This window comes from Salinisphaera hydrothermalis C41B8 (genome assembly GCF_000732535.1).
GTDB lineage: Bacteria > Pseudomonadota > Gammaproteobacteria > Nevskiales > Salinisphaeraceae > Salinisphaera > Salinisphaera hydrothermalis.
Genome location: NZ_APNK01000011.1, coordinates 1 through 56,982 on the forward strand (window position 1 = coordinate 1; position 56,982 = coordinate 56,982).

The window sequence follows — 56,982 nt, forward strand, 5'->3', positions numbered from 1 at the left end:
ATCGAGGGTGTGCAGGACCGTACCGTGGCATGTTTCTGAGCTGCCTACGCGGCAGCGAACAAAGCACGCGCGCCCGCTCTTGTTCTCGAACATTTCTGAGCTGCCTACGCGGCAGCGAACGATCGATACATTGCTGATGTGATACCGAAGAATTTCTGAGCTGCCTACGCGGCAGCGAACTTCATCCAGTGCGAATGCGGCGCGTCGTATGCCTTTCTGAGCTGCCTACGCGGCAGCGAACGGGCTCGGCGAGCGATTTTGTCGTCTATGTCTTTTCTGAGCTGCCTACGCGGCAGCGAACGCTGAATTTGACAAAGGTTTTCAGCGCATCGATTTCTGAGCTGCCTACGCGGCAGCGAACTCCTCGGTCATCATCGGATAGTCGCGCGGATCTTTCTGAGCTGCCTACGCGGCAGCGAACCGAAGACGGTGGCCCGCCACTTGTACTGGCAGTTTCTGAGCTGCCTACGCGGCAGCGAACGTTGTAGTGCCCGGACGCGAATGAATTGTAAATTTCTGAGCTGCCTACGCGGCAGCGAACGGCTTGAATTGGCAACGACGTTGACCTGTACGCTTTCTGAGCTGCCTACGCGGCAGCGAACATCAAAGCCAGGGTCGCCGGCCGGCTGCTGCGTTTCTGAGCTGCCTACGCGGCAGCGAACGCTTTCCGACGCACCTCTATTTCGACATACTTTTTCTGAGCTGCCTACGCGGCAGCGAACAATATATCCCAACTCGGCTTCTTCTTCTTCGGTTTCTGAGCTGCCTACGCGGCAGCGAACTCGATACGGTCAACGGCAAGGTCATCACCCAATTTCTGAGCTGCCTACGCGGCAGCGAACGTCGCCTGCACCTCGCTGAGCTGCGAGACGGTTTTCTGAGCTGCCTACGCGGCAGCGAACAGTTCGGCGACTCGGGCGCGGAGTTGCATTATTTTCTGAGCTGCCTACGCGGCAGCGAACTATCGGGATCGGTACAGGCCGAAGTCGACAGCTTTCTGAGCTGCCTACGCGGCAGCGAACGTTGGCTGGTGAAGCGCGGCCAGCCGATGGCATTTCTGAGCTGCCTACGCGGCAGCGAACATTCCCCGATGGCCATCGACCATTTCGGGGACTTTCTGAGCTGCCTACGCGGCAGCGAACACCACGCGCATCAGCCAGCGCGTTGCCAACCTTTTCTGAGCTGCCTACGCGGCAGCGAACCTGTATCCGGCTCATCGATGAAGAACCCGACCTTTCTGAGCTGCCTACGCGGCAGCGAACTCTCCGACCCGAACCGCGCCAACGCGCGCATGTTTCTGAGCTGCCTACGCGGCAGCGAACGAGTACGAAGGCCGCCACGGCTGCTATCGGCTTTTCTGAGCTGCCTACGCGGCAGCGAACGTGGCGTGGCGTCGCACCAGATGCGCTTGATTTTTCTGAGCTGCCTACGCGGCAGCGAACCTCGATGAAGTGCTCGACTGGATGCACGAACATTTCTGAGCTGCCTACGCGGCAGCGAACAGGAATGGCCATCAAGAAACAGCACGGCGGCTTTTCTGAGCTGCCTACGCGGCAGCGAACGCGTTCGAGAACGGCGCCACGATCCTCCGGGATTTCTGAGCTGCCTACGCGGCAGCGAACGAAGTGCGAGAGGGGCGCGTGTTCGTCGTCTCTTTCTGAGCTGCCTACGCGGCAGCGAACTCATCGAGGGCGGGGAAGGCTCGCCCGATTTTTTTCTGAGCTGCCTACGCGGCAGCGAACGTCCGGTTCGGCTGGTCGGGCATGCCGTCCAGTTTCTGAGCTGCCTACGCGGCAGCGAACTAGAGTTTTTGCTAGTTAAATATCTGACTGTTAAAGAACATTAGGAAATATAGGCGGTAAACCCTTTTCCTGGGATGCCTTATAACTCGTTGATTGTACGACTTGTAAGCTCGGTCGCGAAAAAAGGGTCAGAACCACGGAACAGTCGCGCTCGAGCTGAGGCCGTAGCTATTGAAACGACCTTGCTCTGGCGTGTCCTGCTTTGGTCCGTGCTCGATGAAAAGGCTGAAACGTTGTCCGGTACTGGAGCTGCGAACCTGGATGAACGGCAGCGTGACCCGTTTTTCGATGCTTTCGGGAATCGCTTCTATGACTTCGGTTTCCGACTCATTGTGGCGCCGCATGCGGCGCCGGCGGAGACGATCGGCATTGGTTTTGAATTGTCGTCGGCGCACGGTGCGATGCACAGCGTTATCGGGCACCGGAAACACTTCACCGACCTCGGCATGATCGCGCATGCCTTTGAGCCAGCCGGTGGCGAGGAGTGTTTCAATACGATCCGCCGCCCCATGCACACGTAGTGTCTCGCCCGGGTGGCGTGCCTGAACGCCGGTGTTGTGTGCCGGCAGGCTGATACCAATATCGTCTGCAGCCAGCTCCACGAGTGCGCGATGCAGTTTGCTGTACAGGGCGCCCATGAGGATGGGCGCAGGGAAGTCCGGGTCGGGGCGCAGTCGGATGTCGATGTAGTGGTCCATTGTTCACCCCGCGTCGCCGAATACGCCACCACGGATCAGCGTAGCCATCACGAAATGCTGATTCTCGGTGCTTGGTACTTTGTCCTTGAGTAGCCAGTTGTCCAGCAGATTGTAGAAATCGGCTTTCTGCTTGGGCTGGCGATAGGCCGCGCCCTGGGTGGTCACGGATCCGTAGGGTTCGACCGCGATCGGTCCGAGATCGATGCCGTCATCCGGGACGGGGTACCAGGTATCGATCGTGCGTAGGGCGTTGCCCAGCTTCTGCGAATGGATTGCGGCGTTGTCTTTTTCGCCGATGTAATAGAGCGTCTTACTCTTGTCGCCGCGGGTACGCTCCAGAATGAGCTCTTGCGACGGAAAGACTTCCTGGCCGCCGCCGATACGCGCAAAGGCAACGACATCGAGCAAGAGGTAATCGTCGCCTGCCAGGGCGGCAGCGATCACTTGGCCGAGTTCACGCGTTTCTTCATTGCCCTGAAAATCGCGCAGCGAATGCGCCAGGGCATTGAAGGTCCATTGTTTTTCGACTTGTCCCGCTTTGGTTTGCGAGACAACGATTTCGATCTCGTCGGCTTTGAGACGGTTGCGCCAGAGAAACCGCCCATTGGCGAGGTTGCAGGCATACCGGTGCGCCAGCTCGTCGAAACCGTGTTCGCTGACATAGCCGGCAACGGTTTGTTTGAGCTTAGCTTGATAGTCGGCGTTGTTGCAGGCCGAAGGGATGCCGGCACCGGCGAGTACGCGCAGGGTGAAGTGCACGGCCAGCGTGTCGGCGTCGTGGGGAAGGGCGGCGACGTCGACGGTTTGCAGGTTCGGGTTTTCGATGGCGGCGTCGAGTTTGGCCGGGTCCTGATCCTTGGCTTTGAGGCGATTGGAAATGGTGCCGCGTACGGATTTCTCGCGTACCGGTACACCTGGCCATTGCGCATATTGATTGCGGTCGGCCCAATTGCCGGCACTGAAAAGCGCGTCGGAAGGGTCGAGCTTGCGTTCGAAGGCGAGTACGGAAGCGGTCTTGAGGGCGTCGTTTTTGGCCATTGTTATATCTCCTTGAATACAGGCGGACGTCAGTCGAAGTCGTAGAGCGATTCGAACGGGTCGGCGACAGGTCGGTAGTCGTTGCAGCAGCGGTAAAGGCCGTCCTCGGGCCGCGTTCGGGGGTACCAGATCAGCTGTTCGGCCTGTTCCAGACGGTGGGGGCTAATCCATTCGCCCATCGAATACAGGCTTTCGACGAAACGGAACGGGGTGTCGGGATCGCGCGCGTTGGTTATGTCCCCGCCGGGGTGGATGTCACCGAGTGCTCCGTAGCCCACAGGGATGGGCACGGCCCACCCGAGGCCGTGACGATCGTGTTGCCATTCAGCGTTGTCGGCGTGGTAGCGCCAGTTGATCCGCGACAGCGAAAGCCAGGCATCCAGGCGCGTGGCCTGTTTATCTTCAGCGGTCAGCGCTTCGTGGCGTTGTGCGATCAAATCGTCGCGGGATACCAAGGTGAAACCGGGCACCAGACGCAGCCGAAGTTTGCGAAATGCATCGAGTCGATCCGTTTCGTTGCCGGTCAAGTCGACGACTTGTGGCTGATAGCGCGGTAATCGCGGATGGTCTGGGGGCACCACCGAGCCGCCCGCGATGCGCATGGCATCGACCATAGGCTTGATTGTGTGGATATCGTCTTGCTGTGCCTGTGGATCGCGCTGCCAACGGTCGCTTTCCAGCGCAAGAATCAGGCTGACTTCGATATGAATACGGCCTTCCTCGACGATCGCGGCGGTGCTTCCGTCCTTAGCGGCCGGGTTCCGCGTGAGGTGAAAGGCTTTGATGAAGCCGCCTTCGGTTGCCTGTTCTTGATGTTGGTGGCAGACCACGCCGATACCTTTGAAGGCGATATCGAGGTCTGCCGTTAGAGTTTTGCGTTCCAGTGCCCACATAAAGCCGGTAAACGCCGTCATCGACGGAAAACCATGGGTCAGCGGGCTGGAAATCGCATTGGCGTTTTGGATATGCAGCCGGGGCAGCACGAGCAGATGTGTGAAATTCGGTCCGTGGCTCATGAGCGGTCCTCCGCGGCGCGCCGTTGCATGGGAACCGGCCAGGCGGCTTCGACAATGGCCTGTCGTGCCCAATGGCGATATTCAATATCGCCGACCGACGTTATGCCGGCATGGCGCAGTCGGTCGTTGAGCCAATTGGCAAAAATACCCGCGACTTGATCCGGCCAATCGCCCCAGTGGTAGGCCTGTTCGAAGGCGCGATCATCCTCGCCGCCTTCGCCCAGCAGCCGCGCGTCCAAGGTGAGACGGTCGGGATCAAGCCAGAGCTGTTCGCACAGCGGCAATTCGCAGGCGGGATCGCGCGTCCAGCCGGGTGACAGTTGATCGCGAATCGTGGCGGCAAACAGGGGCAGTTGCGCGCCCAACGCCTTTTCAAGCTCTTCGCGCTTCTGTCGGGTTTCCAGTGTCTTTTTCGGATCCGAGCGGAGTAGTCGGCCGAGGCTGCGAACCAGGCCTCGAACGCCTTCGAAGTAGAAGAATCGGCCGGTCGAAGATTCTCGTCCCAGCAGGGTTGTGGCGCGCATTAGCGACCATGTCGGGGGAAGGGAGGCGAGTAGATAATTGGTGCCACCGCGTTCGCTGGTCAGCTGCGAAATGTTCTGAGGCTTGGTGCCACCCATCTTGCGAACAGCCAGTTGGCGATAGTCTTGATAGATCCCGTCATGCGGTTTTTTAGACCGTTTGGCCTGTCGGCCCGCCTTATTTTCTTCCCCAAACCGGGCGGCCTGAATATCCGCATGCACCCGATGGGCGAGGGCGCTGGAAAACAACGGCTGTAGCAGGTGGAAGTTGTGGTTATCGTCGGGACGGCCGTCGACGAGCCAATAGACCTGTTTGGCCAGGGCATGCGAGCTGGGCGTGCCGCTGCGCACGAGATTGCCGAAGGCCTGCATTCGTCGATGCGCGATGTCTTCGTCTGTATGCAGCGCCTGCTTGAGATCCGTGTCGTCCTGTTTGACCCAGTCCAGCAGCGACCGGCCATCGACTTCGACTTTGAGGAACTTGAATACATCCAGGGCGGCCGCGTTGCCGACGACATCTTCGGTAAATTCGTTGCCCAGCGAATGGCTGCCGATTTCGTCACGCAGCGGCAAGTCGGTGGGCGGAATATAAAGACTGGAACCGCGTGCATCGGGGTGGCTGGCCTTGAGCACGTGGGTGACGGCCTGAATCTGGCTCACGCGGTGAGCCGCGCTGGCCAGCCAGGTTTCGTATTCGTATTTCGCGGCAGCCGCCGCATCATCCTCTCGACCCTTGAGCTTAGCCACACGGCGCGCGTTTATGAAGTCTGCAATCGCTTCGCGAAAGCGCTCGCTTCGAGCGGCCGTCCCGGTTTGATTATCGGTTGTATCGGGCATAGGCATTCCAAACCAATGGACCCTGACGGGCCCGGGTTATAGAATCCCCACGGCAACTCGCTGCCGTGAGGCGTGATTGATGTCGAGTAGTTAAGTTCGGTATTAGCCGGATCTTCTGCGACGGTCTTTCACGTCTTTGTCCTCCTGCGATTTATCGTGCGGAGCCGGTGCTAATCGGCGGTTGTCAGGCCTCAGCCGCGCTGCAACGTGGCTGGGGCCGATTTGAGTATTTCCTAAAAACTTGTTCGAAGCAAGCCATTGCGCGAGCGTTTTGAGCTACCATTGATCGAGCTTGTTGAACGCTGCCGCGCAGGCAGCTCAGAAAATTGCCCGAGCCTATTGGGCTGCTCTTTTTTCTGCCGTATAGGCAGCTTCGAATGCACGGGCCTCGCATAGAGGCTCGGTGCACAAAAATGACTGGCCTGATGGGCCGATCTGTTTGGCGTAGACTGATGCACAGCAACAGGAGCGTCGCCATGCCGAAATTTCTGGATCCCCGCGTTAGCGAGTTCGAGACCGAAGCCGAGGCGGAAAGCCACGACCGCTGGCTGCGCGAACAGGTTCGGCGCGGGCTAGCGGACGACAGGCCGCCGGTCCCGCACGACGAGGTGATGGCCCAGATCGAGGCCGTGATCGACCAAGCCGAGCAGCGACGTACCCAAAAAGACTGATGCTGCCGGTCGTCTGGCGTGAAACCGCCCGCAGGCAGCTCGCCGAGATTGTTGCCTTTATCGCTGAAGACAATCCCCCGGCTGCGCGCCGGCTCAAGGAACGCATCGAGGCGGTGGTCGTGCCGTTGGCACAGTACCCCTATCTTTACCCGCGCGGTCGCGTCGCCGGCACGCGCGAATTGGTCGCGCATCCCAATTATCTGATCGTCTACAAGGTGGCGGCAGAACGCGTGGAAATCGTCGCGGTGTTGCACGCCCGCCGGCAATACCCCTGACGAGATTGCACTGGTGGGCCAGGCCAGACCGGCCGTGGTGTTCACCCGCGCCATGCCGAAAATCCGAGCCAGGGATGATAACGCCAGCCCTGCGCGTTTTCCGGCGCTTCCAACTGGCCGAAACGGCATGCCGCTTCGTGTAGCGTCAAGTCTTGCTCCTCGGCCTGTGCCGCGAGCAGGGCATCGAGATCGAACTGGCCCCAGGGCGCAACGCGCGGGCCCAGTTCTAGCGCGACGTGATGGCGTTGGCTGTCTTCGACACGAACGTAAAGACTTTTTCCACGCCGGGACGGGTCGGCCTCGACACGGTGCAGACAGAGCGTGTCCGATTCGTCATCGTCGGGCAGTAGTACGAGTTGTGCCGTTCGCATCGTGTTCTCGCGAAATGGTTGTTGTTGTGCGAGCACTCCGGTCAGCAGAGATTGGGGGTATTGCCAGCCGCTGGCGGCATTCAATCGGCATGTGTGCTCAGCTAACACGGGCTGCATGGTATCGGCCATGCGCGCATGTTCGAGATCGACCAGGCGTGTCTTGGCTTGGCGTTCGGCGGCCGGTGGCGCTGCAATCCGCGGCAAGGCATCGATGGCTTGGTATTCGTCGGCGCGCATGAGCTTGCCGAGTCGGTGTGCCACCAATCGGAACGGATGGCTCGCTGCAACGCGGGGTTGCTCGAAGCCCGGCCGGATAAAGATGGCCGCCGGTTTGCCGTCCGGGCCGCTGTGGCCATCGAAATGCCGAAGATTAGTATCGAAGATCAATATGTTCGGGCGGCCGTTCGGCTGTCGCCGATGCCGTTGAACGCGGCCCGCGAGCTGAATCAATGCGCGCATCGAGGACGGCTCCGCGATCGCCCAATCGGCATCCCAATCACGCCCAACCTCGCAGACTGGCGAGGCGAGCACGATGAATAGATGATGTGTGGCCGGGCTCTGCTCGAGCGCGTTGCAAATATCCGGGGATTGGAAAACCGCGTTTTCATCGCGGCGGTTCAAGGCCGTGTCGAGCTTCTGTTCGATGGCCGCGCGCTGCACGAGCGGGAAACGGGCGTGGTAGACACACAGATGCAACTGCGTGTCCTCGGGTGCACCGAGTTCGAACAGTGTTTTGGCTACATCGAAGAGTGGATCGATATTCGCCATACGCAACAGCCCGAAGCTGACGCGTTTGTGGCTGCCCGGCACTAGCTTTGCGTGATCGTGATGCAGCTGGAGCGCAGCTTGACGCACCTGCTGCGCAAATGCCGCTCGTGTCTGTTCGCGTTTTTGTGCGCGTGCAATGTCGAGCGGCCATAGCTTGCCGAGGCGTAAAGCTGGGCTTTGCTCGAGTTTGGCAACGCGGCGTTGAACGAAATCGGCATGCGCGGCGGCGAACTTGGCCGGCTGGCCGCAGTCCCGATGTTGCACGCCGAACTCATCGACCCACAGACACGGTATGTCGGCGAGCGCGGCATGGGGGCCATCCGCGCCGCGGTTGCGCTGGTATTCGCGCCGCCCGGCTTGATAGGCGAGAAACATGCCTTCGACCAGATCGGGCGGCAATGTCGCCGACGACAGCACCACGCGCGTGCCGAGCATGCCGGCCCACTGCACCAGCCGGGTGAGGGCGGGCAGGTCGTCGAGGTCATAATCGTCGAGTTCATCGAGCACGAGATCGCTGCTCATCAAGCGCAGCATGGGGGCGATCTGGCGCCCGCCACGCAGGGATTCCGTGGCCGGCACTAGATGATCCACGGTACAGACCAGCATCGGCGCGGCGAGCAGGCTTTTCGTTTTCGGATCGTGCCGAGTCCAGGCCAGCAGCGAGCGCTGGTCGTCGGTGCCTTCGAACAATACGTGATCGTCTTCAGCGATCAGATGTTGAACCGAAGCCGAGCCCGTTTCTTCGGCCAGTCGCTCGTAATAGGCAAATAGCGCACGGCTGGCGCTGCCGCCCACCCGTATCGCCAGTTCGTTGTCGCTTAGATGTAGATCTTTGCGATAGCTACGCCCGGTTTGTTGGGTCAGTGCACGCAACCCGAGCGCGAACGTGGCCCGCAAGCCCTGTTGCGGATCAGCCAAGGCATAAAGCAGCCGGGCGTTGGCCAATGTCTTGCCACAACCGGTCGAGGCCATGTTGACGATAAAAGCGCCGTGGCGCGCGGCGCGCTCTCGCAGCCCGACCGCCGTATCGAATGCCGTGTCCTGCCACTGAAACTTGCCTTTGCCGCTACGTTTACGCAGGCCGCGATGCCGACCGATGCGTGCGAGATCGCGCTCGAGTGTCGGCAGGACATGAGCGATTTGCCCGGCGTGATGCGTTACCCCGAGCAGGTGCTCATCGAGGCTTTGGTTGGCCACAATGCGCCCGGCGCGATTGCGTGTCGTATTTGCGGTCAACTTGCACGCGCGCTGCACGAAGGCGCGCCGCGCCGGTACCGGTCGGTCGCTATCGTCCAGGCCGAGGCTCGAATAATAGTGATCGGCCAGCATCAGGCTCAGCCGGGCCAGATGCAGCACGAACGGATTATCATGCCATTCGTCACGTCGCTTGCGCTTGAGTTCGAGCAGGCGACGGGCGAGCCGGGCAGCTTTCTTGCGCCACGCCTGGCTGGCTACCGGTAAACGGCCCGCCAGCTGCCAGTACGGTGCGATCTCCTTTTCCTCGCCGGGAGACAGGCGCTCATTCCACGTGTGAGCTAGGGCGTCGAGCGGCGCATCAAGCCAGTCGGGATTGAATGATTTCGCTCGTGCGCCCAAACGCACTTGTTGCCCATGGTCGTCCGTGACCGGCGCGACCGGCAGTCGGTGGTGGGATACGATCAGCCAGGCCAATGCCTTCGCCAGTGGCGGCAAGCCACGGAACGGGCAAGGATCGCTCGCATCCCAACCATCACGCTGAAACGCCGGCGTGCGTGTCCAGGCCGCCAGGTCGTGTGTTTCGGCGTCGAGCAGTCGCGTGAGCCAGGCCTCGTCGTCATCATCGCCGACGAATGCTAGAAACAGCCGTAGTGACACCCATTCATGACGAAAGCGATTTCGCTCGGTAAGGCGGCCGTCCAGACGTTGCTTGAACGCAATAGTGGCCTTGCCCAGGTCATGCAGCAGGCCGGCCATCATCGCGAGCAGGGTGATGTCTTCGCCGCTGTGCCAGTTGTTTTCGTCCTCGGCGCGTAGCACATCGCGCTGCGTGGTATGCGTTGGCGTGGCCCCGCGATCGTTAAACCGTGCCGCGTTCCCGACCACCCAGAGCAATTCGCTGTGATTGGCGCCGCGTATCCAGTGACACGCGACGGCCGTATTCTTGCGCGCGCTCTTGCGCAGCATCTTGCGCAGGGTGTCGAGCCCGGCCTTGGTGATCGGCGTTTGCCAGGTCCGGTCGCCACGGCGTTCGGCGAACTGATCCAGGATGCGACGCGTCTCCTTGAGTGCATTCTTGTTGCACTGTGAGACGAACAGGACATTCATGCGGAAGCGGCGCGTCGTGCCAGATTGTCCGCCACGCGTTTGACGGTATCGATCATGCCGTCCAGCGCTTCGACCTGCGCGAGGCGTTCGATGCAGGCCTGACGAAACTCCTGTTCTTCGTCCCCACGTACCGCCGAAATGAACGCCTGCGGCAGAATGACGCCGTCCTTGATCAAATCCGCGACATCGAACACCAGACCGCCGCGGCGTGTTTTGCCGTGCAAAACAGCCAGACCATGCGGCAGGCCCAGTACCCAGCAACAGGTGGCGCCCAGCCCGTAAGCGAGATAGTTGCCATGGTCGAGGAACCGATTCGCGGGATCGGTGCCGCTGCCGCGTTTGGCGCGGGTGAACTCGCCGTAGTCAGTGGCGTCGACCGCGAGCTTGAACAGTGTTTTCGTCAGCCGCGCTTCGAGCGTGAGCAGTTCGTTGGTGTTCTGCGCCGCATCAATGGCGACATCATTACGGGCGACGGCATCCTGCAGCCGCTTTAAATCGCAGCGAAACCCCGCGTCGCGTAGGCTGCGTTCATCGGCCCAGAGGGTCGAGATCGTCTGCAGGCGTTGTTTTTGGAAGGCTTGCGCCGCGGCAAGACGCAAATCGTCTTCGAACCAGAATCGAACCCACTGTTGCAGGTATTCGGTGGGCCGATATTCGCTTTGCGGGGCGAGCCAGGCCACTTCGACATCGACCTCGGTTGCAGCAAACAGCGGTGTACCGCCCCCGCCGCAGAACCCGACAAGCACGCCGGCCTTGGCCAGCTCACGCATTGCGGCCTGCGTGATGGATGTGCCGGTGCCGAGCAGAATCGAGGTGGTATTGGCGATCGGGATATTCCAATACTTGGACTCGCGCCCTTCGTCCGTGACATAGGACACGCGGCCGCCTTTAACCAACACGCGACAGTACTGAAGGTAATACAGGTTCGCGCGCTTGGAATGCAGGATCGTCTTGAGATCGCTCGGCGCGAGATCTTCCATTACTTCTGCTGGCTTGTCCCCCTAACGAAATTTATCGAACGATGCTGCGAATTGGCAAATAGATAGGGAGGTTGATCGCGGCAAGCGGTTTAAAGCTTCGTGATTGACTAGATTTTATGATTTACATTGGAAAATATATTTTCCACGCATAGCCCGCCGATGACTTACAACAGCGTCGTACATCCGAAGTCGCGCAGACGGAGGCCGAAGTGAGCCGAAGACTTCGGGGATAACGGGCCTCTGTGAGCTGTCTAGGTGGCAGCGAACAATCAATTTGCTCGTGAACGCTTTCAGGATGATTTCTGAGCTGCCTATGCGGCAGCGAACGCAGCGGCGAAGCCGCGAGCACTTGGAGCACTTTTCTGAGCTGCCTATGCGGCAGCGAACCCCAACGCCCCGCCGCAGCCGAGCCGGGATTGTTTCTGAGCTGCCTATGCGGCAGCGAACTCGCGATCCCTCCATGAACGAAACGCCGTCCATTTCTGAGCTGCCTACGCGGCAGCGAACGTTGCGGAGCGCCGAGAACAAGAACAAAACAATTTCTGAGCTGCCTACGCGGCAGCGAACGCGTCGAGTACTTCCGGGGCATATGGCTCGGCTTTCTGAGCTGCCTACGCGGCAGCGAACGCCGATAGGAAAATTTTGTTTTTACCCGTCTCTTTCTGAGCTGCCTACGCGGCAGCGAACTGGCTAGCGGCCTGTGCCTCGGGGCTATGCGGTTTCTGAGCTGCCTACGCGGCAGCGAACGCGTAATTCCGGGGTTGTTTCGCGGCATGCGTTTTCTGAGCTGCCTACGCGGCAGCGAACTCGGGTATTCCGCGAACGCAGCCGCCTTGTTCGTTTCTGAGCTGCCTACGCGGCAGCGAACCCCCCGGCCCAAACCGCGCGATTTTTCCATCGTTTCTGAGCTGCCTACGCGGCAGCGAACTTGAACTGTTTCACGCAGGTTTTCGGATCGAATTTTTGAGCTGCCTACGCGGCAGCGAACCCGGCAATGAACGCGACTTCATAGAGTCGTTCTTTCTGAGCTGCCTACGCGGCAGCGAACGTGCTGGTATTGCTGGCTGTGTTTTTTGCGGTTTTCTGAGCTGCCTACGCGGCAGCGAACGGGTACCAGTGGCCCTGGCTGCAGCGGCACAGTTTCTGAGCTGCCTACGCGGCAGCGAACCGAGTTCAGGCGTGCGAGATTTCAGTTTCATGTTTCTGAGCTGCCTACGCGGCAGCGAACAATGAGTTCCGGCAGGGTGAGATCGACGCGCTTTTCTGAGCTGCCTACGCGGCAGCGAACAGGATTGGAGATAAACGGACAACTCGGAGTCATTTCTGAGCTGCCTACGCGGCAGCGAACTCGCTGGCCATGGCTACGCCACCCCGCCAGCTTTCTGAGCTGCCTACGCGGCAGCGAACGTCGTCGGTTCCCGCTTTCGCGCGGATATCGTTTTCTGAGCTGCCTACGCGGCAGCGAACAAACGAAATACGCCGGACGGCTTGCCCAGCCGTTTCTGAGCTGCCTACGCGGCAGCGAACTGGGGTTTGAACTGTTGCCGTGCCCGTTCTGTTTTCTGAGCTGCCTACGCGGCAGCGAACACAAACGCACCGTCTCAGGCTCGGTCCCGCCCTTTCTGAGCTGCCTACGCGGCAGCGAACCGCATCGATCGCTTCGGAACGTAACCCGCATATTTCTGAGCTGCCTACGCGGCAGCGAACGCACCAGAGCGCCCAGCGGGCCAGGCATTTACTTTCTGAGCTGCCTACGCGGCAGCGAACGTTGCGTTGTATTTGGCGCCGCCGCTGAATTTTTTCTGAGCTGCCTACGCGGCAGCGAACATGTTGAACCCAGTCGCGTGCGCCGCATTCGGTTTCTGAGCTGCCTACGCGGCAGCGAACGCCAGCGCTACGCGGCCAATGAGGCGCACGTTTTTCTGAGCTGCCTACGCGGCAGCGAACATCGGGATTTCAAGCGTCGTGCCGGCCGTGATTTTCTGAGCTGCCTACGCGGCAGCGAACATGCGTGACGTTGAAGCGCCGCGTCTTTTCACTTTCTGAGCTGCCTACGCGGCAGCGAACCCAGCGCCGCGCCCATGATGGCCGCGTTCATCTTTCTGAGCTGCCTACGCGGCAGCGAACAAGAGACATTTTATCCTAAGCGACTGATTGTTAAAGATCTAACATGCTTTCTAAAGCACAACCCAATTTTTAGGTCGGCTTCTAAGTCGCTGATTTTACGAGGGCGAATTTGGCCGTCGCAAAAAGGGTTCGAGCCGCGCCCGATAGTCGCTCCAGTTTAGCTTGAGCATTTCCGGGGTTGGCAATGTCGGCTCGCCGGGTCACTTCGACAGCTCGATGTGTCGTGCTAAGCGCCGATGAATCCTCCCGATTGCATGGCCCAAAGCCGGGCGTAGAGTCCGTCGGCTGCTATCAGTGCCTCGTGTGTCCCCGTTTCCACGATCCGGCCCTGGTCGATCACGACCAGTCGGTCCAGCTCGGCGATGGTGGACAGGCGATGGGCGACGGCGATGACGGTTTTGCCTTCCATGACGGCGTGGAGGTTTTCGGTGATGGCGGCTTCGATTTCCGAGTCGAGCGCGGCGGTGGCTTCGTCGAGCAGGAGGATGGGGGCGTTCTTGAGCATGACGCGGGCGAGGGCCACGCGCTGGCGCTGGCCGCCGGAGAGTTTGACGCCGCGTTCACCGACATGCGCTTCCAGCCCGCGCCGGCCGCGGTTGTCGACGAGGTCGCGGATGAAGCCGGCGTGGGCGGCGTCGATGGCGGCCCAGAGCTGGTCGTCGGTGGCGTTGGGATGGCCGTAGCGGATGTTGTCGGCGATCGAGCGATGGAGCAGGGCGGTGTCCTGCGTGACCATGCCGATGGCTTCGCGCAGCGAGGCCTGGGTGACGTTGGTGATGTCCTGGCCGTCGATGGTGATGCGCCCGCCTTCGAGTTCGTGGAAGCGCAGCAATAGCGACAGCAGGGTGGATTTGCCGGCACCGGAACGCCCGACCAGCCCGATTTTTTCGCCGGGCGCGATCGACAGCGAGAAATGCGAGATGACGCCGGCGTCGTCGCGCCCGTAATGGAAGGAGATGTCGTCGAACTCGATGGCGCCGGCCGTGACCTGCAGCGGTCGGGCGTTCGGCGCGTCGACGATGGCGCGGTTGCTCGTGAAGCTGCCCATGCCGTCGCGGATGGTGCCGATATGCTCGAACAGGTTGGACACTTCCCACATGATCCACTGGCTCATGCCGTTGATCTGCAGCACCAGGCCGACGGCGGTGGCGACCGCACCGGCGGTGATCGCGCGTTCGGTCCAGAACAGGATGCCGAGCCCGGTGACGGAGAACAGCAGCGCCGCGTTGAGCAGATACAGGCTGGCGTACAGGCCGTTGATGCGCCGCATCTGGGTGTACACGGTCGAGAGGAACGACGACATGCTGGCGCGGGCGTAGTCGGACTCGCGCTCGGTATGGGCGAACAGCTTGACGGTGCCGATGTTGGTATAGGCATCGACCACGCGCCCGGTCATTTCCGCGCGGGCGTTGGCCTGGGCTTCGGCGATGGATTGCAGGCGCGGCAGGAAGTATTTCAGCAGCGCGATGTAGATTGCCATCCAGGCCGCGAACGGCAGGGCGAGGCGCCAGTCCGCGCCGGCGACCATGACCACCACGCCGCCGAAATAGACGACGACATACAGCAGCACGTCCACGAACTTCATCATCACTTCGCGGATGGCCAGGGCGGTCTGCATCATCTTGGAGGCGATGCGGCCGGCGAAGTCGTCCTGGAAGTACGACAGCGACTGGTCGAGCAGCCAGCGGTGGACCTGCCAGCGAAAGCGCATGGGCACGTTGGGCGCCATGGCCTGGAAGGTGGTCAGGCCCTGGGCAAAGATCAGGGAGGGCAGCAGTACCAGCACGACCAGCGCCATGCCGATGAGCTGCCAGGCGTTGTTGGCGATGAAGTGCTCGCGATCGCCGGTGGCGAACCAGTCGACGATATGGCCGAGAAAGCCGTACAGCGAGACTTCAATGATCGAGAACGCGGCGGTGAGTACCGCGGTGGCGATCAACAGCTTCCAGACCGGGCGGGCATAGAAAGCGATGAAGCGGACGATGCCGGTATCCGGCGGGGTGCGGTCGTCCTCCGGGAACGGATCGACCAGCCGTTCGAAGAATTGGAACATGACGAGATGGCCACGGCGGGCCGCGGCGTCGGCAAAGACGGGCAGTCTACTCCCGGCGGGGGCGGGGGGGGGGGGGGGGGGGGGGGGGGGGGAGCCGTATCAGGCAGCCGTCGCCGGCGGGCTCAGATGCCGGCCCACCAGTCGTAGCCGCGATCTTCCCAGTAGCCGCCATGCCCGCCCTGGATATGGGCGAAGTTCTCGACCAGCTCGATGTGCATGACGTATTTGGCCATTTTGTAACCGAGCTGGCGTTCGGCGCGCAGGCGCAGCGGCGCGCCGTTGGCCACCGGCAGATCGCCGCCGTTCAGGCCATAGGCGAGGATCGTCTGCGGGTGCCGGGCCTCGATCATGTCGAGACTTTCATAGTACGGCTGCGGCGAGCCGTAGAGATGATCGGCACAGTGGAAGACCACGTAGCGGGCGTTGGCCTTTGGCTGGACGCGATCCAGCAGATGCCCCAGCACGACGCCGGTCCATTGGCCGATGCACGACCAGCCCTCGACGCAGTCGTGCCGGGTAATTTGCGTGCGCGACGGCATGGCCTTGAGTTCGGCCAGCGAGAACGACATCGGGTTATCGACCAAGCCATGGAAATCGAGTCGATAATCGGCGAAGTTCGAATCGACGAGCTGCTGGTAGGCCGGGGTCTGCGGATTGATGCTGCCGTTGGGGCGGAACGTCGGCGCGATCTGGCTCTTGTCGTATTCCGGCGCCAGGGCTTCGCGCGAAGCCACCAGGCGCTGGGCGGCCTGGGTGAGCTTTTCGGTGTGGCCGAGAAAATTCTGTACCGCCTGGCTCTGGGTCCAGTCGCAGCCGGACAGCAGCGATGTGGCGCCGAGCGCGCCCAGGCCGCCAAGCACGCGACGGCGACGCGCGTCCGGCCGGTCGCCGGGTCGACGCTTGCGGTCGTTGTCATTCGCCATGGCGGTTCTCCTGCGGCGCTGCGGCCGCCTCAGCCTCGGCATCCCGCGGCGGCGCGACGGGCTCGTCCACGCGATAGCCGCCGGTGATCATGGCGCGCATGTTGTTGAACACCCCGGAGACGAGCACCAGCACGAGGTGCACGATGAAAAAACCGACCAGCGTGAACGCACAGAGAAAGTGAATCGTGCGGGCACTCTGGTGGCCGCCGAACACCACTGGGAGCCAGGGCCAGCCGGCGTCCATGGTGGGCGACATGGTCAGCCCGGTCAGCACCATCAGCGGCAGGAGCCCGAACAGCACCAGCAGATAGGTGAGCTTCTGGATGATGTTGTAGTCGCGCACCCGTGGGAAACGGAACTTCGCGTGCTCCACCACGGCATGGCCGAAGGTACCCATCTCGCCATGATGCACGCCGATCAACCGTCGGCGACGCCGGCTGATGATCGAATAAATCAGATAAACAGCGAGCATTACGCCGAATACCCAGGCCGCCGTGAAATGCCATTGTCGGCCGAGCGACAACCATTGCGGGCCGGGCAATGTGGCCCATACGGGAAACGCGCGCGGCTGCATCTGGTTGCCGACCCTGGACCAGCCGAGCACGCCGGTGGTGGGGATTTCCATCCCTTCGATGTTCACATAGCCCATCGGGTCGCCGGCGGCATCGCGGCGGGCGCCGATCGACAGGAACGGCGCATTGAAGGTGGACGCATGGCCCCAGTACAGCGCCGGATGGGCGTTGAATATCTGCAGCCCGCTCATCAGCAACACAAGCAGGCAAAGCGCGTTGATCCAATGCCATAGCCGGGTGAACCAGCTATGACGCCGGATGACGGTCGACGACCGCGGCGTCGAATCGGCGTCCTTCGCCATGGCGCATACGGTGGGTGCCAAGGCTTCAGTATACGGCGCGCCGCGCGCCTGCGATGCAGGCGTCGACGAAAGATTGCGCGCGGCGGCGCCGGGCGTAACGGGCTACGGGTGGTCGTTGTCGTCGCTGCTGCCGTCGTCCGAGGTCGCGCTGTCCGACGTGGTTGACGTTGCGGCGGCGTCATTCGATGGCGTGCCACTGGTCGGGGCGTTCGCCTGCCCCGAAGCCGATGGGCCGGCGTCGTTTGCGCTGTTCATTGCATTGCCGTTGTTGCTGTCGGCGTTCGGCCCATTGGCGTCGTCGGCGCCGTTGTTGTTCTGCGCGGGCGGCTGATGCGTCGCGGCGAATTCGGCCAATTCGGTGTCGCTGGGGGCGTGGAAGTTGGACGCGCCGTAATCGCTGGGCTTGGGCTCCGGCAGCTGCTGCGGCGCCGGCGTGTTGTCGTTCGAAGCATTGGCGCTGCTGTCGCCGTGGTCGTTTTGTGCGGACGGCGTCGCGCTTTGCATGGGTTGCGATGATTGCCCGGCCGGTAACGAGCCGGTATTGCCGGTGCTCGAATCGGCGTTCTGCGGCTGCGCGAACGCAGGAACGGCCAGGGCAAGCGCGGCGGTCGAGGCCAAAGTCGCGAGCAGGGTCCGGCCGCCAGTATGAAAGCGCGTGAGCATGAACAACTCTCTAGTTTTGTGATCTAGCGTATCCGACACGCTTCGGCGCGCGAAGTTTCCCGCGATGTTGCAGCGCCGCGGGTGTCCGACGTCGCGAGCCGGCTCGATAAGCGTTATGTAGTATGCTTTATTCCGAATCGTTTCAGACGACCGCCCCCGGTTCATTTCAGCGTGCCACGCCTTTCTGGCGAGGCGATCGCTGTGTGTTGCTACCGGGGTCGGCGCAATTGTTATCCGGAGACCGGGATGAATCGCGAGAATCCCCGCCCAAAGCTGCATTGCGCCACGTTACGCGCTGCATTGGCGGCCTGCCTGGGCGTGCTCGCCGTAACCGCGGCGAGCGCGAGTGCCGCCACCGACGGCGGGCATACGGTCAAGGTGCTGTACGCCGGCTCGCTGGCGCATGTCATGGAAGACAAGGTGCGCCCGGCCTTCGAGAAAGCCACCGGCGATCATTTTCAGGGCTATGCCGCTGGCTCGACCAAGCTCGCCAACGAGATCAAGGGCAAGGTTCGCCAGGGCGATGTTTATGTCAGCGCCCATGCCGGGATCAACAAACGCCTAATGGGGTCGTCCAATGGCGACTGGGTGAGCTGGTACGCCACTTTCATGCGTTCGCCGCTGGTGATTGGCTATAACCCGAAAAGCCGTTTCGCCGATGCGTTGCGGCACAAGCCCTGGTATCAGGTCGTCACACAACCCGGCTTCACCTTCGGGCGGACCGATCCCAAGCTGGACCCGAAGGGCAAGCTGATCGTGAAGGCCGTCCACCGGATCGCCGACGACGAAAACGAGCCCAAACTGCGCGGCCGGATCATGGCGCACGGTCAGGTTTTTCCGGAGGAAGGGCTGGTGGGCCGGCTGCAGGCCGGACAGCTCGATGCCGGTTTCTTCTACAAGGGCGAGGCCGCGGCGGCCGATATTCCGACTGTGTCGATCGATCCGGTCAAGCTCGGGGCGGTGTATACCGTGACGCAGCTGAACCGGGCGCCCGACAGCGCCGGCGCGCGTGATTTCATTCGCTTTATCCTCGGTCCCAAGGGGCGAAAGATTCTCAAGGATAACGGCTTTAACGTGATGTCGCCGGTCAAGGTCTCGGGTGCTCGCAGCGCTGTTCCCGAGGCGTTGCAACACGCCATTGAACACGATTGATCGGCCGCGTGGTCGTCTGATGGGGGCGTCTTGACGCGGCTCGGCAGTCCGCTGGCCTGGCTCGGCGGGCTGCTGGCACTCTATCTGCTGGCCCCGATTGCGGCGTTTTTTCTGCGCCTGCCGGGCGCCGGCGCGAATTTCGGCGATCCGCGCCTGTGGTCGGCGCTGGAGGTTTCGGCCGCAGCGGCCACGGTATCGGCGACGATCATCGCCGTGCTCGGCGTACCGCTGGCATATGGGCTGGCCCGGGCGCGCGGCCGGCTGGCCGGTTTTATCGGCGTGGCGATCCAGCTGCCGCTGGCGCTGCCGCCGCTGGTCAGCGGCATTCTGCTGGTGTCGCTGGTCGGGCCCTACACGCTCGTCGGGCGCTGGTTCGGCGGCGCGCTGACCGATTCCTTCGCCGGCATTGTGCTGGCCCAGACGTTCGTTGCTGCGCCGTTTCTGGTCATCGCGGCACGCTCGGCCTTCGCGGCCATCGATCCGGCGTTGCCGGCCGTGGCCGCCACGCTGGGGCACGGGCCGTTGTCGCGCTTCTTTCGCGTAAGCCTGCCGATCGCGTTGCCCGGCATTGCCGCCGGTCTGCTGCTGGCGTGGCTACGGGCGTTCGGCGAGTTCGGGGCCACGGTGATTCTGTCCTATCACCCGTACTCGTTGCCGGTGTTCACCTACGTGCAGTTCAGCAGCACCGGCCTGCCAGCCACCCAGGCGCCGGTGGTGGCCTCGTTGTTCGCGGCGTTCGTTGTGTTGATGCTGGCCAATCTGCGCGTGTTGCGTCGTCGACATCGACGGGTGGCGCGCCCGCCGGCAACGCCGCCGGTGGTCCAGGCCGCGCCCCGGCTGGATTTCGATCTCGCAGCGCGGCTCGATGCGTTTGGTTTGCAAATCGCCCATGCCGCGGCCACGCGTCATCTGGCGTTACTCGGCCCGTCCGGTGCGGGCAAGTCGTTCACGCTGCGTCTGCTGGCCGGGCTGGAAGCGACCGATGCCGGGCATGTGCGAGCGGGCGACGAGGAGCTGGCCGGGCTTCGCCCCGAGCATCGGCGCATCGGCTATCTGCCCCAGCATTCGAGTCTGTTGCCCGGGCGCAACGTCTGGCAGCAGATCAATTTCGGCGTGGGTGCCGATCCCGGCGTGGCCTCGTACTGGCTGGAGCGGCTGCATCTCGACGGGCTGGAAGCGCGTTATCCGGACGAGCTCTCGGGTGGCCAGCAACGCCGGGTCGCGCTGGCCCGCGCGCTCACCCACGCGCCACGGATTCTATTGCTGGACGAGCCGTTCTCGGCACTGGATGCGCCGGTGCGCGACAGCCTGCGCCGCGAGCTGCGGCGGCTGCAGCAGGAAGTAGGGCTCACGACCGTGCTCGTCACCCACGACCCGGAAGAGGCGGCGCTTTTGGCCGACGAGGTGCTGGTGCTCGATCGCGGTACGGTGCTCCAGGCCGGGCGGCGCGCCGACGTGTTCGCGCGCCCGAGTTCGCCGCAGGTCGCGCGCCTGCTCGGCATCCGCAACATGGGTCATGGCCGCATGGCGGCCGCCGATACGCTCGAAACCGCCGGCGTGCGGCTTGTCGTTCACGACGACGACCTTGCGCCGGGAACGCGCGTGGCGTGGTGTTTGCGCTCCGAGCGCGTTCGGCTGGATGCGAACGGGCCCTACGACGCTGCAGTGGTGGATGTGGTGGATCTCGGCGCGAGCCGTGAAATCGTGGTGCGGATCGACGACGCACTGGAGCTGACCCTGCGCACCGTCGATGCCGACGGGCTGGTGGCCGGCGGGCGGTGTCGTATCGACCTGCCGCCCGAGGCGATCCGGCTCTGGCCGGAGAACGGCGCCGGTTGAGCCGGCCGGCGCGGCGGCGTTCTACGCGCCGCGCGCGAACCGCTGGTGGATCTCGACGATATGCACCAGGCTCGGTAGCAGCGCGGCCATGGTTTCCTCGGCACCGCCACGACTGCCGGGGAAGGTGACCGCCAGACTCGAGCCGATGAAGCCAGATACGCCGCGCGACATCACGGCATACGGCGTGCGCTTCGTGCCGAAGGCCCGCGCCGCCTCCATCAGCCCGGGCATCGGCGTGGTGATCCGCGGTTCAACGGTTTCCACCACCTTGTCCTTGGGCCCGATGCCGGTGCCGCCGACCGTGACGATCAGCGGGGCGCCGGTCGAGACGGCTTCATCAACGGCATCGCCGACCTGCTCGATATCGTCGGGCAGCACGCGATAATCGATCGGCTCGAAGCCGGCCTTGCCAAGCGCGTCGACCACACTCTGTCCGGCGGCGTCCGGCTTGTGGCCGTTGGCCACTGGGGTCGACACCATGAGGACGGTGGCTGCCAACGGGCTTTTTAAATGCCGCGGGTAGTGGCTCTTGCCGCCCTGTTTTTCCAGCAGATGGGTATCGCCGATGCGCAGTTCCTCGGGCTCGGCATAAGGCTTGAGCATGTCATAGAGCGTGAGCGCGGCCATGCTGGCGGCGGTGAGCGCTTCCATTTCCACGCCGGTGGGGCCGATGGTGTGGACTTCGGCTTCGATCGCGACATGATCGGCCTCGATCGCAAAGTGCACTTCGGCGGCATGGATCGGCAGCGGATGACACAGCGGCAACAGTTCGTCCGTGCGCTTGGCCGCCAGGATGCCAGCGATGCGCGCCGAGGCCTGCGGGTCGCCTTTTTCGGTATCGCGCGAGGCGATGCGTTGCAGACAATGCGGCGGGGCATAGAAGCGTGCGGCGGCCACGGCCGAGCGCAGGCTGTCCGGTTTCATACCGACGTTCTTCACGATTGATCTCCCGGGGAGTGACGCGGGCGCTCCGGGGTGGGGACCTCGGTGCCTTCCAGATAAGCGCGGGTGCCGTCGCTGTAATATTCGTTCTTCCAGACGGCGACGCGGGCCTTGAGCTCTTCCAGCGCGTGCTCGGCGGCTTCGAACGCGGGCCTGCGATGCACTGCGCGCACCACGACGTAGACGCTCATCTCACCCAGCCCGAGACGACCGGTGCGGTGCTGTAGGCGACAGGCATGGATATCGAAGGCCTCGAGCGTCTCGCGCTCGATATCGGCCATGGTGCGGGCGGCCAGCGGGCCGTAGGCGGAATAATCCATGGACTCGACCGTGCGGCCGGCGTTGGTGAGGCGGACCGTGCCGCCAAATATCACCAGTGCGCCGCAGCGCTCGTCCTCGGTTTCGGCCATCAGCGCGTCCAGATCGAGCGGCGCGGCGGTGAGATGCTTGTCGTCGTCCGCCACCCCGGGCACGCCGCCGGAGACCGGTGGGATCAGGGCGATCCGGTCGTCGTCGCCGAGCGGGCTGCCGGGCGGCAGCAGCGCGTCGCCGCGGGCACAGGCGGTGCGCGCCAGCAGGCCGGCGGCTTCGGGCCAGCGTTCGCTCAGACTGTCGATCAGATGATCGACGGTGTGCGGTGCATCGAGCGCGAGCTGGACGGTATCACCACCGAGTAGGTCGGTGAGGGCGCCGTGGCATTCGAGCGTGATGTCAAAAACGTCGGGCATGATCGGGGTGCGGCAGAGCGATGGATCGACAGGCTAGGGCTTGATTCGATGGCGCGCAATCGGTGTTACGAATGCCCTGGAAAGTTATGGACTAGCGTTCGGTCGCCCAGAACGCGAGCGCCGCGGCTTCCAGCAGCCCGGCCACGGCCATGGTGCCGGGCCAGCCGGCCAGTTCGAAGCTTACGCCCGCCAGCGCCGAGCCGATGGCGCCCGCGATGAAGAAGCAACCGATATAGGCGGTGGTGATCCGGCTGCGCGCTTCCGGGCGCAGTGCGTAGATCGTGCTCTGGTTGAGGATCTGGACGCCCTGAACGCCGAGATCCATGAAGAACAGCCCCAGTACGATTGCAACGACGTGCGTGCTGAACAGCCCCATGCCCGCGAACGAGGCAATCGCTGCGAGCATGAAACCCGCTACCGCGCGCCGCCCGTAGCCGGCGTCGTGTAGCCGGCCGGCAGCATTGGCGCCCAGCGCGCCAGCCGCGCCCAGCAGGCTGAACAGACCGATGGCGGTTTCGCCGTAATGATACGGGGCGCGTGCGAGCAGAAACGGGAGGGCGGTCCAGACGATGGTGAAACCGGCGAAGCCGCAGCCGCCGTAAACGATGCGTCGACGCAGCGTAGGCTCGTCGCGTAGCAGGGCAGCCACCGAGCGCAGAGTCTGCGGGTACGACATTCTCGCGGCGGCGCTGGCCTCTTCGGGCAGCGCGCGATAGAGCACGGCGGCGAGCACGAACATCGTAAGCGCGCCGATGCCGAACACCGCGCGCCAGCCGGCGATATCGGCCACGATGCCGGAGAAGGCGCGCGCCAGCAGGATGCCAATCAGCAGGCCGCTCATCACGCGCCCGACCACCGCGCCGCGCTGGCCGTCCTCGGCCAGGTGGGCGGCCATCGGCACCATGATCTGGGCACAGGTGGCGGTGACGCCGATGAAGAAACTCGCGGCGACGAACCAGCCAAAGCCGGGACTGATCATGGCCGCGGCCAGCGCGGCCCCGGTCCCGGCGGCGGTCCAGGTGATCAGGCGGCGTCGATTGACCTGATCGCCCAGCGGTACCAGAAAGACCAGCCCGGCGGCATAGCCGATCTGGGTCACGGTGACGATCAGGGAAGCGGTACCGCTGCCGATGCCGAATTGACGCGTGAGCAGATCGAGCAGTGGTTGCGCGTAGTAGATGTTGGCCACCGCCAGCCCGCAGGCCACCGCCATCACGGTGACGAGCGGCATGCTGGGGGTCAGGGCCGGAGCCTGTTGCTGGGGTTGGGTCACGGGCGATAAGCGTTGGGGGCGAAGCGCGGGCGCGCTGGCCGGATGGGTGAACGACAGGACGAAACCCTTATTCCGCCTACCGAATTTAAAAACAATGTCTTGGGGTGGGCCGGGTTAGCGCGCCGCGCGTAATTCGACGCTCAATCGGCGAGTTCCGAGGCCTGGCTGTCGGATTACGCTGCAAGCACCTGAGCCGACCGACGCAACTATCGGATCTTGCATTTATCCCGATCAGTCCGTGTGTTTACACCCTCAAGGCGACCGATCGAAACCGGCCGCCCTGTGCTCTACGGTTTGCGCGTGAGCGTTTGCACGCCGTGGTCGCTGCCTACGATCAGAACATCGGCGGGGCGGCGCGCGAACAGGCCGACCGTCACCACGCCTGGAATCGCGTTGATCTTGTCTTCCATCGCGATGGCGTTGGACAGATCGAGGTTATAGACATCGAGAATCGGGTTGCCGTTGTCGCTGCGCACATTGGGACGCAGTTCCGGCGAGCCGCCGAGTTTGACGAGCTGGCGGGCCACCGCGCTGCGGCCCATTTCGATGACTTCCACCGGCAAGGGGAAGTTGCCCAGAATATCCACGCGCTTGGATTCGTCGACCATGCAGACGAAGCGCCGCGACACACTGGCGATGATCTTCTCGCGGGTGAGTGCACCGCCGCCGCCCTTGATCATCTCGAAGTGCGTGTTGATTTCATCGGCGCCGTCGAAATACACGGGCAGGTTGCCGGTGTAATTGAGTTCCTCGATCTCGAAGCCGGCCTTCTTGAGCTTCGCGCTGGTGGCTTCGGAGCTGGATACACAGGCCCGGATCGAGGGTTTGCGCTCGGCCATCACGTCGATGAAATGATTGACCGTGGAGCCGGTGCCGATGCCGATGTAGTCGTCCTCGATGAGAAACTCGTAGGCGGCCTCGGCCGCGGCGCGCTTGGCTTGATCGTTGGAACTCATGTCGATGCCCGGCTTGCGTGTCGCCGCGCAGTGTAGCCCGCAACGGCGTTGGTATAAATCGTCCGTACGATGGAGCGTATCAGCGGTCGCGCGGACCGAAGATGGCGGTGCCGATACGGACGTGCGTCGCGCCTTCGGCGATGGCGGCTTCCATGTCGGCGCTCATGCCCATCGACAACACATCCAGCGTGTGGCCGTTCGCGTTCAGATCGTCGCGCAGGGCGCGCAGCGCGGCGAACGGGCGGCGCTGGGCCTCAAAATCGTCGCGGACGGCCGGAATCGCCATCAGACCGCGCAGGCGAATGCCGGGCAACTCGGCCATCTGGTCGGCCAGCTCGGCGACATCCCCCGGCGCGAGGCCGGACTTGCTGGCTTCGGCGTCGATATTCACCTGGATGCAGACATTGAGCGGGGCCATGCCCTCGGGCCGCTGGTCGGACAGACGACGCGCGATCTTGAAGCGATCGACCGCATGCGCCCAGTCAAAGTGGGCGGCGATATCGCGCGTCTTGTTCGACTGGATATCGCCGACGAAATGCCACGCGATATCGCGCTCGGCCAGAGCCTGGATCTTGTCGAGCGCGTCCTGCAGATAGTTTTCGCCGAAGTCGTGTTGCCCCGCATCCAGCGCGGCCGCGACCATGGCGGCTGGTTTGGTCTTGCTGATCGCAACCAGATGCACGTCGTCCGGATCACGGTCGTATTGCGCGGCGGCCGCGTCGATGCGGCGCCGGATATCGGCGAGCCGGGCGGCAACGTCCACGGTGTCTGCGCGGCCGGAATCAGCGGGGCGAGGCATTTGATTCTCCATTACAGCAGGTGTCTGCCGATAGGGTTAGGATAACGTGTTCGTATCGTGTGGGCGGGGGTGACGCGCGCACGATTCCCGGGGAGTAATGCATGGATATTTCGCAGCTGCTGGCGTTCTCGGTAAAACAGGGCGCCTCCGATCTGCATCTGTCGGCGGGGCTGCCGCCGATGATTCGCGTCGACGGGGATATTCGCCGTATCAACCTGCCGGCGATGGAAGACAAGGAAGTCTTCGACCTGATCTACGACATCATGACCGATCGCCAGCGGCGCGATTTCGACGAGCATCTGGAAACAGATTTCTCGTTCGAGATCGGCGGTCTGGCGCGTTTTCGCGTCAATGCCTACAACCAGAACCGGGGCGCGGCGGCGGTGTTCCGCACCATTCCCTCGGAAGTGCTCTCGCTGGAGGATCTGGAAGCGCCGCCGATCTTTCGCGAGATCGCCTCGCTGCCGCGCGGGCTGGTGCTGGTGACCGGGCCGACCGGCTCCGGCAAGTCGACCACGCTGGCGGCGATGGTCAACCACAAGAACGAAACCGAGCTCGGCCATATCCTCACCATCGAGGACCCGATCGAATTCGTCCACAGCTCACGCAAGTGTCTGGTCAATCAGCGCGAAGTTTCGCGCGATACGCATTCCTTCAGCGCCGCCCTGCGCAGCGCGCTGCGCGAGGACCCGGACACGATTCTGGTCGGCGAGCTGCGCGATCTGGAAACCATCCGGCTGGCGTTGACCGCGGCCGAAACCGGGCATCTGGTGTTTGGCACGCTGCATACCTCGTCGGCCGCCAAGACCATCGACCGCATCATCGATGTGTTTCCCGGTGAGGAAAAAGAAATGGTTCGCGCCATGCTGTCGGAATCGCTGCGCGCGGTGATCTCGCAGACCTTGCTGAAGAAGAAGCCGGGCGGCCGGCTGGCGGCGCACGAGATCATGATGGGTACCCCGGCGATCCGGAATCTGATCCGCGAAGGCAAGATCGCCCAAATGTACTCGGCGATCCAGACCGGTCAGCAGAGCGGCATGCAGACGCTCGACCAGTGCCTGCAGCGACTGGTGCAGCGCGGTATGGTCGATCGCGAGGAAGCCGCGCGCAAAGCGGCCAATAAGGATTCCGTCTGATTTTCGTCCATTACTCGCCGTAATCGCCTATGGATCGTGCCCAGGCCACCAAACTCGTGACCGTACTGCTGGAACGGCTGATCGCCGACGGCGGCTCGGATCTGTTCATCACGGCTGGCTTCGCGCCCGCCATCAAGAAAGATGGCCAGCTCACGCCGCTTATGGAGCGGCCTCTCACCGACGAACAGTCGGCCCTGATGGTGCGCTCGATCATGAACGATCGTCAGGCGCGCGAGTTCGACGAGTTCAAGGAAGCGCAGTTCGCCATTTCGCCGTCGTCGGGGCGTTTTCGTGTCTCGGCGTTCGTGCAGCAGGGGCGCGTTGGCGCGGTGCTGCGCGTTATCAATACCGAGATTCCGGAATTCGACGATCTCGGGCTGCCGCCGATCCTCAAGGATGTGGTGATGGCCGAGCGCGGGCTGGTGATTTTTGTCGGCGCGACCGGGTCGGGCAAGTCGACCTCGCTGGCGGCCATGCTCGGCCATCGCAACGCGAATCAGGCCGGCCATATCATCACGATCGAGGACCCGATCGAGTTCGTGCATCCGCATCGCAAGTCGATCGTCACCCAGCGCGAGGTCGGCGTCGATACGCAGTCCTGGGACAACGCGCTCAAGAATACGCTGCGCCAGGCACCGAACGTGATTCTGGTGGGCGAAGTGCGCTCGCGCGAAACCATGGAATACGCGCTCAATTTTGCCGAGACCGGTCATCTGGTGTTGTGTACGCTGCATGCGAACAACGCCAACCAGGCGCTGGATCGGGTGATCAATTTCTTCGATGAAGCCAAGCGCGAACAGGTGCTGATGGATCTGTCGCTGAACATGCGGGCGATCATCTCGCAGCGGCTGGTACGCCGGGTCGGCGGCGGGCGTGCGGCCGCGGTGGAGATCCTGCTGAATACGCCGCTGGTGACCGACCTGGTGTTCAAGGGCAAGGTGGCCGAGCTGCGCGATGTCATGGCGCGCGGCACGGAACAGGGCATGCAGACCTTCGATCAGCATCTGTTCCAGCTGTTCGAGGACGGGGTGATCGATTTCGCCGAAGCGCTGCGCAACGCCGACTCGCAGAACGAGCTGCGGCTGAACATCAAGCTCAACAGCGAGCGCGCGCGTCAGAATCTTTCGATGGATCCGGAGGTGCGCTCGCTGACCATGGCCGACCACGAGGATGACCGGGACGATCAGGACGATGGCCATGGATGACGGTCCGCGTATCGAGGCCTATTTGCAGCTGGCCATGGACAAGGGCGCGTCGGATATCTATTTCACCACGCACGCGCCGGTGACGCTGCGCATTGAAGGCCGTATTTATCCGATCCGTGCCACGTCGGACCAGGCACTGACGCCGGCCGTGATCGAACAGCTTGCCAACAGTTTGATGAGCGACGAGCAGCAGGCCGAGTTCGCCGTCGAGCGCGAACTGGATTTCGCGTTTCGCTTCGGCAATACCGGCCGGTTTCGCGTCAACGTGTTCCGTCAGCGCGGCTCGGTGGCGATGGTGCTGCGCAATATCGGCAACGTGCCGAGCATGGCCGATTTCGATATGCCGGACGTGCTCAAGCGCCTGGCCATGTATAAGCGCGGCTTGGTGTTGGTGGTCGGTGCGACCGGTTCCGGCAAGTCGACCACGCTCGGGGCGATGGTCAACCACCGCAACGAGAACGCCCCGGGGCATATCCTGACCATCGAGGACCCGATCGAGTTCATGCACCGCCACAAGCGTTCGATCGTCAACCAGCGTGAACTCGGCGCGGATACGCGCAGTTTCGCCCGGGCGCTGCGTTCGGCCATGCGCGAGGCGCCGGACGTGGTCCAGGTCGGCGAGATCCGCGACATGGCAACGGCCGATGCCTGTGTACAGCTGGCCGGTACCGGGCATCTGGCCATGGCGACCCTGCATGCCTCCAACGCCTATCAATGTCTGCAGCGGCTGGTGGCGCTGTTTCCCGAATCCCAGCGCGAGTCGTTGTATATGGATCTGTCGATGAACCTGCGGGCGATCGTATCGCAGCGGCTGGTGGCCGGGCGTGAGGGCGGCCGGGTCGCGGTGTACGAGATCCTGCTCAACACGGCCTATATCGCCGACCTGATTCTCAAGGGGCGCCTCGACAAAGTGGGCGAGGCACTGGCCGAGGCGGACCCGGCCAGCGGCGCGATGACTTTCGACGATTCGCTGTTGGCCCACGTCAATGCTGGCCGGATTACGGTAGACGAAGCACTGGACCAGGCCGACTCACGAGACAATCTCCAGAGTCGACTGGCCTTCTCAAATCATTGATTCGACAGAGTGGCCAGAGCCGACGAGCGATTCGACATGCAACAAACCGACAACGCGGACCCGGCGAAAACCTTCGTCGGCTGGCGAGAATGGGTGAGTCTGCCCGATCTGGGCATTGACTGGATCAAGGCCAAGATCGACACTGGGGCTCGAACGTCGGCGCTGCATACGTTCTCGTTGGACGCCGGCCGGGAGCACGGCCAGCGTGTTGCGCGATTCGGCGTTCATCCATATCAGGGCAATACCGAACACATCGTCTGGTGCCAGGCGCCGATCGTCGACGAGCGCAATGTGCGCGACTCCGGCGGTCATCGCGAGTGGCGCCTCGTCATCGCGACCGATCTGATGATGTCCGACCGGCGATGGCCGGTGGAAATCACGCTGACCGCGCGCGACACGATGTTGTTCCGTATGCTCGTCGGACGCACGGCGATGTCGGCGCTGTGTGTGGACCCGACCCTCTCGTTTGTTACCGGCCGACCGCCCTGGGCGTAGCGTTCGGCCATGCTGGCGATCGTCACGGCAGGGCGATCGAACGCCCGATCCACATCCCCGGTGCGCCGGGCCCGCGCACGAGTCTTTCGACGCCGAGGTTGAGCCATGCAGATCGCCATCATGTCCCGCAACAGGAATCTTTACTCCACCTCGCGGCTGATCGAGGCCGCCAAGGGGCGGGGTCACGACGTCATGGTGGTCGATCCATTGCGCTGTTATATGAACATCGTGCCGCACGCGCCCGAGATTCATTACAAGGGCAAGAAGCTCGAGGGCATTGACGCGATCATTCCGCGTATCGGCGCATCGATCACGTTCTACGCAACGGCAGTGCTGCGCCAGTTCGAGATGATCGGCGTCTACCCGCTCAACGAGTCGGTCGCGATCTCGCGTTCCAGAGACAAGCTGCGCTCCATGCAGCTGCTGTCGCGCAAGGGCATTGGCCTGCCGGTGACCGGCTTCGCCCACTCGCCGGACGATACCGACGATCTGCTTGATCTGGTCGGTGGCGATTCCTACGTGATCAAGCTCACCGAAGGCACCCAGGGCAAGGGCGTGGTGCTGACCGAAACCCGCGGCGCGGCCGAATCGGTGATCGACGCCTTCCGCGGCCTGGACGCGCATTTCCTGGTGCAGGAATACGTCAAGGAAGCCAAGGGCGCGGATATCCGCTGTTTCGTGATCGGCGAAAAGGTCGTGGCCTCCATGAAGCGCCAGGGCAAGGAAGGCGATTTCCGCTCCAACCTGCATCGCGGCGGCTCGGCCAGCGTGGTCAAGATCACGCCGGAAGAACGCTCGACCGCGGTCCGAGCCGCCAAGATCATGGGCTTGAACGTGGCCGGCGTCGATCTGCTGCGCTCGAACCACGGCCCGGTGGTGATGGAAGTCAATTCCTCGCCCGGGCTTGAGGGTATCGAGGGCGCGACCGGCAAGGATATCGCCGGCCAGATCATCGCCTTTATCGAGGGCCACTCCAAGCGAGGCAAGACCCGCACCCGCGGCGCCGGTTAGCCGCCGCTGGTGTGTCCTGACCGTAGACGGGCGCGGATGGCCCGGCCCGTCCTTTGATGTAACGCCGATCCCGGTATGCGATGACGGACAAGTCGAAACACAAGAACAACGGCCAGGCAGCGCCGCTGGAAATCGCCGGCCAGACCGTCCACCCGGGCGAGAACGTGAGTATCGAGGTGCCGGTCGCCGACCTGTACACGCACGCAAAGCTCACCATGCCGGTGAACGTGATTCGCGGCCGCAAGGCCGGGCCGACGCTGTTTATTTCGGCGGCGGTACACGGCGACGAACTCAACGGGGTCGAGATCATCCGCCGCGTGCTGCGGCTGCGCGAACTCAAGCAGTTGCGCGGGACGTTGATCGTGGTGCCGATCGTCAACGTGCACGGTTTTCTGCGCAACTCGCGTTACCTGCCGGACCGGCGTGATCTCAACCGCTCGTTCCCCGGCAGCGCCAACGGCTCGGTGGCGGGGCGTTTGGCCAAGGTGTTCATCGACGAGATCGTGTTGCATTCGGATTACGGCATCGACCTGCATACGGGCGCGATCCATCGCGCCAATCTGCCGCAGATCCGCGCCGATCTGTCGCAGCCGACGGTACGCGCGATGGCCGATGCCTTCGGTTGCCCGCTGCTCATCGATGCCGATCTGCGCGAAGGGTCGTTGCGTGAATACGCCGATCGCAAGGGCGTGCCGTTGTTGCTCTATGAAGCCGGCGAGGCCCTGCGCTTCGACGAGTTCTCGATTCGGGCCGGGGTGCGGGGGGTTCGCAATGTGATGCGGCATCTCGGCATGCTGCCGCGCCGCAAGGTTTCGAAGCGTCCGCCGAAGCCGGTAGTGGCCGAGGATTCCTCATGGCAGCGGGCGCCGGAGTCCGGCATTCTCCGTTCCTTGGTGGAGCTGGGCGAATACGTCGAACGCGACCAGGTGCTGGCGTATGTCGCCGATCCCTTCGGGACCACCGAAGTGGCCGTGACCGCCGAAGATGCCGGCATCGTGATCGGCCGGTCTTATCTACCGCTGGTGCACGCCGGCGATGCGATCTATCACGTCGCGCGCGTCAAGGGCGCGCAGGAAGTCGCCAGCCGGGTCGAGGCCTATCAGGAAGCCAACGAACCCGACGATCACGACGACTACGGCGCGTCGGGCGAGCCGCCCCTGGTCTGACCCGCGATCATCGCCATGACCGCCATACGGATGCCGATACCGTTACGTACCTGCTCGAGAATGAGCGACTGGTCGGAATAGGCGACCTCGGCCGTGATTTCCACACCGCGGTTGATCGGCCCGGGATGCATGATGAGGGCGGTTTTCGACGCGTGCGCCAGATTGGCAGGCGTGAGGCCGAAATCGTGGTGGTAGTCGGCCACGCCGGCCAGGGCGTCGCCTTCGATGCGCTCGCGCTGGATGCGCAACCCCATGACGATATCGGCGTCGGCCAGGCCGGCGCGGATGTCGGTGGTCGCGGTCACGCCCAGAGCGCCCGGGGCCGGCGGCAGGAAGCGTTCCGGGCCGATCACGCGGATGTCGGTGGTGCCGAGTGTGCGCAGGGCGTGAATGGTGGAGTGCGCGACGCGCGAGTGGGCGACGTCGCCGACGATGGCGATTTTGAGGTTCTCGAAATCCGGCCGGTGACGACGAATGGTGAACACGTCGAGCAGGCCCTGTGTCGGGTGCGCATGGCTGCCGTCGCCGGCATTGATAATGGCGACATGCGGCGCCGCGTGGGCGGCGAAGTGCGCAGCCGCCCCGTTTTCGGGATGTCGGACAACGAAGATATCCGCGCCCATGGCCTGTAGCGTGAACAGGGTGTCGAGATCGTCCTCGCCCTTGGCGCGCGAGGAAGTCGCGACGTCCATGTTGATCACATCGGCCGACAGCCGCTTGGCCGCCAGCTCGAAGGTGGTCCGCGTGCGCGTCGAGTTCTCGAAGAACAGATTGAACACCGTCTTGCCGCGCAGGAGGGGGACTTTCTTCGGCGGCGCGCCAACCTCCGGCACCAGCGATTCCGCGGTATCCAATATCCGCTCGAGTAAGGACTTCGGCAGCCCTTCGGTGGTCAGCAGGTGACGAAGCTGGCCGTGGGCGTCGAGCTGGATATCGGTGTTCATGCGCGTTTCTGGAAAGTCGGGGCAGGGCGGGCGAAAAGGCGTCGGACGCCGCTAGCGCATGGTCAGGCGCAGCGGCTCCGGGCCGGTCAGCTTGATCCGGCGATCTTTTTCGAGGTCGAGCTTGAGGCCGGCGGCGTCCGGCGCGAACGGCAGCTCGCGTGCGCCGCGGTCGACCAGAACCGCCAGCTTGACCGCGGACGGGCGGCCATAGTCGAACAGCTCGTTCAGCGCGGCCCGAACCGTGCGGCCGGTGTAGAGCACGTCGTCCACCAGAATGACGGTCTTGCCGTCGATTTCCGCCGGGATATTAGACGGCCCGACGCTCGGGTGCAGGCCGACCATCGAGAAATCGTCGCGGTAGAAGCTGATGTTGATCGTGCACATCGGGCTGGCCAGCTCGAAATGAGCATGCAGCCGCTCGCCGATCCAGGCGCCGCCGGTTTCCACGCCGACGATTACCGCATCGGGATGTTCGGCAATCAACGGCTCGACTTGGGCAGTCAGCGCCGCGAGCGCGGCGTCGACGTCGAAACTTTCGGTCGAATCGGTCATCTGTGGTCCCCCGCTGGCGCCGAGTCCAGTTGCCCGGTCAGCCAGCTTTCCAGAATGGTTTGGGCGGCCATCGCGTCGATATCGCCCTTGGCGATCCGTTTACCGCGGCTGCCCGTGGCACGTGCCGTGCGCAGGCGCTCGCCGGCCTCGATGGTGGTATAGCGTTCGTCGACGGTGTGTACGGTCACGCGGTAGCGGCCCCAGATTTCCTCGGAAAAATTACGCGCGCGATTGGTCATTTTCTGTGTCTCTCCTGCCGCGTTTAACGGCAGACCGACGACGAGCGCGGTCGGCTGCCATTCGGCCATCAGAGCATCGAGCGCTGCCCAGTCGGGCATGCCGGCGCGATGCTCCAAGGTGGTCAGAGGCCGGGCGCTGCCGGTCACATGGCTACCCACGGCAATACCGACGCGTCGCTTGCCGTAATCGAAGCCGAGTGCGACGCCGTCGTCAGGCATGGCCCGCCAAACCGGACAGCTGATGGGCGGAAACGCCCAGCAATCCGGCCGCATCGGCCCAGCGGCGCTCGACCGGCGATTCGAAAATGATGCTTTGATCGGCTGGTGTACTGAGCCAGCTGTTGGCCAGCATTTCTTGTTCGAGCTGTCCTTCGCCCCAGCCGGCGTAGCCGAGCGTGATCAAAAACGCGCTGGGCCCGAAGCCGTTGCCGATGGCCTCGAGAATATCGCGCGACGTCGTGATGGCCAGGCCACCATCGATATGCAGGCTGGATTCCCAGTCGCCCTCGTCGCGATGCAGGACGAACCCGCGCTCGGTCTGAATCGGCCCGCCCCAGTAGACCGGCATATCGCGCGCCACGTGGGCCTCGATATCCAGCTGGGACAGCATGTCGGCGACCGCTAGATCGCTTGGTTTGTTGATTACCAGGCCCATGGCGCCATCGGCGTTATGCTCGGCGACGAAGGTCACGCTATCGGCGAACTCGCCTTCCACGCGGCCCGGCATGGCAAGCAGAAACTGGTTCTTGAATTGCGTTGCGTCCATGCCCCAATTATCGACCCAGGCCGGGGCCCGCGGCAAATGAATGACGCCGATCGAGCGAGCGGCGGCCCCGGGCGAGCCGGTGGCTGCCGCCGGCACTGTTTGGCTTCGATTCGAGCTGCGATCTCAGCCGCCATGGGCGGGTGCCGATTTCGGCAGCGCCCAGGCGATGGTGTAGTCGCCGCGCTTGGTGCCGAGCGGCGAATGTCCGCCAACCGTCAGTACGATGTACTCGCGCCCGTCCTTGCCGCGGTATACCGCCGGCGTCGCCTGGCCGCCGGCCGGCAGCTCCGTCGACCAGACCACTTGGCCGGTTTGGGTGTTGTAGGCGCGCAGCATGTCGTCCGCGGTACCGGCGATGAAAGTAAGGCCGCCGGCCGTCTGGACGCCCGAGCCGAGCGACGGCGCGCTGGAGGGCAGCGGCAGATTGTGTTTGAAGCCGAACGGCGCGGTGTGGCGCGCGTCGCCCAGTAACGTCGACCACTCGATCTTGTGCTGCGCCAGATTGACCTGATTCAGCGTCGCCCAGGGCGGCGCGTTACACGGCACGCTGATCGGACTCATGAACGGATGCAGATCGATCGCATAGGGCAGGCCGTACTGCGGTTTCCACGAACCGGTGCCCTTGAATAGCGGCGGTATACCCTGGCCGTTCCATTCCTTGATCAGGCCCTTGCCGATCGATTCCTTGCGCGGCACGAGCTTGCCGATGAACGGCAGGTAGTTAGCGACGATGTTGAGCTGGCCGTTCGGCGAAAACGAGGCGCCGTACCAGTCCGTCACGCCGTCGAAGGTCGGGTACATGAGCGTGCCCTGACGGGTCGGCGGAGCGCTGTTGCCCGGATAATAGGCCTCCTGATATTTCGCCCGGCACCACATCTGGTCGAAGGGCGAGACACCCCACATGTCCGTGGCCTTGAGCTTGGCCGGTGTGAACTGCGGCATGCCGGGCGAAAACGGCTGGGTCGCGGACATCCAGTCCGTGAGTACGCCATTCTTCGGCCCCGTGGGCACGGGTTGCTCCTTGACCGGCACGATGGGCTTGCCGGTGATCCGGTTAAGCACGAACAGCTGGCCGCGCTTGTTGGTAGACACCAGCGCCGGTGTATGGCCGCCGTGCCCGTTCGGCCACTGGACCAGCGATGGGCCGATCGGCATGTCGTAGTCCCAGACGTCGGTATGGGCTTCCTGGAAATGCCAGAGCTCGTGGCCGTTATCCACGTTCAGCGCGACGATCGAGCCCGAATACTTCATATCGAACGGGCGCCGGTTCTTGCCGTAATAATCGGGCGTGGCGTTGCCGAGCGGCAGGTAGATGATGCCGTTTTTCGGATCACCCGTGACCGTGCCCCAGACGTTCGGCGTATAGCGCGTGTAGTGCTGGCCCGGCCCCAGCTTGGCGTTCGGATTGGCACGCCCGAGATCCCACGACCAGTCGAGCTTGCCGGTCACGGCGTCCCAGCCGCGCACGACGCCCGAGGGCTCGCCGAGATACCAGTTGTCCATGACGTTGCCGCCGGTGATGATCACGCCGTGCATGACCAGCGGCGCGGACGACTGCACCAGCGTGCCGGGTGCGACGCCGCCCATGCCCTGAGTGAGATCGATCATGCCGTTCTTCTGGCCGAAGCCGGGGCATGTCTTGCCGGTACGCGCATCGAGGGCGACCACGTACGGGCCCATGGTGGGCGCGATGATGCGTGTCTTGCAGGCTTGGCTGCCATCGGGGGCCGTGTAGTTCGGGCCGGCCTTGTAGTACGACACGCCGCGGCAGTTGACGAAGTTGTTGTCCGAATCGTCGACGTCCGGCTTGAACTTCCACTTCCGCTTGCCGGTATCGGCGTCAAGCGCCACGACCCAGGCGTTCGGCGTGCAGGTATAGACGGTGTCGCCGATCTTGAGTGGGGTGGATTCGGCCCCGAAATGCGGCGCGTCGGAGCCGTGTAGCTCGGCGTCTTTATTTTTGTCGCCGGCGCCGCCATACGCATATTTCATGTCGCCGCTTTGATAGGACCAAGCTTTCTGCAATCGGCCGACGTTATCGGGCGTGATCTGATCCAGCGGCGAATAGCGGCTGCCACCCGGCGTACGGCCATAGAACTGCCAGTCGCCGGCCGGCTGGTTCGTCGGCGGCAGCGTGACGTGCGGTCCGTTGTCGGCGACCTTGCCGTTGGGATGCTGGACCCATGGCATCGAAAACATGACGCCGCCGGCGATTACGATCAGCGCGATCGCGGCGGTGCCGGAGATCAAAGCGGGCGCGGCCGCCGAGCCCAGACCGCGCCAGACCCAAGGGATCATGAGGATGATCGCAATAAGCATCGGCACGTCGAGCCGGGGCAGAGCGGTGAGCGTGGTCAGCTGGGAGAAGCCGGTTTCCCAGAACGCCCAAATGACCGCCGCGGCAAAGACGACGAGGTTTAGCCAGAAGCCGGCCGGCCGGCGCGCGACCAAGAGCATCCCGACCGCGAGATAGCCGATCCCGCCGATGAGATAGGCCGGGGTGCCGCCCACCCAGGTCAGCCAACCGCCTTCGAGTGCCAGCAGCAGGCCGAACACGGCCGTGACCACGCCGGCCGTTACGGCCAGACGATGAGTACGTTGCATGAAGGCATCCCCCGTGCCGAAGTTTATGCAATGTGCATCTACTTAAGCACGGGATGGACGCGTTCACACTACGCAGTTCTACCCAGTGAACGGGTTGCCAACCCTTGAATCGTCAGGCGTCCAGCCGTTTTTCGATGGCGTCGAACAGCTTGGCGCAGATGTTGATGCCGAACTGGGCCTCGAGCTCGCGCACACAGGTCGGGCTGGTCACGTTGATTTCGGTGAGCTTGTCGCCGATCACATCAAGGCCAACGAACAACAGGCCCTTGTCGCGAACATAGGGGCCGACCTCGCGGGCGATCTTCAGATCGGCCTCGGTGAGTTCGCGCCCGACGCCGCGCCCGCCCGCGGCCAGGTTACCGCGCAGCTCGCCCTTGGCCGGCACACGCGCCAGGGCATACCCGACCGGCTCGCCGTCGACCAGCAGCACGCGTTTATCCCCGTCGGTGATGGCGGGCAGATACGCCTGCGCCATGGCATAGCGCGTGCCGTGCTCGGTCAGCACTTCGAGAATCACGCTGGTGTTGTCGTTGCCTTCGGTGACGCGAAAGATGCGGGAGCCGCCCATGCCGTCGAGCGGTTTGAGCACGACATCGCGATGCTCTCTGATGAAGCGGCGGAAAGCATCGGCACGCCGGGCGACCAGCGTCGGACCGCAGAGATGCGCGAAGCGATTGATCGCCATTTTCTCGTTCACGTCGCGCAGCGCGTCGCAGCGATTGACCACGAGTGTGCCTTCGTTCTCGGCCAGCTCGAGAATATAGGTCGCGTAGATGTACTCGGTGTCGAAGGGCGGGTCCTTGCGCATCAGGATCACGTCGAGATCCGCCAGGGCGATCGTTTCCGAGTCCCCGGTGAAGGCGAACCAGTCGTGATTGTCATCCGCCACTCGGATGGTACGGCCGGTGCCATAACCCACGCCGTCGGCCACGAACAGATCGCTCATGGTGAAGTAGTGGATCGTGTAGCCGCGACGCTGCGCCTCCAGCAACAGGGCCAACGTCGTGTCCTTATACGGTGTGATGTCCTCGATCGGGTCCATCACCACGCCGAGCGAATACGCCATTGCAGGTTCCTTGGGCGGATCGGGCCGCCGGACAGTGTGCTATGCGGCGCATGGTAGCGCAGCCCGAGCCTTTTTTACCTGCAGATTCGCGAGACCGCGCTCGGCTCGCTTCGCTTTGCCGATCTGTGTTTATCCGCAGATGTACGCCGATTCACGCAGATTAGGAATGAGTCGAATTGAAACGCCGAGCTCGGTGCGGACATGAAGGACTGCTCAATTTCGGTAAAGCGAAGCGAGCCGAGTCTATCTGCGTGAATCGGCGTCGATTTGCGGACAGATTGCTTCAAGCAACGAAGCCCCGAAAACCGGTCGTTAGCTGTCGCTTGCTGAATTCAGGTCCTGTACGTTATTTTGATCATGTTCAAAATTATGTACAGGTTATTGCCATGGATGCCATCAGCTACACGGCCGCGAGAAGCCACCTGGCAAAAACAATGGAACAGGTCTGTGACGACCACGCGCCCGTCATCATAACCAGAAGCAAGGCAGCTTCGGTGGTCATGATTTCTTTGGAAGACTATGAGGCGCTCCAGGAAACGGCCTACCTGTTGCGTGCGCCAAAGAACGCGCGCCGCCTGCTCGAATCGGTTGCCGAGCTGGAGCAAGACGGGGGGCAGGAGAGGGAACTCGTTGAATGAAGATCATCTTTTCCGAGCACGCCTGGGAGGATTACCTCTACTGGCAGAAGACGGAAAAAAAGATCCTGCGCCGTATCAACCAGCTCGTTAAAGAGATCCAGCAAACGCCGTTCGAGGGTATCGGCAAGCCGGAACCGCTCAAGCACGGGCTTTCCGGGTATTGGTCCCGGCGGATCAACGACGAACATCGGATCGTTTATAAAGTGACCGAGGACGCGCTTCTAATCGCGCAATTGCGATATCACTACTAACGCCGGGCTCATCGGCAGGCCGCTTGTGCGGCGGCGATCTGGCTCGAGCTTCTCGACCCGTAGATGTGCATCGATTTGGGACTCGAAAGATCAGTTTTATCCGTAGATCAACGCTGAGCGGCACAGATCGAAAAAACGACTGCTCGGAGCAGGGCGGCTCGCGTTATTTGACGGTCCGCCATTCCGGCAAAGCGAACAAGAGCCGAGTTCATCTGCGTAAATCGGCGTCGATCTGCGGATGAATTCAGGAACGAAGCTCTTGAGTCGAAGTAGCGCTCAAGCTGGATGGCTGAGTCGCCGTCCCTATTCGTTTGTAGGCCGTGTGCAGGAACATGAGTGACGATTCGGCTCGGTTCGCTTTGCCGCTCTGTTGTTTGTCCGCAGATGCACGCCCATGTACGCAGATTGGGAATGAGGCGAATTGGAGCGTCGAGTTCGGCCGAGGTTGTTGCGGACTTTTCGATTTCGGCGAGGTGAGGCGAAGCGAGCGCAGTCTATCTGCGTGAATCGGTGTCGATCTATGGACAGCTTGTCTTAACGAACGATGCCGTCACCCGGCGAGGTCGCCCCAGGCCGTTTGGAGTGCCGCCAGGGCCGCCATGCCGGCGGTTTCGGTGCGTAGTATGCGCGGTCCGAGAGCCAGTGTCTGCCAGCCGGCGGCGGTCGCACGATCGATTTCGTCGTTCGACAAGCCGGATTCGGGGCCGATGAGCAGGGCGATGCGGGTCGCGGGCGTTTGAGCTCGGAGACCGGTGGCCGCTTCCGGGGCCAGCATCAGCCGGCGCTCGGCGTCAGCCGGGGCCTGCAAGCAATCCGATAGATCGACGGCGTCCAATAGTGGCGGACATATCAGACGGCCGCTCTGTTCGGCCGCCGATTCGACGATGCGCTGCCAGTGGCCTTGTTTCTTGGTCAGACGCGCGCCGTCGAGCTTGACCTGGCCGCGTGCGGTGAACACGGGCTGGATGGCGCTCACGCCCAGCTCCACGGCCTTGGACAGCGCGAAATCCATACGGTCGCCGCGGGCCACGGCTTGCAGCAAGGTGATCTCGAGCGGGGATTCGCGCGCGGGTGTGGTGCGCTGGTCGATGCGGGCTTCGGCGCGCTTGCGATCGGCCGTGGTCAAGGTGGCGGCATACTCGGCGCCGTCGCCGTTGAACAGCACCAGCGCATCGCCGGCCGACAGCCGCAGCACGGTCGCCAGATGATGGCGTTTGTCGTCCGGCAGCTCGATCGTGGCGCCTTCGGCGAGCGCCTGAGTCACGAAAACCCGCGGGATATGCTTCGCGCGTGCCATGGCGGCGTGCTCAGGCGGCGATCAACGGCTTGATCAATACCGCCGAATTACGCTGATAGTTATACATCGCCCGCTTGGCCAGCGGCAGGGCATCGATGCTCGACGGGGCGAAGCCGTGTTCGACGAACCAGTGCGGCGCGCGCGTGGTCAGCACGAACAGCTGGGTGAGCCCGGCCGCGCGGGCGCGTTTTTCCACCTCGGCCAGCAGGATGGCAGCCCGGTTGCCGCCCCGATACGCGGGGTGCACCGCCACGCAGGCCAGTTCGCCCACCGCTTCCTCGCTGTAGGGCATGAGCGCGCAGCAGGCGGTAATCAGGCCGTCGCGGGCCATCACGATATAGCGCTCGATATCGAGCTCGATGGCTTCGCGCGAGCGCGGCACCAGCAGACCAGCCTCGGCCAGGGGCTCGATCAGCGCGAGTACGCCGCCCAGATCTTCCGGTGTGGCGGTGCGCACGGCGTCGTAGGTGTCGGCAGCGACCATGGTGCCGAGACCATCGCGCGAATAGAGCTCCCGCAACAGGGCACCGTCGGTTTCGAAACTCACCAGATGACTGCGTTCGACGCCGGACTTGCAGGCACGGATCGCCGCCTCCAATCGCGCTCGGTCCGCGGCGGCGAGATCGCCGTTCTCGGTGTCCAGCATGGCCTGCGCGGCGTCCACCGTGAGGCCGGGTGAGGATTCCGCGAAGCGTGCATGCATGGCGTCGCCCGGATGCATGAGTACGAACTTATCGGCCGCCAGCGCGGCCGCGGTGGCGCCGGCGACGTCTTCGGTGACCAGGTTGAATATCTCGCCCGAGGGCGAGTAGCCGATGCACGACAGCAGCACGATATGCCCGCGTGCCAGATGCGCATTGATGCTGGCCGCGTCGATACGCCGGACTTCGCCGGTATGGCCATGATCAACGCCGTTGACGACACCCATGGGCCGGGCCGTGACCAGGTTGCCGCTGGCGGTCGAGATGCGCGCGCCGCCCATCGGTGTGCTCGCCAGGCTGGTCGACAGGTGCGCCTCGTAGGCCATCTGCAGGCTGCCCACGGCCTGACGCACACAGGCGAGCGCCGCAGCATCCGTAATGCGGACGCCGTTCGCGAAACGGGGCATGAGGCCGGCAGCCGACAGAGCGCCGTCGATTTGTGGGCGGGCGCCGAACACGATCACCAGCCGGACACCTAGGCTGGCCAGCAGCGCGATGTCGTAGATCAGGTCGACAAAGCGCGGCGAGGCCGCCGCCTCGCCCGGCAGATGCAGGACGAACGTACGGCCGCGATGCGCGTGCACATAGGGCGCGGACGCGCGCAACGCGGCGACCATGGCGTTCTGGTCGACGGCTAACGGATTGTGATCGCGGCTGGCGTGCATCGCGGCATTAGACCAAAAAAAACGGGTTTTCGGCGACTGGGCGGGTTAGAGGCGCCTATACGCTTGGCATCAACCCGGCCGGCAGAAGCGCTCCACCAGCGATCGCAGAATCGATTGCATCGGTGCTACGCGCGACAGAGCCAGATATTCGTTCGGCTGATGGGCCAGCGCGATGTCGCCGGGTCCTAGAATCACGGTTTCCATGCCGATGGCGTTGTAGAACGCGCCTTCGGTGCCGAAATCCACAGCGGCGGCCTCGTGCCCGGTCAATTCCTCGCAGGCGGTCACGATCGGCGAGTCGGGCGGTGTTTCCAAGGCCGGCGTGCCCGCGAACAAGGCCGAGAAACGGACGTCGCAGTCGCTTTGGGCGAGCGCAGCGCGGACCCGATTGCGCAGCGACTCGCGCAGGTCGTCGATCGAATCGCCCGGGAGGAAACGCAGGTCGATGTCGAGGCGGCAGCGCGCGGGAATCCGATTGGCGGCATCGCCACCGCGGACCGTGCCGAGATTAAGCGTGGCGTGTGGCACGGGAAAACCGTCGGCCGCGTCGCGCCCGGCGAGTTCGTCGCGCAGCGCACGGATGGCGCCGATCGCCAGATGCATGGCCTCGATCGCGTTGGCGCCGTGCGCCGGATTGCTGGAATGACCGGAGGCGCCGATGGTCTCGATCGTCTCCATGAAAATGCCCTTGTGCTGACGGATCGGCACCAGCGAGGTCGGCTCGCCAATCACGCAGTAACGCCCGGCGGCGATACCGTTATCGGCCAGCGCGCGAGCGCCGTCCATGCCGCATTCCTCGTCGGCGGTGAGGACCAGCGACAGCGGCGCCTCAAGCTGCTGATCGGCGTATTCGGCGGCCACACCGGCCGCGAGCGCCACGAAGCCTTTCATGTCCGTCGTGCCGAGGCCGTAGAGGCGGTTGTCCCGTTCGGTGAGCGCGAACGGATCCGAATTCCAGCCGGTATCGTCATAGGGCACGGTATCCAGATGTCCGGCAAACACCAGGCCCGATTCCGAGCGTCGCTCTGCGGGCCCGAGACGCGCGATCAGGTTGACCTTGTCCTCGCGCTCCCCGATCGGGCGGATATCGCAGTCGAAGCCGAAGTCCTCGAGCCGAGCGGCGAGCAGCTCCGCGGCACGGCGATTGCCGCGATCGAGGGTCGGGTCGTCGCTGCTGATGGTCGGTTCGGCGACGAGCTCGGCGAGCACGTCGCGCCAGTTCAATGCAGGCATGGGCAGGGCGCCGGACGCAACTAAATGAGAGTGCGATCATACCGTGTACAAATCGTGCCCGTATGCGCCAGTCGCGTGTTATAAAGGCGCCCAGCCGGCGGGATGCCGGTTGTCCCACCCGAAATACGAGCCTGTCATGTCGATCAAGCATTTGTGCAGCCTCGGCGCGATCGCTGTGGCCTTGTCCATAGCCAGCGGCTGCGCAACGGCCGCCGATTCCGGTCAGACCATCTATCTCGATCCGCAGACCGGCGAGGTGATCCAGCATCCGGCACCCAAGCCGCCGAGTGCGCAGTCGAGCCAAAACGCGGCGACGGGCGAGGGGAGCCAGGCGTCCGAAAGCGGCGCGGGCAAGGGCGGCGGTTACAAACGCTGGAAGACCCCGGACGGGACGCAGATGCTGTCGGTCGATCCCAGCCATGCGCCCAAGGAGCGCGTGGTGCGCTGCCCGGACGGCAGTCTGCATATGGGCACGGTGGGCCACGGCGATACACCACAGGATAACGAGAATCCGGAGGCGCTCTGCGGTCAATCGGCCCAGTGACGCCGCATCCGGCATGATGGCGCCGCAGGGCGCAGGGGTTTTGGGGGATGAAACGAGCATGGAGTGCGCTCATCGGAGCGCTGCTCAGTCTGGCGGCGCATGCGGCGCCGTTCACGATTTACAACCAGGATGCCGGCACCGGTAGCGGATTCGACGATCCCACCGTCGTGGCCCCGGTGCCGGGCAACGATGCCACCACGCTTGGCGCGCAGCGGTTGCTGGCCATGCGTTATGCCGCAGCGATCGTCACCAGCCGCGTAGCCAGCAGCGTGCCGATTCGCATCGCGGTGAGCTTCGATGCCAACAACGGCGGCTCCGCGCTGGCCTGCAGCACCAATTCGGCGACACTCGGCCAGGGTGGGGCGACTCAGTACACCATCAATTTCCCGGGCGCCCCGCGCGCCGATACCGGCTATCCGTTGGCGCTGGCCAATGCCCTGGCGGGCAAACGGCTCGCCGATACGGCCGATATCGCGTTGACGTTCAACGGCACGCTCGATACCGGCAGCGCGGGCTGTCTGCAGGGTTATCACTGGTACTACGGGCTCGACGGCAAGCCGGGCAACCATGAATTGGATTTCATCGCCACGGCGGTGCACGAACTGATTCACGGGCTGGGCTTTCAGTCGCTGGTCGCGCTCCAGGACAGTAGCAGCGCGTCGGTTGGCCAGTTTCCGCAATATTCGACCGCGGCCGATTCGCGCTACCCGGATATCTACAGCAGTTTCATCCAAGACCTGTCGATGGCGGGCCAGCCCCTGTGGCCGGATATGACCGCAGCCGAGCGCGCGGCGTCGATCACTGATGGCCCCGATCTGGTCTGGGACGATGCCAACACCGACAATGCCGCGGCCGGTTATTTGACGGCCGGCATCAATCAGGGCCGAGTGGAGCTCTACGCGCCCGCGACGATCGAACCTGGCAGCTCGATTTCGCACTGGGCGATCGCCTTGTCGCCAAGCCAGATCATGGAGCCGCGCGAAAATCCGGACGTAGGCGTATTGAGCGGTATCGGCATGTCGGCCTGTGCGTTGGAGAACATGGGGTGGCAGTTGGCCAACGACACCCGCTGCCCGGACGTCGGCAGCGCAACCATTGCCGGCCAGAGCAGTAGCAATACGGACGGTAGCGGAACGCAGCCGACGGGCACTACGGGCGGTAGCACAAGTGGTGGCAGTAGCCACAGCGGCGGGGGCGGTGGCTGCACCATCGACCGGAACGCGGCCTTCGATCCGCTCTGGGCGGCGATGATCGCCATGGCGCTCGGCGTGCTGGGCTGGCGGCGTCGGCAACGCGACACGGTGTAAGCGCAAAGGGCGCGAATGCCTTTCGCCATGCGCCCGATGCTGGCCGACGGGCTGTTATGGGTCGCCGCAGTTGCCGCCGCGGTGCCGGCCGTGGGGGTTCTGGCCTGGGTTACACCGCTCGTGTGGCGCCCGCACTGGCCCCCGATCGGCGCGCTGTTCTGGTTTGTGTTGGTCGCCCCCACAGTCGAGGAAATCGTGTTCCGCGGCGGTCTTCAGGAGTGGCTGCTGCGCCGCGACGCGGCCCGCATCGGCCCGATCAGCCGCGCCAATGGGCTCGCGAGCGTCGTGTTTGCCGCCTGTCATCTGATCGGCCATCCGCCGGCCTGGGCGGCCGCCATGGTGCTGCCGTCATTGCTGTTCGGGCTGTTCTATGAACGGGGGCGTCGATTGGGCGGCCCGATCGTGCTTCATGCCGTATACAACGCGGCGTACCTTGCGCTGCTCGGCGCCATCGGCGGGCCGGCTTTGCTACCATGAGGCCGCTTTACCGCAAAGGTCCGACATGAGTCAGTCCGATATTTTCAGCGCCCTGGAACAAGGGCTCAAACAGGCCGGTTCGGTGCAGACGCCGGGCGAGACCCACGGCACGCTCACCGGCATGCTTTGCATCGATCATGAGCAGCCGCCGGCGGCGGCCGTCGATGATGTCGAAGCCGAGAATCTCACCACCGCGCTGGATGCGCTGCGCGAGATCACGCTGGAAGGCTTGTTCGACCCCGATCTGAGTTTCACGCCGCTACTGCCCGACGACGAAAGCTCGCTGGACCGTCGGGTGAACGCGCTCGCGCGCTGGTGTGCCGGTTTTCTGTTTGGTTTGAGTTATCGTGGCAACTTCGAGCCGGACCAGTTGTCCGATGAAGTACGGGAGATCGTGGCCGATCTCACTGAGCTGTCGAAGGCCGAACTCACCGCCGACGAAGCCGACGCGGATAGCGCCGAAGCCGATTATGCGGAGTTGGTGGAATACGTCCGCGTCGGCGTGCAGATGATCTTTCTCGAACTTCAGCCCAAGCGCGAAGGCCCGCAGACGAGGGAGACGCTGCATTGATTCCCGATCAGTCCCATCTGGATCATGCCGACAAGCCGTCCGATCATGCCGAGCGCCGTGATGCACTGTCGCGCACGATCGGCCCGACCGGCATCGCTGTTATCGCGGCCACGCCCGAGCGCAATCGCAATAACGACGTCGACTATCCGTATCGCCCGAACAGCGATTTCCGCTATTTGACGGGCTTCGGCGAGCCGCTGTCGATCGCGGTGCTGGCCCCGGGGCGCGAAGAGGGCGAGTACGTCCTGTTTTGTCGCGAGCGCGATCCGGCGGCCGAAACCTGGATCGGTCATCGGGCGGGCACCGAGGGCGCCATGGCACGGTTCGGTGCCGATCAGGCGTTTCCGATCGAAGAGTTCGACGCCCGCATCGGCGACATGCTTTCGAACCGCGAATGCCTGTACATGACGCAGGGTATTCATCCGGAATTCGAGCAGCGACTGTTGACGTGTCTGAACGATCTGCGGTCGCGCGGGCGACATGCAGCCCCGCCGGAGCAGATCATCTCGATCAACAGCGTCGTACACGAAATGCGGCTGCGTAAATCGAACAACGAACTGGCGCTGATGCGCCAGGCGGCGGCGACGTCGGCGGCCGGTCACCGCGCCGCGATGAAAGCGGCAGCGCCCGGCGTTTACGAATATCAGCTGGAAGCGACGCTGCACTATGTGTACGGCCTCGACGGCATGTCGTGGGCGTATCCGACCATTGTGGGCGCGGGCGCCAATGCCTGCGTGCTGCACTACGTCGAGAACGCCGCGCCGCTGGCCGATGGCGATCTGGTGTTGATCGATTCCGGCGCCGAATACCGCGGCTATGCCGGTGACATCACGCGCACCTTCCCGGCCAACGGCCGTTTTACCGACACCCAGCGTGAAATCTACGACATCGTATTGGCGGCCAACGAGGCCGCCATCGCGGTTTGCCGCGCGGGCGAAAAAGCCAACGCACCGCACCAGACCGCGCTGAATACGCTGGTCGACGGCTTGCTCGAGCTGGGCTTCGTCTCCGGTGATCGCGACTCGGTGATCGAAGACGAAAGCTACAAGACGTTTTTCATGCACGGGACCAGCCATTGGCTCGGCATGGATGTACACGACGTCGGTCTCTACAAGAAGCACGGCGAATGGCGTGATCTCGAGCCCGGCATGGTGCTGACCATCGAACCCGGGCTGTATATCCCGCCGGGCACCGAGGGCGTGGATAGTCGCTACTGGGGCATCGGCATTCGCGTGGAGGACGATGTGGTGATCACCGACGGCGAACCCGAGGTGCTGACCGCCGGCGTCCCCAAGGCGCCGGTCGATATCGAAACCTTGATGGACGAACGCGCGTGAGTACCGATTACGATATCGCCGTCGTTGGCGGCGGGCTGGCCGGCGCCAGCCTGGCCTGTGCGCTATCGGATAGCGGACTGCGCATCGCGCTGATCGAAACCGTGGCCTTCGATGCGCCGGCCGACGAGAACATGAAGGCGCGGACGACCGCTCTGGCCTGGGGCACGCGCGCGATGTTCGACGAACTCGGCCTGTGGTCGGCGATGGCAGAGGATGCGGCCGCCATCGAGCGCCTGCACGTATCCCAGGCCGGGCACTTCGGCCGGGTGACGGTAGCGGCCGCCGAGTACGGTCTGCCGGCGCTCGGCTATGTCGTGCCCAACCTCACCATGATCGCGGCGCTGCGTGATCGCGTGGCGACCATCGACGGCGTCGATACGATTGCTCCGGCGACCTTCGAATCGCTGGCCTATCACGGCGAGGACGCGGTCGAACTCACCCTGGCCGAGGGCGAGGGGAAGCGAACCCTGACGACCCGGCTGGTGATCGGCGCCGACGGCACCCACTCGCGCGTGCGCTCGGCGCTGGGCATCGGTGCCACGGTCGACGACTACGGCCAGTCGGCGATTATCACCAAGGCACGCAGCGAGCGGCCGCTGGCCGGCTGTGCCTACGAACGATTCACGCCGGACGGTCCGGTCGCCATCTTGCCATTCCTGCACGATACCGCAGCCGTGGTATGGACCGTGCCGACCGACGAAGCCCGTCGCCTGCTCGAATTGGACGACGACGCGTTCACGGCCGAATTGCAGGCGCGCTTCGGCGATCGCCTGGGGCAGCTGGAACTCGCCGGCCCGCGCGGCGCTTATCCGTTGGCGCGGGTTCTGTGCGACCGGGCCTGGTCGCACCGGGCCGCGCTGATCGGCAACGCCGGCCATGCGCTGCATCCAGCCGCCGCTCAAGGGTTCAACCTGGCGATTCGCGATGCGCTGGGGCTGGCCGACAATCTGCGCGAGCACCAGCGGCTGGCCGGCGATGCCTTCGATCCGGGCGATGCCGACCGCCTGGCCGCCTGGGCCGAGAGCCGGCGTCCGGACCAGCACCGGGTTGCCAATTTCACCGACCGTATCGTGCGGTTGTTCTCCAATCGCGTGCCGGGACTCGGCCATGCCCGCGGCGCGGGCCTGTTCGGTCTGTCGCTCGCCCCCGGCGTACGCGGTGGCATGGCGCGCCGAAGCATGGGCCTGGCGCTGCTCGACGATGTCGCCCTGCGTGCCCCCGAAAGAGTGTCGAATTCATGACTACACGTCCGCGTTACGACGTCGCCATCGTGGGCGGCGGGATGGTCGGGGCGGTACTGGCCGTGGCCTTGTCGGAGGCGGATTTTCACGTCGCGCTGGTCGAGGCTAAACAGCCGAAATCGCTCGATCCGGAAGCCGGATACGATCTTCGCCAGTCCGCGATCGCGCCGGGCCCGCGCCGCCTGCTGGAGAACCTCGGTCTTTGGGATCGGTTGCCGGACAACCGGATCTGTCCGTTCACCGGGATGAAGGTATGGCAGGCGGATCAGGACGACGAACTGTTTCTGGAACATACGGCGGTCGGCCTGCCCGAACTCGGCCATATCGTCGAGAATGCGCTGGTCGTGGATGCGGCCTGGCAGGCGTTCGAGCGGGTAGACGTCTATTGCCCTGCCAAAATGGCGGCGCTCAACGTCGAAGCGCAAGCCGCGCGGCTCACGCTCGATGACGAGCAGGAGATTACCGCGGCGCTGGTCGTCGGGGCCGAAGGCGCCAATTCGCCGGTGCGCGAGGCGGCCGGTATTACGACCACGGGTTGGGGGTACGGCCAGCGTTGTACCGTCGGCACGGTGACGCCCGAGCGGCATCATCGTCATATCGCCTGGCAGCGGTTCACCGAAACTGGGCCGGTGGCATTCCTGCCCTTGGCCGACGGGCGGTGCTCGCTGGCCTGGCATGCTGACGATGCGCTGGCCGACGAACTGGCCGAACTCGACGATGATGAATTCTGTCGCCGCCTGACCGAAGCCAGTGGCGGTGTGCTCGGCCGTATTCAACACATGGGTACGCGGGCGGCGTTTCCGCTCAAGCTGATGCATGCGCGCGAGTACGTGCAGCCGCGCGTGGCGATCGCTGGTGATGCGGCTCATGTGGTGCATCCGATGGCCGGGCAGGGCGTCAATCTCGGGCTGCTCGACGTGGCGGAACTCGTGGCCGCGCTCGAAGCCGGTCGCGCGGCCGGCGCGGACGCCGGCGAGATCACCTACCTCAAGCGTTATCAGCGTGCGCGCATGGCCGATAACATGATGATGCTGGCGGCGACCGACGGGCTGAAACGTCTCTACGGCAGCCACAACCCGTTGCTGCGCTCGCTGCGCGGCTTGGCCATCAGTGGCGCGTCGCGCCTGGCGCCGATTCGCCAGATCATGATCAGCCAGGCGGTGGGGCTATCGAACGACGGGCCGCGGCTGTTGCGTTAGCGATTCCGCGATCGGTCATTTGGCTTGGCGGGGCCGGCCCGGTATAGTCCGATACACGATCGCAAAACGCGTGGGAGAGAGCGGGGAACCCCCGCCGCCGAAGGCGCAATTCCGCCCGGAAACGCTCAGGCCACAGGACCACGCACGGGCCGCTCGCCGGCCACGATCGACTCTGGAGAGCAACCGCGAGCGCGGTTCACCGACGGGGCGAATCTCTCAGGTGCCAGGACAGAGGGGCGGCGGAACGAGACTTACGGTCTTTCAACTGCTGCATTTCGTCAACAAGAGTCGATCGCATGGCTAATCAGACCCCGCTCTACGACGAGCACGTCGCCGCCGGCGCCAAGCTGGTGGATTTTGCCGGCTGGGACATGCCGATCAACTACGGCTCGCAGATCGCCGAGCACAACACGGTGCGTGAATCGGCCGGGATGTTCGATGTCTCGCATATGCGCCCGGTGGATATCGAAGGCGCCGAGGCGCGCGATCTGCTGCGCCATGTGCTGGCCAACGATGTCGCCAAGATCGACGAAGTCGGCCGGGCGTTCTATACCTGCATGCTTAATACCCGGGGCGGCGTGATCGACGACCTGATCGTTTATCACCTCGGCGAGAACTGGTATCGCATCGTGGTCAATGCGGCCACAGCGACCAAGGACATGGCCTGGATTACCAGCCAGGCCGAGGAATTCGACGCGAGCGTGACCTCGCGCGACGATCTGGCGATCATCGCGGTCCAGGGGCCCAAGGCACGCGAGCTCACCAAGGACATACTCGACGACGACCTCGCCGCCGAGGCCATGGAGCTCAAGCCGTTCCGCGCGGCCGCGGCCGGCAAATGGTCGGTCGGCCGGACGGGTTACACCGGCGAGGACGGCTTCGAGATCGTGTTGCCGGATGACTCGGCGGTCGAGATCTGGCGCGCGTTACAGGACGTCGGCGTCGCCCCGATCGGGCTCGGCGCGCGCGATACGCTGCGCCTGGAAGCCGGGTTGAATCTTTACGGCCAGGATATGGACGAAGACACGTCGCCGCTCGAGTCGGGGCTCGGCTGGACGGTGGCGTTTGAACCCGCCGATCGCGAATTCATCGGCCGTAACTCGCTGGAGCACATCCGCGAGCACGGCGAGGCGAAGAAGATGGTCGGCCTGCTGCTGGAAGGCCGGGGTGTGATGCGCCACGGTGCGGCCGTACGCGCGGCCGGCGACGAGGCCACCGAGGCCGAGGATGCGGCCGGTGAAGTCACCAGCGGCAGCTTCGCCCCGACTCTGGGGCGCTCGATCGCCCTGGCGCGCGTACCGGCGGACTGGTCGGACACCGTCGAAGTGTTGCTACGTGGCAAATGGGTCAGCGCGCGCATCGTGAAGTATCCCTTCGTGCGTAACGGCAAGATCCGCGTCGACATCTAGCGGTTCGTCGAGCTATCCGTTATTGGCGGGCGGCCCGTTGGCGGGGCCGCATCGCTTATCATTTCGACTCGTCAAGGGGTCAATCCAGGATAAGAACATGAGCGACATTCCGAACGAACTCTCCTATACCAAGAGCCACGAGTGGGTGGCCAACGACGGCGACGGCACCGTGACCGTCGGCATCACCGAATATGCCCAGGGCTCGCTGGGCGATCTGGTGTTCGTCGAGCTGCCGGAGACCGGCACCAAGTTCGCCGTGGGCGATCCGGTGGCTGTGGTCGAGTCGGTCAAGGCGGCCTCGGATATCTATGCGCCGGTCGACGGTGAAATCGTCGAAGTCAACGAAGAACTCGCCGATTCGCCCGAGCGCGTGAACGAAGATCCGTTCGGTGAAGGCTGGCTGTTCAAGATGACGGTCGACAACACCGAGCAACTGTCCGATCTGCTCGACGCCGAGGCCTACGGCGACATCGTCGAGGCCGAAGAGGACTGATCGATCCATTGCGGCGTCGGCGCTGGGCGTCGACGCCATCCCGGTTCCAGATTCGGTTTCAACCCGTAAACGCTATGCCTTTCATTCCCCATACCGACAAGGACATCACGGACATGCTGGGCGCCATCGGCGCGGACAGCGTCGATGCCCTGTTTTCCGAAATCGATCCGAAGCTGCGCGACGTCGATATCTCGGCGATTCCGGAGCGCGCCAGCGAACAGGCGATCACGCGCCTGATGCAAGAACGCGCCGCTCGCGATGCGGGCGGGCTGTGCTTCATCGGCGCCGGTGCCTACGAGCACCACGTGCCGGCAGCGGTATGGGAACTCACCACGCGCGGCGAGTTTTACAGCGCGTACACGCCCTACCAGCCGGAGGCCAGCCAGGGCACGCTTCAGGTCGTCTACGAATACCAGACGATGATGTGCGGGCTGACCGGCATGGATGTGGCCAACGCTTCGCTTTACGACGGCGCCTCCGCGCTGGCCGAAGCGGTGCTCATGGCCGTACGGGCGAATCGCAAGTCCAAGTCGAAGCGGGTACTGATGCCGGCGAGCGTACACCCGTACTATCGCGAGGTCGCGCACAACATCTGCACGAACCAGGACATCGTGTTCGAAACCATCGGCTTCGACCACGTGACCGGCAAGATCGACATGGCCGCTCTCGAGGCCTGGGCCGGCGAGGACATCACCGCGCTCGTTATCCCGCAGCCGAATTTCTTCGGCGTGCTCGAGGATGTCGATGCGCTGACCGATTGGGCGCGAAACAACGGCGCGTTGGCGATCGGCGTGGTCAACCCCGTGTCGCTGGCGCTGCTCACGCCGCCGGGCGAGTGGGGCGATGGCGCCGGTGCCGACATCGTGGTCGGCGAAGGTCAGCCGTTGGGGGCGCCGCTGGCCGGCGGCGGGCCGTACTTCGGCATTCTGTGTTGCCGCAAGACCCACGTTCGGCAGATGCCCGGGCGCGTAGTCGGACGTACGCACGACATGGACGGCCGCCCGGGGTATGTGTTGACGCTGCAGCCGCGCGAGCAACACATCCGTCGGTCCAAGGCGACCTCGAATATCTGTACCAATCAGGGTTTGCTGGTCACCGCGGCAACGATTCACATGAGCCTGCTTGGCCCGGAAGGGCTGACCAACGTGGCCGCGACCTGTGCCGCGACCACGCGTCGTCTCGTGTCGCGCCTCGCCGCACTGGACGGCATCGAGCGCGTGTTCTCGGCGCCGTTCTTCCACGAAGCCGCGCTGCGGCTGCCGATACTCGCCCAGCCGGTGCTCGACGCGCTGGCCGAGCGCGGCGTGCTCGGCGGTGTCGCGCTGGGCGAATTCTTCGACGGCATGGACGACGTCATTCTCGTCTGTGCCACCGAAACCAAGACCGAGGACGATCTGGCGGTTTACGTCGACGCGCTCTCGGACGTACTGGCTGAAATGGTGGAGGTTGCTTGAGATGAGTCAAACCATCACGCGCCGCGGCGCACCCATGAACGTGGCCGGCAAGCTGCCGCAGCCGGGCGACAAGCTACCGCCGATGCGGTTGACCGGCAGTGATCTGGCAGATGTCGGGCTCGACGCATTCGTGGGCAAAGCCAAGATCTTCAATATCTTTCCGAGCCTGGATACGCCGACCTGTGCGCTGTCGGTAAAGCAATTCAACGCCCGTGTCGAGACTATGAACGACGTCGTGTTGTTGCAGGTCTCGGCCGATCTGCCGTTCGCCCACAAGCGGTTCTGTGCCGCCGAGGGGTTGGAGAACGGCGTGACCCTGTCGATGATGCGCGACAAGACCTTCGCTGCCGACTACGGCGTGCTGATCGAGGACGGCGGCATGGCGGGGCTGTGCGCCCGCGCCGTGATCGTGGCCGACGCCGACGACACGGTCGTCTATAGCCAGCTCGTCTCCGAGATTGCCGAAGAGCCCGATTACGACGCCGCCATCGCCGCGCTCGAAAACCGCTGATTGCCATGACTGAACGACTGATCTTCGAACACAGCCGTCCCGGCCGTCGGGCCTTCGCCCAGGCGCCGGCCTCCGCGCCGGCGGTGGACGATCTGCCGGCGAATCTCAAACGCGAGAGCGCCCTCGGCCTGCCGGAAGTTTCCGAGCTGGACGTGGTGCGGCATTACACGCGTCTGTCGCAGCTCAACTTCTCCATCGATACGCACTTCTACCCGCTAGGTTCGTGCACGATGAAGTACAACCCGCGGGCCTGTAACACGCTGGCCTCGTTGCCCGGGTTTCTGAATCGGCATCCGCTGGCGCCGGCCTCGCACAGCCAGGGCATGCTGGCCTGCTTCCACGATCTGCAGGAAATACTCAAGACCGTGACCGGCATGTCTGCCGTGTCGCTTACGCCGATGGCCGGCGCGCAGGGTGAGTTCACCGGCGTGGCCATGATCAAGGCCTACCACGAAGCCCGCGGCGACACCGAGCGCAACGAGATTCTGGTGCCGGATGCCGCCCACGGCACCAATCCGGCCACGGCCGTGATGTGCGGTTGCAAGGTGGTCGAGATCCCGACCGACGCGGACGGCGACGTCGATATCGAGGCCCTGCGCGCCAAGGTCGGCCCGAAGACGGCTGGCATCATGCTGACCAACCCGTCCACTCTGGGCGTGTTCGAGCAGGACATCCTCGAGATCTCGAAGATGATCCACGAGGCCGGCGGCCTGTTGTATTACGACGGCGCCAACCTTAATGCCATTCTGGGCAAGGTGCGCCCGGGCGACATGGGCTTCGACGTCATCCACATGAACCTGCACAAGACCTTCTCGACGCCGCACGGCGGCGGCGGGCCGGGTTCCGGTGCGGTCGGCGTGTCCAAGCGCCTGCGCGATTTCATGCCGATCCCGGTGGTGGGTCGTGAAGGAGAGGGCAAGAGCGCCCGTTACCGGTGGCTGACCGAGAAGGACGTGCCGAATACCATCGGTCGCGTGTCGACCTTCATGGGCAATGCCGGCGTGTTGCTGCGGGCGTACGTCTACGCGCGCCTGCTGGGCCGCGAGGGCATGACGCGGGTCTCCGAGTTCGCCACGCTGAACTCCAACTACTTGATGGCCCGACTCAAGCAGGCCGGCTTCGAGGTCGCCTTCCCGGACCGACGCGCCAGCCACGAGTTCATCGTCACGCTCAAGAAACAGAAACAGCAGCTCGACGTCACGGCGACCGATTTCGCCAAGCGGCTACTGGACTACGGCTACCACGCGCCGACCATCTACTTCCCGCTGCTGGTGCCGGAATGCTTCCTGATCGAGCCGACCGAAACCGAATCGCGCGAAACGCTCGACGGCTTCGTCGACGCGATGGTCGCGATCTGGAACGAGGCCAAGGCCGATGCGGCGACGCTCAAGAATGCCCCGGTCAGTCTGCCGGTGCGTCGCCTGGACGAAGTCGCGGCGGCTAAGTCGCTCGATCTGAAATACGAACCGGCCGACGACGCGCGCTCGGCGGCCTGATTAAATCCGATAAGATGCGCCGCGAGCCCGAGGCCCGCGGTGCTTCGGCGGGCCGTGGCGCCTGCTTCCGATCATTTGATGAAAGGACGATCTATGTCTGCGCTGATCTGCGGTTCCTTTGCCTTCGATACCATCATGGTCTACTCGGGGCAGTTCAAGAACGAGATCCTGCCCGATCAGGTTCATATGCTGAACGTGTCGTTCCTCGTGCCCGACATGCGCCGTGAATTCGGTGGCTGTGCCGGCAACATTGCCTACTCGCTGGCGCTGTTGGGCGGTGACGGTCAGGCCATGGGCACTGTCGGCAAGGATTTCGACGACTACGCTGACTGGATGGACCAGCACGGCATCAGCCGCGACTACATCAAGCGCATTGATGACGCCTACACCGCGCAGGCGTATATCACCACCGACATGGACGATAACCAGATCACGGCGTTCCACCCGGGTGCCATGAATCATGCGCACGAGCAGGCCGTGCCGACCGACGCCGGGATCACGCTCGGCATCGTCTCGCCAGACGGCAAGGACGGCATGGTGTCGCATGCCCAGCAGTTCGCGGACGCCGGCATCGATTTCATTTTCGATCCGGGGCAGGGGCTGCCGATGTTCAACGGCGCCGAGTTGAAGACGATTATCGATCAGGCCACTTATTTGACGGTCAACGATTACGAAGCCAAGCTGGTATGTGATCGGACCGGTTTAAGCGAGGCTGACATCGCCGCCAAGCTCGATGCCTTGGTGGTGACCAAGGGCGCCAAGGGGTCGGTGATCTATGCCGATGGCAAGACCTACGAGATTCCGACCGGCAATCCGTCGGCGCTGTCCGATCCCACCGGTTGCGGCGATGCCTTCCGCGCTGGCCTGATCTACGGTCTGCAGCAGGGTTACGACTGGGAAATCACCGGTCGCATCGCCTCGCTGATGGGCACGATCAAGATCGAGCGGCCGGGTACGCAAAATCATCGGTTCACGATGGACGAATTCAAGACGCGTTTTGCCAAGGAATTCGGCCGCGAGCTGGGCTGAGGAGCGACGGTACGGCGCATGACTTGAGCTCGTTGCCATGATGACCGTTATGCCCGACACGCTCGATACGGAGCGGCTGCATCTGCGTCGGCCTGAGGCGACGGATGCAGCCGCTATCTTTGCCTATGCCAGCGATCCGGTGGCCACGCGCTACATGATCTGGCCGACCGCCCAGGATATCGACGATACGCACGATTTTCTCGATGACGTCGCCGCGGGCTGGGCTGATGGTGACGATTTCTGCTATGCGATCGTCGAACGCAGCAACGGCGATCTGTGCGGTGCCGTGTCCTGTCAGTTCAATCAGCACGGCGCGGAGATCGGATACATCCTGGCGCCCGAGGTCTGGGGGCGTGGTCTGGCCACCGAGGCGGCAGCCGTCGTGGTCGAAGCCGCCTGGGCCAACGACGATCTCTACCGGGTATGGGCGACCTGTGATATCGACAATGCCGCTTCGGCGCGCGTGCTGGAAAAACTCGGTATGCAATGCGAAGGGCGGTTGGCACGCTGGTCGCCGAGCCCGAATCTCGCGCACGACCCCACGCCGCGCGATGCGCTGTGCTTCGCGCTGACGCGTTGATCGCTCCGAGGTCGTGCGGGCCGCGGGGCCGCCGTGTGCCGGCGCATTCAATAAATCGTCATCGATTTGATCGCCATTCCCGCCCTGGGTGCTGCTAAACTTCGCCGCCATGTTCGTACGTCCCGATTTCGATCCGATCGCGTTCTCGATCGGCCCGTTGGCCGTTCATTGGTACGGCCTGATGTATCTGCTGTCTTTCCTCATTGGTTGGGGAATGGGCGTGGTTCGCACGCGACAGCCACACGTGCACTGGCACAAGGAGGAAGTCGGCGATTTCCTCTTCTATGTCGTGCTCGGCGTGGTGTTCGGCGGGCGCCTCGGCTATGTGCTGCTGTACCAGCCCGATCTGTTCTATCACCACCCGCTGCAGATCTTCGCGGTGTGGGATGGCGGCATGTCGTTCCATGGCGGCATGATCGGCGTGTTCATTGCCTCGGCGTTGTTCGCGCGCAAGACGAATCGCAGTTTCTTTCAGATCACCGACTTTGTCGCGCCGATCGTACCGATCGGGCTGTTCTTCGGCCGCATCGCGAACTTCATCAACGGCGAGCTGGTTGGCCGGGTGACCGACGTGCCGTGGGCGATGATCTATCCGCATGTCGGCCCGCAGCCGCGGCACCCGTCGGAACTCTACGAAGCTTCGCTGGAAGGGCTCGCGCTGTTCGCGATTCTGTGGATCT

The 56,982-nt window shown here is 63.7% G+C and carries 51 protein-coding genes, 2 CRISPR repeat arrays and 2 riboswitches (1 of these 55 only partly in view); of the genes, 27 read left to right on the forward strand and 24 right to left on the reverse strand.

Annotated features, from left to right (window positions below; genetic code table 11):
* The first annotated feature begins 32 nt into the window (after positions 1–32).
* Positions 33–1,802: direct repeats of the CRISPR family, unit length 28 nt; unit sequence TTTCTGAGCTGCCTACGCGGCAGCGAAC.
* Between the two features lie 128 nt (positions 1,803–1,930).
* The 4 genes from cas6f to csy1 are packed head-to-tail and all read right to left on the reverse strand — an operon-like array spanning position 1,931 to position 5,822.
* A complete protein-coding gene (gene cas6f / locus C41B8_RS09105; protein ID WP_037336888.1) occupies positions 1,931–2,500 on the reverse strand; it encodes a type I-F CRISPR-associated endoribonuclease Cas6/Csy4 in 570 nt (189 codons plus the stop codon).
* Between the two features lie 3 nt (positions 2,501–2,503).
* On the reverse strand, positions 2,504–3,538 hold the full coding sequence (gene csy3, locus C41B8_RS09110) for a type I-F CRISPR-associated protein Csy3 (RefSeq protein ID WP_037336890.1): 1,035 nt from the start codon (positions 3,536–3,538) through the stop codon (positions 2,504–2,506).
* Positions 3,539–3,567: 29 nt separating this feature from the next.
* The gene (gene csy2 / locus C41B8_RS09115) at positions 3,568–4,554 is read right to left on the reverse strand and encodes a type I-F CRISPR-associated protein Csy2 (RefSeq protein WP_037336892.1); all 987 of its coding nucleotides are present in this window, start codon (positions 4,552–4,554) and stop codon (positions 3,568–3,570) included.
* Complete coding sequence (csy1, locus tag C41B8_RS09120) at positions 4,551–5,822, reverse strand: type I-F CRISPR-associated protein Csy1 (protein ID WP_198025134.1); 1,272 nt, start codon at positions 5,820–5,822, stop codon at positions 4,551–4,553. Before csy1 ends, csy2 begins: the two co-directional genes overlap by 4 nt.
* Before the next feature lie 566 nt (positions 5,823–6,388).
* On the opposite strand from csy1, the gene relB reads away from it, so the two are divergent.
* Positions 6,389–6,583, forward strand: coding sequence for a type II toxin-antitoxin system RelB family antitoxin (gene relB / locus C41B8_RS09125; RefSeq protein ID WP_037336898.1), 195 nt, complete (start codon positions 6,389–6,391; stop codon positions 6,581–6,583).
* A complete protein-coding gene (locus C41B8_RS09130) occupies positions 6,583–6,858 on the forward strand; it encodes a type II toxin-antitoxin system RelE/ParE family toxin (protein WP_037336901.1) in 276 nt (91 codons plus the stop codon). The genes relB and C41B8_RS09130 overlap by 1 nt, the downstream gene beginning before the upstream one ends.
* Positions 6,859–6,899: 41 nt before the next feature.
* On the opposite strand, the gene cas3f is transcribed toward C41B8_RS09130, so the two are convergent.
* The 6 genes from cas3f to C41B8_RS09160 all read right to left on the reverse strand — a co-directional run bounded on the left by cas3f (position 6,900) and on the right by C41B8_RS09160 (position 17,921).
* On the reverse strand, positions 6,900–10,301 hold the full coding sequence (gene cas3f / locus C41B8_RS09135) for a type I-F CRISPR-associated helicase Cas3f (protein ID WP_037336904.1): 3,402 nt from the start codon (positions 10,299–10,301) through the stop codon (positions 6,900–6,902).
* Positions 10,298–11,281 (reverse strand): type I-F CRISPR-associated endonuclease Cas1f, encoded by a 984-nt coding sequence (cas1f, locus tag C41B8_RS09140; RefSeq protein ID WP_037336907.1) that lies wholly within the window; start codon positions 11,279–11,281, stop codon positions 10,298–10,300. Before cas1f ends, cas3f begins: the two co-directional genes overlap by 4 nt.
* A 239-nt stretch (positions 11,282–11,520) precedes the next feature.
* Positions 11,521–13,408: a CRISPR direct-repeat array (repeat unit 28 nt; unit sequence TTTCTGAGCTGCCTACGCGGCAGCGAAC).
* A gap of 226 nt (positions 13,409–13,634) precedes the next feature.
* Positions 13,635–15,461, reverse strand: coding sequence for an ABC transporter ATP-binding protein (locus tag C41B8_RS09145; RefSeq protein WP_037336909.1), 1,827 nt, complete (start codon positions 15,459–15,461; stop codon positions 13,635–13,637).
* A gap of 122 nt (positions 15,462–15,583) precedes the next feature.
* A complete protein-coding gene (locus tag C41B8_RS09150; protein WP_051883321.1) occupies positions 15,584–16,384 on the reverse strand; it encodes a molybdopterin-binding protein in 801 nt (266 codons plus the stop codon).
* Positions 16,374–17,258 (reverse strand): cytochrome b/b6 domain-containing protein, encoded by an 885-nt coding sequence (locus tag C41B8_RS09155; RefSeq protein WP_084188753.1) that lies wholly within the window; start codon positions 17,256–17,258, stop codon positions 16,374–16,376. The genes C41B8_RS09150 and C41B8_RS09155 overlap by 11 nt, the downstream gene beginning before the upstream one ends.
* Positions 17,259–17,360: 102 nt before the next feature.
* Complete coding sequence (locus C41B8_RS09160) at positions 17,361–17,921, reverse strand: hypothetical protein (RefSeq protein ID WP_037336912.1); 561 nt, start codon at positions 17,919–17,921, stop codon at positions 17,361–17,363.
* Between the two features lie 246 nt (positions 17,922–18,167).
* Between C41B8_RS09160 and C41B8_RS09165 the strand changes: the two genes are divergently transcribed.
* Both C41B8_RS09165 and C41B8_RS09170 read left to right on the forward strand, forming a co-directional pair.
* Positions 18,168–19,073: an extracellular solute-binding protein gene (locus C41B8_RS09165; RefSeq protein WP_084188755.1), complete on the forward strand. Its 906-nt coding sequence runs from the start codon at positions 18,168–18,170 to the stop codon at positions 19,071–19,073.
* Between the two features lie 30 nt (positions 19,074–19,103).
* Positions 19,104–20,912: an ATP-binding cassette domain-containing protein gene (locus C41B8_RS09170; RefSeq protein ID WP_037336915.1), complete on the forward strand. Its 1,809-nt coding sequence runs from the start codon at positions 19,104–19,106 to the stop codon at positions 20,910–20,912.
* A gap of 21 nt (positions 20,913–20,933) precedes the next feature.
* On the opposite strand, the gene moaCB is transcribed toward C41B8_RS09170, so the two are convergent.
* From moaCB to C41B8_RS09195, 5 genes are all read right to left on the reverse strand, one after another.
* Complete coding sequence (gene moaCB / locus C41B8_RS09175) at positions 20,934–21,851, reverse strand: bifunctional molybdenum cofactor biosynthesis protein MoaC/MoaB (RefSeq protein WP_037336918.1); 918 nt, start codon at positions 21,849–21,851, stop codon at positions 20,934–20,936.
* Positions 21,848–22,582, reverse strand: coding sequence for a molybdenum cofactor biosynthesis protein (locus C41B8_RS20085; RefSeq protein ID WP_084188757.1), 735 nt, complete (start codon positions 22,580–22,582; stop codon positions 21,848–21,850). The genes moaCB and C41B8_RS20085 overlap by 4 nt, the downstream gene beginning before the upstream one ends.
* Before the next feature lie 91 nt (positions 22,583–22,673).
* Positions 22,674–23,855 carry an MFS transporter gene (locus C41B8_RS09185; RefSeq protein WP_232226030.1) on the reverse strand — a complete coding sequence of 394 codons (1,182 nt, stop codon included), beginning with the start codon at positions 23,853–23,855 and terminating at the stop codon, positions 22,674–22,676.
* A 287-nt stretch (positions 23,856–24,142) separates the two neighbouring features.
* Complete coding sequence (gene rpiA / locus C41B8_RS09190; protein ID WP_037336920.1) at positions 24,143–24,811, reverse strand: ribose-5-phosphate isomerase RpiA; 669 nt, start codon at positions 24,809–24,811, stop codon at positions 24,143–24,145.
* A 79-nt stretch (positions 24,812–24,890) separates the two neighbouring features.
* On the reverse strand, positions 24,891–25,610 hold the full coding sequence (locus C41B8_RS09195) for a YggS family pyridoxal phosphate-dependent enzyme (protein ID WP_051883340.1): 720 nt from the start codon (positions 25,608–25,610) through the stop codon (positions 24,891–24,893).
* Between the two features lie 101 nt (positions 25,611–25,711).
* Here C41B8_RS09195 and C41B8_RS09200 point away from each other — a divergent pair, with 101 nt between their 5' ends.
* The 6 genes from C41B8_RS09200 to C41B8_RS09225 all read left to right on the forward strand — a co-directional run bounded on the left by C41B8_RS09200 (position 25,712) and on the right by C41B8_RS09225 (position 31,698).
* Positions 25,712–26,746, forward strand: a complete 1,035-nt coding sequence (locus C41B8_RS09200) for a type IV pilus twitching motility protein PilT (protein ID WP_037336922.1) — start codon at positions 25,712–25,714, stop codon at positions 26,744–26,746.
* A gap of 29 nt (positions 26,747–26,775) precedes the next feature.
* Positions 26,776–27,951 carry a PilT/PilU family type 4a pilus ATPase gene (locus tag C41B8_RS09205; protein ID WP_037336924.1) on the forward strand — a complete coding sequence of 392 codons (1,176 nt, stop codon included), beginning with the start codon at positions 26,776–26,778 and terminating at the stop codon, positions 27,949–27,951.
* Positions 27,944–29,026, forward strand: a complete 1,083-nt coding sequence (locus C41B8_RS09210) for a PilT/PilU family type 4a pilus ATPase (protein WP_037337077.1) — start codon at positions 27,944–27,946, stop codon at positions 29,024–29,026. Before C41B8_RS09205 ends, C41B8_RS09210 begins: the two co-directional genes overlap by 8 nt.
* A gap of 36 nt (positions 29,027–29,062) precedes the next feature.
* Positions 29,063–29,521, forward strand: coding sequence for an ATP-dependent zinc protease family protein (locus C41B8_RS09215; protein ID WP_037336926.1), 459 nt, complete (start codon positions 29,063–29,065; stop codon positions 29,519–29,521).
* A gap of 105 nt (positions 29,522–29,626) precedes the next feature.
* On the forward strand, positions 29,627–30,532 hold the full coding sequence (gene rimK / locus C41B8_RS09220; RefSeq protein WP_037336928.1) for a 30S ribosomal protein S6--L-glutamate ligase: 906 nt from the start codon (positions 29,627–29,629) through the stop codon (positions 30,530–30,532).
* An 80-nt stretch (positions 30,533–30,612) separates the two neighbouring features.
* The gene (locus C41B8_RS09225; protein WP_051883323.1) at positions 30,613–31,698 is read left to right on the forward strand and encodes a succinylglutamate desuccinylase/aspartoacylase family protein; all 1,086 of its coding nucleotides are present in this window, start codon (positions 30,613–30,615) and stop codon (positions 31,696–31,698) included.
* Here the strand turns inward: C41B8_RS09225 and C41B8_RS09230 are convergent.
* The 6 genes from C41B8_RS09230 to gshB form a co-directional block, all read right to left on the reverse strand.
* On the reverse strand, positions 31,665–32,642 hold the full coding sequence (locus tag C41B8_RS09230) for an aspartate carbamoyltransferase catalytic subunit (RefSeq protein ID WP_037336931.1): 978 nt from the start codon (positions 32,640–32,642) through the stop codon (positions 31,665–31,667). The two genes, C41B8_RS09225 and C41B8_RS09230, sit on opposite strands and share 34 nt — an antisense overlap.
* Positions 32,643–32,693: 51 nt before the next feature.
* Positions 32,694–33,194, reverse strand: a complete 501-nt coding sequence (gene pyrR / locus C41B8_RS09235) for a bifunctional pyr operon transcriptional regulator/uracil phosphoribosyltransferase PyrR (protein ID WP_037336934.1) — start codon at positions 33,192–33,194, stop codon at positions 32,694–32,696.
* Entirely contained in the window at positions 33,191–33,652 is a 462-nt protein-coding gene (gene ruvX / locus C41B8_RS09240) for a Holliday junction resolvase RuvX (protein ID WP_037336936.1), read from the reverse strand. The genes pyrR and ruvX overlap by 4 nt, the downstream gene beginning before the upstream one ends.
* Positions 33,645–34,199 carry a YqgE/AlgH family protein gene (locus C41B8_RS09245; RefSeq protein WP_037337083.1) on the reverse strand — a complete coding sequence of 185 codons (555 nt, stop codon included), beginning with the start codon at positions 34,197–34,199 and terminating at the stop codon, positions 33,645–33,647. The genes ruvX and C41B8_RS09245 overlap by 8 nt, the downstream gene beginning before the upstream one ends.
* 123 nt (positions 34,200–34,322) lie before the next feature.
* Complete coding sequence (locus tag C41B8_RS09250) at positions 34,323–36,803, reverse strand: membrane-bound PQQ-dependent dehydrogenase, glucose/quinate/shikimate family (RefSeq protein WP_051883324.1); 2,481 nt, start codon at positions 36,801–36,803, stop codon at positions 34,323–34,325.
* Positions 36,804–36,915: 112 nt separating this feature from the next.
* Positions 36,916–37,869 carry a glutathione synthase gene (gene gshB, locus C41B8_RS09255; protein ID WP_037336939.1) on the reverse strand — a complete coding sequence of 318 codons (954 nt, stop codon included), beginning with the start codon at positions 37,867–37,869 and terminating at the stop codon, positions 36,916–36,918.
* A 386-nt stretch (positions 37,870–38,255) separates the two neighbouring features.
* Here gshB and C41B8_RS09260 point away from each other — a divergent pair, with 386 nt between their 5' ends.
* Together C41B8_RS09260 and C41B8_RS09265 are read left to right on the forward strand one after the other, a co-directional pair.
* On the forward strand, positions 38,256–38,507 hold the full coding sequence (locus C41B8_RS09260; RefSeq protein ID WP_037336942.1) for a type II toxin-antitoxin system Phd/YefM family antitoxin: 252 nt from the start codon (positions 38,256–38,258) through the stop codon (positions 38,505–38,507).
* Positions 38,504–38,758, forward strand: a complete 255-nt coding sequence (locus C41B8_RS09265; protein WP_037336945.1) for a Txe/YoeB family addiction module toxin — start codon at positions 38,504–38,506, stop codon at positions 38,756–38,758. Before C41B8_RS09260 ends, C41B8_RS09265 begins: the two co-directional genes overlap by 4 nt.
* A gap of 550 nt (positions 38,759–39,308) precedes the next feature.
* On the opposite strand, the gene C41B8_RS09270 is transcribed toward C41B8_RS09265, so the two are convergent.
* The 3 genes from C41B8_RS09270 to argE all read right to left on the reverse strand — a co-directional run bounded on the left by C41B8_RS09270 (position 39,309) and on the right by argE (position 42,654).
* On the reverse strand, positions 39,309–40,055 hold the full coding sequence (locus tag C41B8_RS09270; protein WP_037336948.1) for a 16S rRNA (uracil(1498)-N(3))-methyltransferase: 747 nt from the start codon (positions 40,053–40,055) through the stop codon (positions 39,309–39,311).
* 10 nt (positions 40,056–40,065) lie between these two features.
* Complete coding sequence (gene argA / locus C41B8_RS09275; protein ID WP_051883325.1) at positions 40,066–41,421, reverse strand: amino-acid N-acetyltransferase; 1,356 nt, start codon at positions 41,419–41,421, stop codon at positions 40,066–40,068.
* Positions 41,422–41,490: 69 nt separating this feature from the next.
* Entirely contained in the window at positions 41,491–42,654 is a 1,164-nt protein-coding gene (gene argE / locus C41B8_RS09280) for an acetylornithine deacetylase (protein WP_037336951.1), read from the reverse strand.
* A 136-nt stretch (positions 42,655–42,790) separates the two neighbouring features.
* Between argE and C41B8_RS09285 the strand changes: the two genes are divergently transcribed.
* The 15 genes from C41B8_RS09285 to lgt all read left to right on the forward strand — a co-directional run.
* Positions 42,791–43,198 (forward strand): hypothetical protein, encoded by a 408-nt coding sequence (locus C41B8_RS09285; protein WP_037336954.1) that lies wholly within the window; start codon positions 42,791–42,793, stop codon positions 43,196–43,198.
* A 47-nt stretch (positions 43,199–43,245) separates the two neighbouring features.
* Positions 43,246–44,505: a JDVT-CTERM domain-containing protein gene (locus C41B8_RS19590; protein ID WP_051883326.1), complete on the forward strand. Its 1,260-nt coding sequence runs from the start codon at positions 43,246–43,248 to the stop codon at positions 44,503–44,505.
* 15 nt (positions 44,506–44,520) lie between these two features.
* Positions 44,521–44,982, forward strand: coding sequence for a JDVT-CTERM system glutamic-type intramembrane protease MrtJ (gene mrtJ, locus C41B8_RS19595; RefSeq protein ID WP_084188759.1), 462 nt, complete (start codon positions 44,521–44,523; stop codon positions 44,980–44,982).
* A gap of 25 nt (positions 44,983–45,007) precedes the next feature.
* Complete coding sequence (locus C41B8_RS19600; RefSeq protein ID WP_051883328.1) at positions 45,008–45,553, forward strand: UPF0149 family protein; 546 nt, start codon at positions 45,008–45,010, stop codon at positions 45,551–45,553.
* Entirely contained in the window at positions 45,550–46,890 is a 1,341-nt protein-coding gene (locus tag C41B8_RS09305) for an aminopeptidase P N-terminal domain-containing protein (protein ID WP_232226031.1), read from the forward strand. The genes C41B8_RS19600 and C41B8_RS09305 overlap by 4 nt, the downstream gene beginning before the upstream one ends.
* On the forward strand, positions 46,887–48,131 hold the full coding sequence (gene ubiH / locus C41B8_RS09310) for a 2-octaprenyl-6-methoxyphenyl hydroxylase (RefSeq protein ID WP_051883329.1): 1,245 nt from the start codon (positions 46,887–46,889) through the stop codon (positions 48,129–48,131). The genes C41B8_RS09305 and ubiH overlap by 4 nt, the downstream gene beginning before the upstream one ends.
* Complete coding sequence (locus tag C41B8_RS09315) at positions 48,128–49,330, forward strand: UbiH/UbiF/VisC/COQ6 family ubiquinone biosynthesis hydroxylase (protein ID WP_037336956.1); 1,203 nt, start codon at positions 48,128–48,130, stop codon at positions 49,328–49,330. Before ubiH ends, C41B8_RS09315 begins: the two co-directional genes overlap by 4 nt.
* A 61-nt stretch (positions 49,331–49,391) precedes the next feature.
* A riboswitch (glycine riboswitch) is annotated at positions 49,392–49,481 on the forward strand.
* An 11-nt stretch (positions 49,482–49,492) separates the two neighbouring features.
* Positions 49,493–49,572, forward strand: a riboswitch (glycine riboswitch).
* Positions 49,573–49,626: 54 nt separating this feature from the next.
* On the forward strand, positions 49,627–50,739 hold the full coding sequence (gene gcvT / locus C41B8_RS09320) for a glycine cleavage system aminomethyltransferase GcvT (protein WP_037336959.1): 1,113 nt from the start codon (positions 49,627–49,629) through the stop codon (positions 50,737–50,739).
* Positions 50,740–50,836: 97 nt separating this feature from the next.
* Entirely contained in the window at positions 50,837–51,232 is a 396-nt protein-coding gene (gcvH, locus tag C41B8_RS09325) for a glycine cleavage system protein GcvH (protein ID WP_037336961.1), read from the forward strand.
* Positions 51,233–51,306: 74 nt separating this feature from the next.
* Positions 51,307–52,686, forward strand: a complete 1,380-nt coding sequence (gene gcvPA, locus C41B8_RS09330; RefSeq protein WP_037336965.1) for an aminomethyl-transferring glycine dehydrogenase subunit GcvPA — start codon at positions 51,307–51,309, stop codon at positions 52,684–52,686.
* Position 52,687: 1 nt separating this feature from the next.
* On the forward strand, positions 52,688–53,197 hold the full coding sequence (gene tpx / locus C41B8_RS09335) for a thiol peroxidase (protein ID WP_037336967.1): 510 nt from the start codon (positions 52,688–52,690) through the stop codon (positions 53,195–53,197).
* 5 nt (positions 53,198–53,202) lie between these two features.
* Positions 53,203–54,693: an aminomethyl-transferring glycine dehydrogenase subunit GcvPB gene (gcvPB, locus tag C41B8_RS09340; RefSeq protein WP_037336969.1), complete on the forward strand. Its 1,491-nt coding sequence runs from the start codon at positions 53,203–53,205 to the stop codon at positions 54,691–54,693.
* A 93-nt stretch (positions 54,694–54,786) separates the two neighbouring features.
* Positions 54,787–55,722 (forward strand): carbohydrate kinase family protein, encoded by a 936-nt coding sequence (locus tag C41B8_RS09345; RefSeq protein WP_037336972.1) that lies wholly within the window; start codon positions 54,787–54,789, stop codon positions 55,720–55,722.
* A 37-nt stretch (positions 55,723–55,759) separates the two neighbouring features.
* A complete protein-coding gene (locus tag C41B8_RS09350) occupies positions 55,760–56,302 on the forward strand; it encodes a GNAT family N-acetyltransferase (RefSeq protein ID WP_051883330.1) in 543 nt (180 codons plus the stop codon).
* Positions 56,303–56,411: 109 nt separating this feature from the next.
* A protein-coding gene (gene lgt / locus C41B8_RS09355) for a prolipoprotein diacylglyceryl transferase (RefSeq protein WP_037337107.1) crosses the window boundary here: on the forward strand, positions 56,412–56,982 show its 5' portion. The gene runs 233 nt beyond the window's last position; the window shows 571 of its 804 coding nt (coding positions 1–571); it begins with the start codon at positions 56,412–56,414; the stop codon falls past the right edge of the window.

Excerpts from the sequence above, each read along its gene's own strand:
- cas6f (WP_037336888.1), bottom strand. The coding sequence starts at position 2,500 with ATGGACCACTACATCGACATCCGACTGCGCCCCGACCCGGACTTCCCT.
- csy3 (WP_037336890.1), bottom strand. The coding sequence starts at position 3,538 with ATGGCCAAAAACGACGCCCTCAAGACCGCTTCCGTACTCGCCTTCGAA.
- csy2 (WP_037336892.1), bottom strand. The coding sequence starts at position 4,554 with ATGAGCCACGGACCGAATTTCACACATCTGCTCGTGCTGCCCCGGCTG.
- relB (WP_037336898.1), top strand. The coding sequence starts at position 6,389 with ATGCCGAAATTTCTGGATCCCCGCGTTAGCGAGTTCGAGACCGAAGCC.
- C41B8_RS09130 (WP_037336901.1), top strand. The coding sequence starts at position 6,583 with ATGCTGCCGGTCGTCTGGCGTGAAACCGCCCGCAGGCAGCTCGCCGAG.
- cas3f (WP_037336904.1), bottom strand. The coding sequence starts at position 10,301 with ATGAATGTCCTGTTCGTCTCACAGTGCAACAAGAATGCACTCAAGGAG.
- cas1f (WP_037336907.1), bottom strand. The coding sequence starts at position 11,281 with ATGGAAGATCTCGCGCCGAGCGATCTCAAGACGATCCTGCATTCCAAG.
- C41B8_RS09145 (WP_037336909.1), bottom strand. The coding sequence starts at position 15,461 with ATGTTCCAATTCTTCGAACGGCTGGTCGATCCGTTCCCGGAGGACGAC.
- C41B8_RS09150 (WP_051883321.1), bottom strand. The coding sequence starts at position 16,384 with ATGGCGAATGACAACGACCGCAAGCGTCGACCCGGCGACCGGCCGGAC.
- C41B8_RS09155 (WP_084188753.1), bottom strand. The coding sequence starts at position 17,258 with ATGGCGAAGGACGCCGATTCGACGCCGCGGTCGTCGACCGTCATCCGG.
- C41B8_RS09160 (WP_037336912.1), bottom strand. The coding sequence starts at position 17,921 with ATGCTCACGCGCTTTCATACTGGCGGCCGGACCCTGCTCGCGACTTTG.
- C41B8_RS09165 (WP_084188755.1), top strand. The coding sequence starts at position 18,168 with ATGAATCGCGAGAATCCCCGCCCAAAGCTGCATTGCGCCACGTTACGC.
- C41B8_RS20085 (WP_084188757.1), bottom strand. The coding sequence starts at position 22,582 with ATGCCCGACGTTTTTGACATCACGCTCGAATGCCACGGCGCCCTCACC.
- rpiA (WP_037336920.1), bottom strand. The coding sequence starts at position 24,811 with ATGAGTTCCAACGATCAAGCCAAGCGCGCCGCGGCCGAGGCCGCCTAC.
- C41B8_RS09195 (WP_051883340.1), bottom strand. The coding sequence starts at position 25,610 with ATGCCTCGCCCCGCTGATTCCGGCCGCGCAGACACCGTGGACGTTGCC.
- C41B8_RS09200 (WP_037336922.1), top strand. The coding sequence starts at position 25,712 with ATGGATATTTCGCAGCTGCTGGCGTTCTCGGTAAAACAGGGCGCCTCC.
- C41B8_RS09205 (WP_037336924.1), top strand. The coding sequence starts at position 26,776 with ATGGATCGTGCCCAGGCCACCAAACTCGTGACCGTACTGCTGGAACGG.
- C41B8_RS09210 (WP_037337077.1), top strand. The coding sequence starts at position 27,944 with ATGGATGACGGTCCGCGTATCGAGGCCTATTTGCAGCTGGCCATGGAC.
- C41B8_RS09215 (WP_037336926.1), top strand. The coding sequence starts at position 29,063 with ATGCAACAAACCGACAACGCGGACCCGGCGAAAACCTTCGTCGGCTGG.
- rimK (WP_037336928.1), top strand. The coding sequence starts at position 29,627 with ATGCAGATCGCCATCATGTCCCGCAACAGGAATCTTTACTCCACCTCG.
- C41B8_RS09225 (WP_051883323.1), top strand. The coding sequence starts at position 30,613 with ATGACGGACAAGTCGAAACACAAGAACAACGGCCAGGCAGCGCCGCTG.
- C41B8_RS09230 (WP_037336931.1), bottom strand. The coding sequence starts at position 32,642 with ATGAACACCGATATCCAGCTCGACGCCCACGGCCAGCTTCGTCACCTG.
- pyrR (WP_037336934.1), bottom strand. The coding sequence starts at position 33,194 with ATGACCGATTCGACCGAAAGTTTCGACGTCGACGCCGCGCTCGCGGCG.
- ruvX (WP_037336936.1), bottom strand. The coding sequence starts at position 33,652 with ATGCCTGACGACGGCGTCGCACTCGGCTTCGATTACGGCAAGCGACGC.
- C41B8_RS09245 (WP_037337083.1), bottom strand. The coding sequence starts at position 34,199 with ATGGACGCAACGCAATTCAAGAACCAGTTTCTGCTTGCCATGCCGGGC.
- C41B8_RS09250 (WP_051883324.1), bottom strand. The coding sequence starts at position 36,803 with ATGCAACGTACTCATCGTCTGGCCGTAACGGCCGGCGTGGTCACGGCC.
- gshB (WP_037336939.1), bottom strand. The coding sequence starts at position 37,869 with ATGGCGTATTCGCTCGGCGTGGTGATGGACCCGATCGAGGACATCACA.
- C41B8_RS09260 (WP_037336942.1), top strand. The coding sequence starts at position 38,256 with ATGGATGCCATCAGCTACACGGCCGCGAGAAGCCACCTGGCAAAAACA.
- C41B8_RS09265 (WP_037336945.1), top strand. The coding sequence starts at position 38,504 with ATGAAGATCATCTTTTCCGAGCACGCCTGGGAGGATTACCTCTACTGG.
- C41B8_RS09270 (WP_037336948.1), bottom strand. The coding sequence starts at position 40,055 with ATGGCACGCGCGAAGCATATCCCGCGGGTTTTCGTGACTCAGGCGCTC.
- argA (WP_051883325.1), bottom strand. The coding sequence starts at position 41,421 with ATGCACGCCAGCCGCGATCACAATCCGTTAGCCGTCGACCAGAACGCC.
- argE (WP_037336951.1), bottom strand. The coding sequence starts at position 42,654 with ATGCCTGCATTGAACTGGCGCGACGTGCTCGCCGAGCTCGTCGCCGAA.
- C41B8_RS09285 (WP_037336954.1), top strand. The coding sequence starts at position 42,791 with ATGTCGATCAAGCATTTGTGCAGCCTCGGCGCGATCGCTGTGGCCTTG.
- C41B8_RS19590 (WP_051883326.1), top strand. The coding sequence starts at position 43,246 with ATGAAACGAGCATGGAGTGCGCTCATCGGAGCGCTGCTCAGTCTGGCG.
- mrtJ (WP_084188759.1), top strand. The coding sequence starts at position 44,521 with ATGCCTTTCGCCATGCGCCCGATGCTGGCCGACGGGCTGTTATGGGTC.
- C41B8_RS19600 (WP_051883328.1), top strand. The coding sequence starts at position 45,008 with ATGAGTCAGTCCGATATTTTCAGCGCCCTGGAACAAGGGCTCAAACAG.
- C41B8_RS09315 (WP_037336956.1), top strand. The coding sequence starts at position 48,128 with ATGACTACACGTCCGCGTTACGACGTCGCCATCGTGGGCGGCGGGATG.
- gcvT (WP_037336959.1), top strand. The coding sequence starts at position 49,627 with ATGGCTAATCAGACCCCGCTCTACGACGAGCACGTCGCCGCCGGCGCC.
- gcvH (WP_037336961.1), top strand. The coding sequence starts at position 50,837 with ATGAGCGACATTCCGAACGAACTCTCCTATACCAAGAGCCACGAGTGG.
- gcvPA (WP_037336965.1), top strand. The coding sequence starts at position 51,307 with ATGCCTTTCATTCCCCATACCGACAAGGACATCACGGACATGCTGGGC.
- tpx (WP_037336967.1), top strand. The coding sequence starts at position 52,688 with ATGAGTCAAACCATCACGCGCCGCGGCGCACCCATGAACGTGGCCGGC.
- gcvPB (WP_037336969.1), top strand. The coding sequence starts at position 53,203 with ATGACTGAACGACTGATCTTCGAACACAGCCGTCCCGGCCGTCGGGCC.
- C41B8_RS09345 (WP_037336972.1), top strand. The coding sequence starts at position 54,787 with ATGTCTGCGCTGATCTGCGGTTCCTTTGCCTTCGATACCATCATGGTC.
- C41B8_RS09350 (WP_051883330.1), top strand. The coding sequence starts at position 55,760 with ATGATGACCGTTATGCCCGACACGCTCGATACGGAGCGGCTGCATCTG.